The 55792-nt window shown below is 69.3% G+C and carries 53 protein-coding genes (2 of these 53 cut by a window edge); 25 read left to right on the top strand and 28 right to left on the bottom strand.

The window, feature by feature from the left end:
- The 8 genes from gyrB to I4U41_RS14740 form a co-directional block, all read left to right on the top strand.
- Positions 1-795, top strand: partial view of a DNA topoisomerase (ATP-hydrolyzing) subunit B gene (gyrB, locus tag I4U41_RS14775; protein ID WP_206861936.1) — the end only. Its footprint begins 1671 nt before the window's first position; only the last 795 of its 2466 coding nucleotides appear in the window; its start codon lies off the left edge, out of view; its stop codon occupies positions 793-795.
- A 126-nt stretch (positions 796-921) separates the two neighbouring features.
- Positions 922-1728: a M48 family metallopeptidase gene (locus tag I4U41_RS14770; RefSeq protein ID WP_206861935.1), complete on the top strand. Its 807-nt coding sequence runs from the start codon at positions 922-924 to the stop codon at positions 1726-1728.
- Positions 1729-1853: 125 nt separating this feature from the next.
- Positions 1854-3065 (top strand): tetratricopeptide repeat protein, encoded by a 1212-nt coding sequence (locus I4U41_RS14765; protein ID WP_206861934.1) that lies wholly within the window; start codon positions 1854-1856, stop codon positions 3063-3065.
- A gap of 152 nt (positions 3066-3217) precedes the next feature.
- Positions 3218-3892 (top strand): energy transducer TonB, encoded by a 675-nt coding sequence (locus I4U41_RS14760; RefSeq protein WP_206861933.1) that lies wholly within the window; start codon positions 3218-3220, stop codon positions 3890-3892.
- Positions 3893-3965: 73 nt separating this feature from the next.
- Positions 3966-4718: a MotA/TolQ/ExbB proton channel family protein gene (locus I4U41_RS14755; RefSeq protein ID WP_206861932.1), complete on the top strand. Its 753-nt coding sequence runs from the start codon at positions 3966-3968 to the stop codon at positions 4716-4718.
- 49 nt (positions 4719-4767) lie between these two features.
- On the top strand, positions 4768-5184 hold the full coding sequence (locus I4U41_RS14750) for an ExbD/TolR family protein (protein ID WP_206861931.1): 417 nt from the start codon (positions 4768-4770) through the stop codon (positions 5182-5184).
- 14 nt (positions 5185-5198) lie between these two features.
- Positions 5199-5615, top strand: a complete 417-nt coding sequence (locus I4U41_RS14745; RefSeq protein WP_206861930.1) for an ExbD/TolR family protein — start codon at positions 5199-5201, stop codon at positions 5613-5615.
- A gap of 184 nt (positions 5616-5799) precedes the next feature.
- Entirely contained in the window at positions 5800-6219 is a 420-nt protein-coding gene (locus I4U41_RS14740; RefSeq protein ID WP_206861929.1) for an ExbD/TolR family protein, read from the top strand.
- A gap of 51 nt (positions 6220-6270) precedes the next feature.
- Here the strand turns inward: I4U41_RS14740 and I4U41_RS14735 are convergent, their stop codons facing one another.
- The 4 genes from I4U41_RS14735 to cls form a co-directional block, all read right to left on the bottom strand.
- On the bottom strand, positions 6271-7038 hold the full coding sequence (locus I4U41_RS14735) for a pyridoxine 5'-phosphate synthase (protein ID WP_206861928.1): 768 nt from the start codon (positions 7036-7038) through the stop codon (positions 6271-6273).
- Positions 7039-7081: 43 nt separating this feature from the next.
- Positions 7082-7546: a hypothetical protein gene (locus I4U41_RS14730; protein ID WP_206861927.1), complete on the bottom strand. Its 465-nt coding sequence runs from the start codon at positions 7544-7546 to the stop codon at positions 7082-7084.
- Positions 7547-7664: 118 nt separating this feature from the next.
- Positions 7665-7928: a hypothetical protein gene (locus I4U41_RS14725; RefSeq protein ID WP_206861926.1), complete on the bottom strand. Its 264-nt coding sequence runs from the start codon at positions 7926-7928 to the stop codon at positions 7665-7667.
- A gap of 112 nt (positions 7929-8040) precedes the next feature.
- Positions 8041-9477: a cardiolipin synthase gene (gene cls, locus I4U41_RS14720; protein ID WP_206861925.1), complete on the bottom strand. Its 1437-nt coding sequence runs from the start codon at positions 9475-9477 to the stop codon at positions 8041-8043.
- An 84-nt stretch (positions 9478-9561) separates the two neighbouring features.
- Between cls and I4U41_RS14715 the strand changes: the two genes are divergently transcribed.
- The gene (locus I4U41_RS14715; RefSeq protein WP_206861924.1) at positions 9562-10650 is read left to right on the top strand and encodes a PA0069 family radical SAM protein; all 1089 of its coding nucleotides are present in this window, start codon (positions 9562-9564) and stop codon (positions 10648-10650) included.
- An 8-nt stretch (positions 10651-10658) separates the two neighbouring features.
- Here the strand turns inward: I4U41_RS14715 and I4U41_RS14710 are convergent, their stop codons facing one another.
- Positions 10659-12452, bottom strand: a complete 1794-nt coding sequence (locus I4U41_RS14710; RefSeq protein ID WP_206861923.1) for an SLC13 family permease — start codon at positions 12450-12452, stop codon at positions 10659-10661.
- Positions 12453-12565: 113 nt separating this feature from the next.
- Here I4U41_RS14710 and I4U41_RS14705 point away from each other — a divergent pair, with 113 nt between their 5' ends.
- Both I4U41_RS14705 and I4U41_RS14700 read left to right on the top strand, forming a co-directional pair.
- On the top strand, positions 12566-13702 hold the full coding sequence (locus tag I4U41_RS14705) for a sensor histidine kinase (RefSeq protein WP_206861922.1): 1137 nt from the start codon (positions 12566-12568) through the stop codon (positions 13700-13702).
- On the top strand, positions 13702-14136 hold the full coding sequence (locus tag I4U41_RS14700) for a response regulator (RefSeq protein WP_206861921.1): 435 nt from the start codon (positions 13702-13704) through the stop codon (positions 14134-14136). Before I4U41_RS14705 ends, I4U41_RS14700 begins: the two co-directional genes overlap by 1 nt.
- 186 nt (positions 14137-14322) lie before the next feature.
- Here I4U41_RS14700 and I4U41_RS14695 read toward each other — a convergent pair whose 3' ends face one another.
- From I4U41_RS14695 to I4U41_RS14675, 5 genes are all read right to left on the bottom strand, one after another.
- Positions 14323-15063 carry a 2OG-Fe(II) oxygenase gene (locus I4U41_RS14695; RefSeq protein WP_206861920.1) on the bottom strand — a complete coding sequence of 247 codons (741 nt, stop codon included), beginning with the start codon at positions 15061-15063 and terminating at the stop codon, positions 14323-14325.
- A 69-nt stretch (positions 15064-15132) separates the two neighbouring features.
- The gene (locus I4U41_RS14690) at positions 15133-16548 is read right to left on the bottom strand and encodes a sigma-54 dependent transcriptional regulator (RefSeq protein ID WP_206861919.1); all 1416 of its coding nucleotides are present in this window, start codon (positions 16546-16548) and stop codon (positions 15133-15135) included.
- Positions 16549-16749: 201 nt separating this feature from the next.
- Positions 16750-17778 (bottom strand): class 1 fructose-bisphosphatase, encoded by a 1029-nt coding sequence (locus tag I4U41_RS14685; RefSeq protein ID WP_206861918.1) that lies wholly within the window; start codon positions 17776-17778, stop codon positions 16750-16752.
- A gap of 44 nt (positions 17779-17822) precedes the next feature.
- The gene (locus I4U41_RS14680) at positions 17823-18854 is read right to left on the bottom strand and encodes an MBL fold metallo-hydrolase (protein ID WP_206862118.1); all 1032 of its coding nucleotides are present in this window, start codon (positions 18852-18854) and stop codon (positions 17823-17825) included.
- Positions 18855-18893: 39 nt separating this feature from the next.
- Positions 18894-19364 (bottom strand): GNAT family N-acetyltransferase, encoded by a 471-nt coding sequence (locus tag I4U41_RS14675; protein WP_206861917.1) that lies wholly within the window; start codon positions 19362-19364, stop codon positions 18894-18896.
- Positions 19365-19506: 142 nt separating this feature from the next.
- Here I4U41_RS14675 and I4U41_RS14670 point away from each other — a divergent pair, with 142 nt between their 5' ends.
- From I4U41_RS14670 to I4U41_RS14655, 4 genes are all read left to right on the top strand, one after another.
- Positions 19507-20175, top strand: a complete 669-nt coding sequence (locus I4U41_RS14670; RefSeq protein ID WP_206861916.1) for a response regulator transcription factor — start codon at positions 19507-19509, stop codon at positions 20173-20175.
- The gene (locus tag I4U41_RS14665; RefSeq protein WP_206861915.1) at positions 20172-21536 is read left to right on the top strand and encodes a sensor histidine kinase; all 1365 of its coding nucleotides are present in this window, start codon (positions 20172-20174) and stop codon (positions 21534-21536) included. Before I4U41_RS14670 ends, I4U41_RS14665 begins: the two co-directional genes overlap by 4 nt.
- Positions 21537-21623: 87 nt before the next feature.
- Positions 21624-23045 carry an NIPSNAP family protein gene (locus I4U41_RS14660; RefSeq protein ID WP_206861914.1) on the top strand — a complete coding sequence of 474 codons (1422 nt, stop codon included), beginning with the start codon at positions 21624-21626 and terminating at the stop codon, positions 23043-23045.
- A 76-nt stretch (positions 23046-23121) separates the two neighbouring features.
- The gene (locus I4U41_RS14655) at positions 23122-23799 is read left to right on the top strand and encodes a helix-turn-helix transcriptional regulator (RefSeq protein ID WP_206861913.1); all 678 of its coding nucleotides are present in this window, start codon (positions 23122-23124) and stop codon (positions 23797-23799) included.
- 113 nt (positions 23800-23912) lie between these two features.
- Here the strand turns inward: I4U41_RS14655 and scpC are convergent, their stop codons facing one another.
- On the bottom strand, positions 23913-25424 hold the full coding sequence (gene scpC / locus I4U41_RS14650; protein WP_206861912.1) for a succinyl-CoA:acetate CoA-transferase ScpC: 1512 nt from the start codon (positions 25422-25424) through the stop codon (positions 23913-23915).
- Between the two features lie 145 nt (positions 25425-25569).
- Between scpC and crcB the strand changes: the two genes are divergently transcribed.
- Entirely contained in the window at positions 25570-25950 is a 381-nt protein-coding gene (crcB, locus tag I4U41_RS14645; protein ID WP_206861911.1) for a fluoride efflux transporter CrcB, read from the top strand.
- Positions 25951-26027: 77 nt separating this feature from the next.
- Here the strand turns inward: crcB and I4U41_RS14640 are convergent, their stop codons facing one another.
- Entirely contained in the window at positions 26028-26660 is a 633-nt protein-coding gene (locus tag I4U41_RS14640; protein WP_206861910.1) for a response regulator, read from the bottom strand.
- On the bottom strand, positions 26657-27760 hold the full coding sequence (locus tag I4U41_RS14635; protein ID WP_206861909.1) for a sensor histidine kinase: 1104 nt from the start codon (positions 27758-27760) through the stop codon (positions 26657-26659). Before I4U41_RS14635 ends, I4U41_RS14640 begins: the two co-directional genes overlap by 4 nt.
- Positions 27761-27915: 155 nt before the next feature.
- Between I4U41_RS14635 and I4U41_RS14630 the strand changes: the two genes are divergently transcribed.
- Positions 27916-28629 (top strand): hypothetical protein, encoded by a 714-nt coding sequence (locus tag I4U41_RS14630; RefSeq protein ID WP_206861908.1) that lies wholly within the window; start codon positions 27916-27918, stop codon positions 28627-28629.
- 132 nt (positions 28630-28761) lie between these two features.
- The gene (locus tag I4U41_RS14625; protein WP_206861907.1) at positions 28762-30177 is read left to right on the top strand and encodes an FAD/NAD(P)-binding protein; all 1416 of its coding nucleotides are present in this window, start codon (positions 28762-28764) and stop codon (positions 30175-30177) included.
- Positions 30178-30256: 79 nt separating this feature from the next.
- On the opposite strand, the gene phhA is transcribed toward I4U41_RS14625, so the two are convergent.
- The gene (gene phhA, locus I4U41_RS14620) at positions 30257-31150 is read right to left on the bottom strand and encodes a phenylalanine 4-monooxygenase (protein ID WP_206861906.1); all 894 of its coding nucleotides are present in this window, start codon (positions 31148-31150) and stop codon (positions 30257-30259) included.
- Positions 31151-31272: 122 nt separating this feature from the next.
- Between phhA and I4U41_RS14615 the strand changes: the two genes are divergently transcribed.
- Positions 31273-31749, top strand: a complete 477-nt coding sequence (locus I4U41_RS14615; protein WP_206861905.1) for an Lrp/AsnC family transcriptional regulator — start codon at positions 31273-31275, stop codon at positions 31747-31749.
- A gap of 6 nt (positions 31750-31755) precedes the next feature.
- Here I4U41_RS14615 and fabR read toward each other — a convergent pair whose 3' ends face one another.
- On the bottom strand, positions 31756-32400 hold the full coding sequence (gene fabR / locus I4U41_RS14610; protein ID WP_206862117.1) for an HTH-type transcriptional repressor FabR: 645 nt from the start codon (positions 32398-32400) through the stop codon (positions 31756-31758).
- 113 nt (positions 32401-32513) lie between these two features.
- Between fabR and I4U41_RS14605 the strand changes: the two genes are divergently transcribed.
- Together I4U41_RS14605 and I4U41_RS14600 are read left to right on the top strand one after the other, a co-directional pair.
- On the top strand, positions 32514-33611 hold the full coding sequence (locus I4U41_RS14605) for a ferredoxin reductase (protein ID WP_206861904.1): 1098 nt from the start codon (positions 32514-32516) through the stop codon (positions 33609-33611).
- A gap of 16 nt (positions 33612-33627) precedes the next feature.
- Positions 33628-34758: a fatty acid desaturase family protein gene (locus I4U41_RS14600; RefSeq protein ID WP_206861903.1), complete on the top strand. Its 1131-nt coding sequence runs from the start codon at positions 33628-33630 to the stop codon at positions 34756-34758.
- A gap of 89 nt (positions 34759-34847) precedes the next feature.
- Here I4U41_RS14600 and I4U41_RS14595 read toward each other — a convergent pair whose 3' ends face one another.
- The 7 genes from I4U41_RS14595 to I4U41_RS14565 form a co-directional block, all read right to left on the bottom strand.
- Entirely contained in the window at positions 34848-35912 is a 1065-nt protein-coding gene (locus I4U41_RS14595) for a patatin-like phospholipase family protein (protein ID WP_206861902.1), read from the bottom strand.
- A gap of 97 nt (positions 35913-36009) precedes the next feature.
- On the bottom strand, positions 36010-36429 hold the full coding sequence (locus I4U41_RS14590; RefSeq protein WP_206861901.1) for a DUF3052 family protein: 420 nt from the start codon (positions 36427-36429) through the stop codon (positions 36010-36012).
- Between the two features lie 5 nt (positions 36430-36434).
- Positions 36435-37457, bottom strand: a complete 1023-nt coding sequence (locus I4U41_RS14585; RefSeq protein ID WP_206861900.1) for a TIGR00266 family protein — start codon at positions 37455-37457, stop codon at positions 36435-36437.
- Positions 37458-37793: 336 nt separating this feature from the next.
- A complete protein-coding gene (locus I4U41_RS14580) occupies positions 37794-38486 on the bottom strand; it encodes an aspartate/glutamate racemase family protein (RefSeq protein ID WP_206861899.1) in 693 nt (230 codons plus the stop codon).
- A gap of 70 nt (positions 38487-38556) precedes the next feature.
- Positions 38557-40218, bottom strand: coding sequence for a M28 family metallopeptidase (locus tag I4U41_RS14575; RefSeq protein WP_206861898.1), 1662 nt, complete (start codon positions 40216-40218; stop codon positions 38557-38559).
- A 69-nt stretch (positions 40219-40287) separates the two neighbouring features.
- Positions 40288-40875 carry a hypothetical protein gene (locus I4U41_RS14570; RefSeq protein ID WP_206861897.1) on the bottom strand — a complete coding sequence of 196 codons (588 nt, stop codon included), beginning with the start codon at positions 40873-40875 and terminating at the stop codon, positions 40288-40290.
- Between the two features lie 49 nt (positions 40876-40924).
- Complete coding sequence (locus tag I4U41_RS14565; protein WP_206861896.1) at positions 40925-41692, bottom strand: rhomboid family intramembrane serine protease; 768 nt, start codon at positions 41690-41692, stop codon at positions 40925-40927.
- Between the two features lie 124 nt (positions 41693-41816).
- On the opposite strand from I4U41_RS14565, the gene I4U41_RS14560 reads away from it, so the two are divergent.
- The gene (locus I4U41_RS14560; protein ID WP_206861895.1) at positions 41817-42986 is read left to right on the top strand and encodes a class I SAM-dependent rRNA methyltransferase; all 1170 of its coding nucleotides are present in this window, start codon (positions 41817-41819) and stop codon (positions 42984-42986) included.
- A gap of 149 nt (positions 42987-43135) precedes the next feature.
- Entirely contained in the window at positions 43136-44692 is a 1557-nt protein-coding gene (locus I4U41_RS14555; RefSeq protein WP_206861894.1) for a DNA recombination protein RmuC, read from the top strand.
- 109 nt (positions 44693-44801) lie between these two features.
- On the opposite strand, the gene I4U41_RS14550 is transcribed toward I4U41_RS14555, so the two are convergent.
- The 6 genes from I4U41_RS14550 to I4U41_RS14525 all read right to left on the bottom strand — a co-directional run bounded on the left by I4U41_RS14550 (position 44802) and on the right by I4U41_RS14525 (position 49239).
- Positions 44802-46019 carry an MlaA family lipoprotein gene (locus tag I4U41_RS14550; protein ID WP_242525266.1) on the bottom strand — a complete coding sequence of 406 codons (1218 nt, stop codon included), beginning with the start codon at positions 46017-46019 and terminating at the stop codon, positions 44802-44804.
- Positions 46020-46094: 75 nt separating this feature from the next.
- Positions 46095-46370, bottom strand: a complete 276-nt coding sequence (locus I4U41_RS14545) for an STAS domain-containing protein (RefSeq protein WP_206861893.1) — start codon at positions 46368-46370, stop codon at positions 46095-46097.
- Position 46371: 1 nt separating this feature from the next.
- Entirely contained in the window at positions 46372-47046 is a 675-nt protein-coding gene (locus I4U41_RS14540; RefSeq protein ID WP_206861892.1) for an MlaC/ttg2D family ABC transporter substrate-binding protein, read from the bottom strand.
- A complete protein-coding gene (mlaD, locus tag I4U41_RS14535) occupies positions 47043-47600 on the bottom strand; it encodes an outer membrane lipid asymmetry maintenance protein MlaD (protein WP_206861891.1) in 558 nt (185 codons plus the stop codon). The genes I4U41_RS14540 and mlaD overlap by 4 nt, the downstream gene beginning before the upstream one ends.
- 101 nt (positions 47601-47701) lie before the next feature.
- Positions 47702-48451 (bottom strand): MlaE family lipid ABC transporter permease subunit, encoded by a 750-nt coding sequence (locus tag I4U41_RS14530; protein WP_115843096.1) that lies wholly within the window; start codon positions 48449-48451, stop codon positions 47702-47704.
- Entirely contained in the window at positions 48451-49239 is a 789-nt protein-coding gene (locus I4U41_RS14525) for an ABC transporter ATP-binding protein (RefSeq protein WP_206861890.1), read from the bottom strand. Before I4U41_RS14525 ends, I4U41_RS14530 begins: the two co-directional genes overlap by 1 nt.
- 246 nt (positions 49240-49485) lie before the next feature.
- Between I4U41_RS14525 and recC the strand changes: the two genes are divergently transcribed.
- Together recC and recB are read left to right on the top strand one after the other, a co-directional pair.
- Positions 49486-52803 (top strand): exodeoxyribonuclease V subunit gamma, encoded by a 3318-nt coding sequence (gene recC / locus I4U41_RS14520; RefSeq protein ID WP_242525265.1) that lies wholly within the window; start codon positions 49486-49488, stop codon positions 52801-52803.
- On the top strand, positions 52800-55792 hold the 5' portion of the coding sequence (gene recB, locus I4U41_RS14515; protein ID WP_320415199.1) for an exodeoxyribonuclease V subunit beta. 631 nt of this gene lie beyond the right edge of the window; 2993 of the gene's 3624 nt are visible here — the first part of the coding sequence; it begins with the start codon at positions 52800-52802; its stop codon lies beyond the right edge, outside the window. The genes recC and recB overlap by 4 nt, the downstream gene beginning before the upstream one ends.

The raw sequence follows: 55792 nt of genomic DNA, 5'->3' as shown, positions 1-55792 counted from the left end.
CAGGGCAAGAACGAGCTGTACCTCAAGGACGACGCGGCGCTCGACGCGTACCTGGCCAACAACGCCGTGGAAGGCGCCTCGCTGGTGCCGGCCGCGAACGAGCCGGCGATCGAAGGCGCGGCGCTCGAGAAACTGCTGCTCGCCTACGCCGGCGCGCGCGAAGCGATCGATCGCAACGCCCACCGCTACGATCCGAGCGTGATCGAGGCGCTGATCGACTCGATCCCGCTGGACGCCGGCGCGCTGGCCGACCACGCCGCGCTGCGTCGCGAGTTCGATGCGCTCGAGGCGCGCCTCAATCGCGGGGGGCTCGGCAAGCCGCGCTACAAGCTCGAGCTGCACGAAGGCGGTGGGCAGCCCGCGCTGCTGGTCAAGCGCGTGCACATGGGCGAGGAACTCACCCAGGTGCTGCCGCTGTCGATCTTCGAGGCCGGCGAACTGCGCGCCGTGCGCGAAGCCGCCGCGCAGTTGCACGGCCTGATCCGCGAAGGCGCGCAGATCGTGCGCGGCAGCCGCGCCCAGCCGATCACCAGCTTCGCGCAGGCGCAGGCCTGGCTGCTCGACGAAGCCAAGAAGGGCCGCCAGATCCAGCGCTTCAAGGGCCTGGGCGAAATGAACCCCGAGCAGCTGTGGGAAACCACGGTGAATCCGGAAACCCGCCGCCTGCTGCAGGTGCGGATCGAGGACGCCGTCGCGGCGGACCAGATCTTCAGCACCCTGATGGGCGACGTGGTCGAACCGCGCCGCGAGTTCATCGAGGACAACGCGCTCAAGGTCGCCAACCTCGACGTCTGAGGCCATCGCGCGGCCGGACCGGGATGCCCGTCGCGGAGCCGGCCGCCGCGCCCGTTCAGCCATTGACGAAGTGTTAATCCGGCGGGGGCTACAACCGCCAACAGCCACTTCAGGGTGTTCCCAACGATGAAACGCGCATTGCTCGGCCTCGCCGTTGCCAGCCTCGTGGTCGCCTGCGCGACCACGACCTCGCCCACCGGTCGCACCCAGTACGTCGGCGCGGTCTCGCAGGACCAGCTCAACCAGTTGGGGGCGCAGGCGTTCGCCGAAGCCAAGGCGAAGGAAACGCTCAGCACCGACGCGCGCAAGAACGGCTACGTGCGCTGCGTGGTCAACGCCATCACCCGCGAGCTTCCGCCGGGCTGGCAGACGCAGTGGGAAGTCGCGGTGTTCCAGGACGATTCACCGAACGCATTCGCCCTGCCCGGCGGCAAGATCGGCGTGAACACCGGCATCTTCACCGTCGCCAGGAACCAGGACCAGCTGGCGGCGGTGATCGCGCACGAGATCGGCCACGTGGTCTCGCGCCACCACGACGAACGCATCACCAAGCAGCAGGGCACGTCCACGCTGCTCGGCATCGGCAGCGCCATCCTCGGCAGCGCCTACGGTTCGACCGCCGGCAACGCCGCGGGCCAGATCGGCGGCGCCGCGGCCCAGACCTTCTACCTGCTGCCGAACTCGCGCACCCAGGAAACCGAGGCCGACGTCGTGGGCCAGCAGCTCGCGGCCAAGGCGGGTTTCGATCCGCGCCAGGCAGTGAATCTGTGGGAGAACATGATCGCCGCCGGCAGCAGCCGTCCGCCGCAGTGGCTGTCCACCCACCCCGATCCGCAGTCGCGCATCAATGAACTTGGCGCCCGTGCGGGCAGTCTCATGCCGACCTTCGAACAGGCCCGCGCCGCCGGCCATACGCCGAAGTGCGGTCCGTAAGACTGCAAATCCGGCACACAACCCCGTATCACAGCGCCGCGCGTTTCTGTTAGCGTGACGCCCCCCTGGCCCCGGTGCCATCGTCCCGCTCGTGCCCGCGTGCGGCAGCAGATCTGAGGTGCTCGATGAACAAGTTCTCCCTCCGCAACCGTAGCGTGCTGGCCGCGGCCATTGGCGCGGTCCTCGTATTCGGTGCGGTCAGCCAGGTGAATGCCCAGTCCGCGCAGCAGCGCGCCGAGGAGCGTCGCGCCCGCCAGTCGGAAGGCAAGCAGGCGAGCAAGCCGGCCGAGGAATACCCGGAAGCCACGCGCAAGGCCGAAGCGAAGGCGTCGTCGAAGGGCGGCCAGAAGCTGCAGAAGATGATCGGCCTGTATGACGACGACAAGGGCGCGGAGGCCCGCGCCGCCGCCGACGAGATCATCGCCAACGAAGCCTTCAACGCCTACGACCGCGCATTCGCCGCACAGATGGGCGCGCAGATCGCCTACGACGCCGACGACACCAACGCCGCCAAGAACTACCTGCGCAAGGCGATCGAACTCAACGGCCTGGACAACAACGGCCATTACGGCGCGATGTACATGCTCGCCCAGCTGCAACTGCAGGACGAGCAGTACGCCGAGTCGCTGAAGACCCTCGACACCTTCTTCGCCGAGACCAAGAGCACCAAGCCGGAGCAGCTGGTGGTCAAGGGCAACGCCCTGTACCGCATGGAGCGTTACCCGGAAGCCGCGACGGTCCTGAAGCAGGCCATCGACAGCAGCCCGAATCCGAAGCCGGAATGGCAGCAGCTGCTGATGGCGACCTACGCCGAATCCGGCAACGCCGGCGAAGCGGCGAAGATGGCCGAGGCCGTCGCCGCCAAGAACCCGAACGACAAGCGCGCCCAGCTCAACCTGGCCGCCGTCTACCAGCAGGGCGACATGCTCGACAAGTCGGCCGCGGTGCTGGAGAAGCTCCGCGCGTCCGGCCAGCTGACCGACGACAAGGAGTACCGCCAGCTCTACGCCACCTACCTGAACATGGAAGGGAAGGAGAAGGAAGCCATCTCGGTCATCAACGAGGGCATCCAGAAGGGCATCCTGAAGCCCGACTACCAGACCTACCTGGCGCAGGCGCAGGCGTACTATTTCTCTGATCAGTTCGGTCCGGCCATCGACGCCTACAAGAAGGCGGCCCCGCTGGCCCCGGATGGCGAGGCGTACCTGAACCTCGCCCGCGTGCTGTGGCAGGAAGACCGCATCCCCGAGGCCAAGGAAGCCGCCCGGCAAGCCGTCGCGAAGGGCGTCAAGAAGCCCGACGACGCGAAGAAGATTCTCGCACTGCCCGGGAAGTAATTCGGCAAAGCGAATACGCCGATTCGCGTGATTACATGGACGCGAATTGGTATATGCTAGGAGGTTCCCGCGACTCGACACTGGGTCACGGGAATCGTATCTGACGGCCCGAGGCGCCCTGGCGTCCGGAATTACCTCCCGAGCTACGGCGCATGACGCAAGACCTCGAAATTCACGCTAGAAACGACGACGACAGCGAAGGCTTGAACTGGGCACGCATTGCCGGTATCACCATCGCGATCGCCTTCCACGTCGCGGCCCTGCTCCTCCTGCTTGCTCCGATGGCGCCTCCGGCCCAGCAGCAAAAGGAAGAGGAGGTCACGTTCGTCAACCTCATCAAGCCGCCGCCGCCGCCCCCGCCGCCGCCGCCGCCGCCGCCGGAACCGCCGAAGGAGCTGAAGCCGCCGCCGAAGCTCACGCCGCCGCAGCCGACGCCGTTGCCGCCGCCGCCGGAAGAGCCGCCGATCGTGGTGGACGACCCGAGCCCGGTGGACGTGCAGGCGCCGCCGCCGAGCCCGCCGTCGCCGCCCGCACCGGCCACGACCATCGGTTCGAGCGTCGACCCGTCCTCGAAGCGTCTGAACCCGCCGCGGTATCCGCCGACTGAAGCCCGTCAAGGCATTGGTGGCACGGTCGTGCTGGTCATCACCATCGACGGCCAGGGCAACGTGCTGGACGTCTCCGTGGAGAAGTCGAGCCGCAACCGCAACCTCGACCGCGCCGCAATGGATGCTGCCCGGAAGTGGAAGTTCAACCCGGAAATGCAGAACGGTGTCGGTGTGCAGAGCCGCGTCCGCGTCCCGGTCGATTTCGTCCCGCCGACCTGATCGGGGTCACGGGATCCGTTAGCAACAAACCCGCAACACACTCCTTTTCCACGACATTTCAAAGGTAAGCGTCATGCTGCAGGAAACCACCACCGCTGCGACTGCTGGAGGCTCCAACGCCCAGGCACTTCAGCAGATGAGCTTCGCGCATCTGTTGCAGAACTTCGACTTCGTCGGCTGGGTCGTCTTCATCACTCTGGCGATCATGTCGATCCTGTCGATCTACTGGATCGTCGTGAACTTCGTGAAGAACCTGCGCCTGCGCGCCAGTTCGGACCGTGTCGTCTCCACGTTCTGGGAAACCCCGAACGCGCAGGACGCGATCCGTTTCATGGAAGAGCAGGGCCGTTTCGAACCCTTCTCGAAGATCGCCCTCGACGCCGCCCAGGCGGCTGCCCACCACCAGCGCCATGAAGGTTCGCGTCTGGTCGAGTCGCTGAACCGTTCCGAGTTCGTCGACCGCGCCCTGCGCCAGGGCGTGACCCGCGAGAGCTCGAAGCTGGAAGCCGGCCTGACCGTGCTCGCCACCGTCGGTTCGACCGCTCCGTTCGTCGGTCTGCTCGGCACCGTGTGGGGCATCTACCACGCCCTTATCCGCATCGGTGCGACCGGCCAGGCTTCGATCGACGCCGTCGCGGGCCCGGTGGGTGAAGCGCTGATCATGACCGCCATCGGTCTGTTCGTCGCGATCCCGGCGGTGCTGGCGTACAACTTCTTCACCCGCCTCAACCGCGTCACCAACAACAAGTTCGATACGTTCGCGCACGATCTGCACGACTTCTTCGCCACCGGCTCGCGCGTCGGCGAAGTGGGCGCGAAGCGCTAAGAACGCGTTGTAACAACGACACCCTCTTGCAGCAGGTTGGAGTTTCGTAATGGCCTTCAGTACTGGCGATAGCGGCGGCCCGATGGCCGAGATCAACGTCACGCCCCTCGTGGACGTGATGCTGGTGTTGCTCATCATCTTCATGATCACCGCGCCCCTGATGTCGCATAAGGTCAAGGTCGATCTTCCCGAAGCCAACCTCGACAAGCTCGATCAGACGGCACCGCCGGTGCCGCCGATCACGCTGGCCGTCGAGGACACGGGCAAGATCTACTGGAACGACGAGCTGATCACGAAGGACCTGCTCGAAAGCCGCCTGTCGATCGAAGCGCAGAAGACGCCGCAGCCGCAGATCAACGTCCGCGGCGACAAGACGACCAAGTACCGCATCGTGTCCGAAGTGGTGCAGATCGCGCAGGCCCAGGGCATGCGCAAGGTCGGCTTCGTGGCGATCAAGGAACACTGACGGAGCACACGAACATGGCATTTGCTTCCAACTCCGGTAGTGGCCCGATGGCCGACATGAACGTCACGCCCCTCGTGGACGTGATGCTCGTGCTGCTGATCATCTTCATGGTGACGGCGCCGACCCTGTCGTATCCGATCGACGTGAACCTGCCCCAGAAGTCGTTGAACCCCCCGCCGCAGACGAAGACGCCGCCGCCGCCGATCAGGCTGCGCATCGACGCCTCCGGCCAGGTGTATTGGAATGATGCGCCGCAGCCCCTTTCGGCGATCCAGAACATGATGGAAGTCGAGGTCAACCGCGACCCGACCAACCAGCCCATGCTCGAGGTCGACACGAGCCCGGACGCCGATTACGGCATCCTGGCCAAGGTGCTGGCGCATGCGAAGAATGCCAATATGGAAAAGATTGGCTTTGTTCAGAACAATTGATTGACGCTTACCTGTCGTGAAAACGCCGCCTCCGGGCGGCGTTTTCTTTTGTGGCGCCGACGAGAGCCGATGTAGGCGAGAAGCCGCGGGCGCCCTCCCCTGCGACCTTGCCTGGTCCTACTTGCAGCCGCCGCCCCGCCAGGTTTAGCGTGGAACCGGGCATGGGGCCCATGGAGGTTGCACGATGGCTGCTTCCGTCTTCCGCGATTCCCCTTCGTCCTCCCGCGGCGGCCACAGCGAGGTCGCCCAGATCAACATCACTCCGCTGATCGACGTGATGCTGGTCCTGCTGGTGATCTTCATGATGGCCACGCCGATGGTCACCGGCCGCATCGACACCCGTATTCCCCAACCCCATGACGGGCCCGCGTCGACCGATCCGCCTCGCCAGGTCGATCTGCAGGTGGACGGCCAAGGGCGGTTCCGACTCGATGGCATCGCGCTCGCACGGGCCGATCTGCCTCGGGCGTTGGGCGATCTTGCCCATGACGACCCACGCGCCATCGTGCGGATCAGCGCGAACGCCGACGCCGATTACCAGGACTTCGCCTGGACGCTGGCCGAAGCGCAGCGCAGCGGGATTCGCCAGATCGCCTGGCAGTGAGCCGCGTTCCGACGCCCGCCCCCTGAGGGTGGGCGTCGCTTTGCGATCGGCTCAGCGAGCGGCGTCGAGCACGCGCAGATAGGCGCGGATCGTCGCGTCGAAGCCTTCGTACAGCGCTTCGCCGACCAGCGCGTGACCGATCGACACCTCGAGCACGCCCGGCACGGCACGAAGGAACGCGCCGAGGTTTTCCTGGCTCAGATCGTGCCCGGCGTTGACGCCCAACCCGGCGTCCTGCGCGCGACGCGCGGCCTCGGCGAACTGCGCCGCCATCGCATCGCCCTGCCCCTGCGCGAACGCTTCCGCCCAGGGCCCGGTGTACAACTCGACACGATCGGCGCCGACGTGCGCCGCATGCGCGATTCCCTCGCGGCCGGCGGACGTATGCGCATCGGCGAACAGGCTTACGCGACAGCCGATGCCCTTCAGCGCTTCGACGTGCGGACGCAGGATCTCGGCATCGCGGACGAAATCGAAGCCGTGGTCGGAGGTCAGTTGTGCATCGCTGTCCGGCACCAGCGTCGCCTGCGCGGGACGCACCGCCTCGCACAGCGAGAAGAAGCCCGGATAGCCCGCGCGCGGCGGCGCGAAAGGGTTGCCTTCCAGGTTGAACTCCACGCCACGTTCGCGCGTGAGTTCGGCCAGAGCATGGACATCGTCCGCGCGGATATGGCGCGCGTCCGGCCGGGGATGCACGGTGATGCCATGGGCGCCGGCGTCGAGGCACGCGCGCGCGGCGCGCACCACGTCGGGCTCCGCGCCGCCGCGCGAATTGCGCAGCACCGCGATCTTGTTGACGTTGACGCTCAGTACGGTCATCGCGCGACGCCCTGCCCGGACGTCGCCCTGCTCAATGCGCGGTTCACTGGCACGGTTCGGAATTCTGTCTGTAGATGACCGGCTCCCAGTAGGAGCCGTCGCTGATGAAGTTGCGGCGCGCCTGGACCAGTCGCGCGCCCAGAAGATAGGTGGTGTCGGGCCGCACGTCGACCACCAGTTCCTTGTAGGGATGCTGGCGCATGTCGCGCTGCCGGAGCTGGATGTCGTTGAACTGCTCGGGATCGATCAGTTCCGCGACTTCCAGGACGTGGCGGCCCGCCGGCAGCCTGAAGGTCTTCGTGCCCGTGGGGCCGGGCAGTCGGCCGTCGATGTTCATGATCCGCGCGCGATAGAGCTCCTGGCTGCGCGGCGCGACGTCGAAGATGCTGATGCGTCCGCAGCCGGAGGCCGCGTCGGCCGCCGCAGGCGAGCCTGCCTCGGGCGGCGCCGCGATACCGGGTCCGGCGATCAGGACGAGGGACAGCAACGGAAGGCCGAGCGCGTTCATGGCGATCTCCCGGAAGCCGCGCGACCGGTGCGCGCGAATGCGATCACGCCGCCGGGGGCGGCTTCTCCGGCATGCCGATCCTAACGCTTTCCGCGGCGACCGTTCGCGGGGACGAAGCTCAGGCGCCCGGCGTCGTCGGCGGCGTGCCCGCGGCGGCGCGGCGCGCCTCGGCCTGCTCGCGCAGGCGACGCAGTTCCACCGGATCGAGGATCAGCGAGGCGTCCCGCGTCTGGCTGTCCACGCGTGCGGCGAGCAGCTTGAGCACCCACGCGAGCAGGAAGCCCAGCGCCGCCAGCAAGCTCACCATCAGCACCGCCACCGACGTCGTCTTGAACGCCACCGCCAGCGCGACCAGGGCGAGCAGCAGATACAGCCATTGCATGGGAAGCTCCGTGTGCTTGGGCGTTGGCGCCGGCAGTTTAGCGCGCGCGCCGGCGCACCATCGTCCGGTCGCCGCCCACGCGCGACCGCCCGTCAGCGAAGCGCGGCACCGGTCACAGCAGCGGTGAGACCAGCCGCGCGAGGCCCTCGGGCACGCGCGTGCTCCACAGCGGCTGCGGCCGGTCGGCGCGCACGCGCGGCGCCAGGTTGCACTCGCCCTGGATCAGCTTCGCCAGTTCGCCCGCGAGCTCCCTGTCGCGGAACATCACCGACACTTCGAAGTTGAGCCGGAAGCTGCGGTGATCGAAGTTCGCGCTGCCGACGATCGCCAGATCGTCGTCGCACAGCAGCGCCTTGCTGTGCAGCATGCGCGGGCCGTACTCGTGCACCTTCACGCCGGCCTCGAGCAGCTCGTCGAAATACGACCGCGCCGCCAGCGTGACCAGCCGGCTGTCGCAGACCTTCGGCACGAGCAGGCGCACGTCCAGTCCGCCCAGCGCCGCCGACGTCAGCGCCATGCGCGCCGCCTCGCCGGGCACGAAGTACGGCGTCACCAGCCATACGCGACGCTGCGCGGAATGGATCGCCGCCACGTGCACGCGGTGGATCGCCTCCCACGACGAGTCGGGCCCCGACACCAGCACCTGCGCGGAAATCGTCCCGCGTCGCGGTGCAGGATGGTGCACACGCAGCGGCGGCTGGCCGGTCGCGTACGCCCAGTCCTCGATGAAGACCAGCTGCAGCTCGCGGACGATGTCGCCTTCCAGGCGCAGGTGCAGGTCGCGGTAGGCGTCCTCGCGCAGGCGCTCGTCTTCCTCGTCGGTGATGTTGATGCCGCCGGTGAAGCCGATCTCGCCGTCGATCACGACGATCTTCCGGTGCGTGCGCAGGTTGAGCCACGGCCGCTTCCAGAACCATTGCAGCTTCATCGGGTGGAACCACGCCACCTCCGCGCCGGCCTCGACGAGCGGCTTCAGGAACTTCCGCTTGGTGCGCCCAGAACCCACCGCATCGAGCAGCAACCGCACCTGCACGCCGGCGCGCGCGCGTTCGACCAGCGCGTCGCGCAGCGCCGTGCCGGTGCGGTCGGGCAGGTAGATGTAGTACTCCAGGTGGACGTGGTCGCGCGCCTTGGCGATGGCCTCCAGCAGCGCGGTGTACTTGGCCGAACCGTCGACCAGCAGGTCCGCGCGCGTGGCGGTGATCGGCGGCAGGCCGGTGGTCGATTGCGCCAGGCGCGCCAGTTCGATCGCGTCCGGCGTCGGCACCAGCCCTTCCGGCGGCGGCGGCAGCGTCGAGCGGGCGCGCACGCGACGCAGGCGATGCCGGCGGATGCGCTGCGGACCGAAGAAGAAATAGATGACGAAGCCGATGTACGGCAGCGCCGCCAGGCTGATCAGCCAGCTCAGCGTCGCGACCGGCTCGCGTTTCTGCAGGACGATCCACAGGCCGAGCCACACCAGGTAGGTCAGCCAGCCGAGCGTCAGGTACAGGGCGATATTGGGGATCGAGGTGAACGCGCTCCACGCGCTGCGCAGGATGTCGGGCATGCGGGGCGGTCTCCTCCTCCGTTCAGGCGCTCGCGCGCTCGCCCGTCTCACGGGCTGCGACGGGCCGCGCGTAGGCTAAGGCGGATGGACGATGCCCGCAAAGCCCAGGCCCCGATCAAAGGTCGCGGCGCCGCCTCCCACGTCGATGGCCGCTATGCGGTGACCGTCGCGCACGGGGAGGACGACGGCTGGGGCTCGGTCTACGAGGACCTGTCCGAAGCGCCCGGCCCGCAGACCCGCGTCACCGAGGAACGCGCGCGCAGCATCGTCAGCCGCAACGACTCGCCCGATGTCGGCCACAGCGCGTCGGTGAATCCGTATCGCGGCTGCGAGCACGGCTGCGTCTACTGCTTCGCACGGCCGTCGCATGCGTACCTGGACCTCTCGCCGGGGCTTGATTTCGAAACCCGCCTGTTCGCGAAAACCAACGCCGCCGAGCTGCTGCAGAACGAGCTGGCGCGTCCGTCCTACCAGTGCGTGCCGCTGGCGCTGGGCATCAACACCGATTCCTACCAGCCGATCGAACGCCGCTACCGCGTCACGCGATCGGTGATCGAAGTGCTCAGCGCCTGCTCGCATCCCTTCAGCATCATCACCAAGAACGCGGGCGTGGTGCGCGACATCGACCTCATCGCGCCGATGGCGAAGCGCGGCCTGGCGAGCATCGCGTTCTCCGTCACCTCGCTCGACAACCGCCTGTCCGCGCGCATGGAGCCGCGCGCGTCCGCGCCGCATGCGCGGTTGAAGGCGATCCGCACGCTGGTCGATGCCGGCGTGCCGGTGGGGATCATGGTCGCGCCGGTGATTCCGATGATCAACGACCGCGAGATCGAGCACATCCTCGAAGCCTGTCGCGACCACGGCGCCACTTCCGCCGGTTACGTGCTGCTGCGGCTGCCGCACGAACTCAAGCAGGTCTGGCGCGAATGGCTGCAGCTGCACTACCCCGATCGCGCCGAGCACGTGATGAGCCTCATCCAGCAGATGCGCGGCGGCAAGGATTACGACAGCACCTTCGGTACGCGCATGCGCGGCGAAGGCCCGTTCGCGCAGCTCATCGCCCAGCGCTTCCGCAAGGCGCACGCGCGGCTGGGCTTCGGCTCTATGCCGAACCTCGACACGAGCCAGTTCGTCCCGCCGCGCAAGCCGCCCCCGCAGGGCGAGCTTTTCTGACCTGACGTTCATCCCGGAAGCAGCGGCCCGCCGAGCCACAGCCAGCGCGACATCCACGCGCTGACCAGCGCGATCATCGCCGTCAGCGGCAACCCGATGCGCAGGAAATCCGCGAAGCGGTACTGCCCGGGCCCCAGGATCAGCAGGTTGCCGTGGTGCCCGATCGGGGTGAGGAACGACGCCACCGCGCCCAGCGCCGTGCACACCACGAAGGGCGTCGGCGCCAGCCCAAGCGACTGCGCCAGTTCCACCGCGATCGGGCCGAGCAGCACCGTCGTCGCCGCGTCGGAGAGGATCTGCGTCAGCACCGCCGCGACGCCGAACATCACCAGCAGCACCGCCAATGGCGGCCATCCCGACATGACCTGCAGCAGCCCCGACGCGAGCCACTGCGCCGTGCCGGTCTGTTCCATCGCGATGCCGAGCGGGATCACGCCGGCGATCATCACGAAGATCCGCACGTCGACTTCGCGGTAGGCCTGGTCGACGTCGACGCAGCGCGCCGCGACCATCGCCACCGCGCCGAGCAGGAACGCCAGTGGCGCCGGCAGCCATTCGGTCGCGGCGGCGAGCACGGTCGCGGCGAGGATCGCCAGCGCCAACGGCGCGCGCACGCGGCGCCGCGCCTCGCCGGCGAACGGCACCAGCATCAGGAAGCCGTGGTGCGTCGCCAGTTCGGCGAAGCGCGACGGCCGGCCCCACAGCACCAGCAGATCGCCCTCGCGCAACCGCGTTTCGGTCAGGCGTGGCGATTCGTCCTCGCCACGCCGCCACAGACCGATGATCACCACGTGGAACCGCTTGGCGAAGTCCAGCTCGCGCAGCGTGCGGCCGATGAACTCCGACGCCGGCGCGATCACCGCCTGCACCAGCTGCGCCTCGCCCTCGCCGGTGGCGAGCGCGCCGTAACGCTTGATCGCCTGCAGCGCCAGCCCCGAGTCGGCGTGCAGCGACGCGAGCGCGTCGGCCGAGGCTTCCACGCGCAGGATGTCGCCGTTGATCAGCGGACTGGAAGGCGTCAGGTCGTCGCGCACCTGGCCGTCGCGCATCCAGCTCACCAGCCGGAAGCGATCGCCCAGCGATTTCTGCAGCTCCGACAATGGACGCGTGTTCCAGCGCGGTCCTTCGCCGACGACGAGTTCCGTGCGGTAGCGATCGAGCCGGAAATAGCCCGCATCGCCCAGCGCGCCGAAGCGCTTGGGCAGCAGCCATCGCGCCAGCAGCATGTAGGCGACACCGACCACGACCAGCGCCAGTCCGATCGGGGTGATCGAGAAAATGCCCAATCCCTCGCTGCCGGTGCGTTCGATCAGGTTGTCCGCCAGCAGGAAGGCCGGGGCGCTGACCAGCGTCAGCGTGGTGCCCAGCGACGCCGCGAACGACATCGGCATCAGCAGGCGCGAGGCCGACATCCCGCGCGCGCGTGCGAAACGCGTGACGATCGGCAGCATCATCGCGGTGACCATCACGTGGTGGGTGAACGACGACAGCGCCGCCACGGCGAGCATCACCACCGCGATCGCCCGGCTTTCCGTGCGTCCGGCCGCGCGTTCCACGGCCTGGCCGATGCGTTCGGTGATGCCCGTAGCGGCCAGTCCGCCGGAGATGATGAACACCGCCGCGACGATGATCGCCGGTTCGCTCGCGAAGCCCGACAGCGCCTCGCGCGCATCGAGCACGCCGGCGAGCACCATGGCCAGCAACGTGAGCATCGCCGTCACGTCCACGCGCAGGCGCTCGCTGATGAACAGATACAGCGAGCCGGCGAGGATGACCAGGAAGAGGATCTGTTGGATCTCCATGTCCCGATTGTGCGACAAGCCGCGGCGATCGCGCGCGACAGCCTGCACCGCACCGTCACGACCGGCCCCGCTACACTACCGCCGCGACAGGACTAGCTTGAGCCACTCCATCGATGAGCGATATCCCCGGTCAGGCCACGGGAATCGACCGCTTCCGTCTCGCGATGGACGCCTCCGGCGTCGGCATGGCGGTGGTCGACCTGCAGGGTCGATGGCTAGAAGTAAACCCCGCCTTCGAACGCATGTTCGGATACAGCGCGCATGACATCGTCGGTACGCCCGCCGCGGCGCTGACGCATCCGGACGACCTCGTGATGAGCCAGTCGTTCCTGCGCGGGCTGGTCGACGGCAGCATTCCCTCACTCGACGCGAGCAAGCGCTACCTGCACCGTGACGGCCACGCCGTGTGGGCGCACGTCAACGTCTCGGTGGTGCGCGATGCCGAAGGCGCGCCGCTCTACCTGCTGGTGCAGCTGCGCGACGTCACCGCGCAGCATGCCGCCGAACTCGCGCTGCGCGCCCACGCCGAAGCCGAGCATGCCGCGCGCGACACCGCCAGCAACCAGCTGCAGCTGTTCGCCGATGCGGTCGCGCACGATCTGCGCGCGCCGTTGCGGTCGATCGAGAGTTTTTCCGCCCTGCTCGCCGACCGCGCGAGCACGCGGCTGGACGAAACCGATCGCGACTACCTCGCGCGCATCCGCGCCGCCGCCGCGCGCATGAGCGGCTTGCTGAGCGCGCTCAACGACCTGGCCTACGTCACGCGCGCCGATCTCAAGCCCGCCGACGTCGACCTGAGCCTGCTGGCCGACTGGGTCGGCGCCGAGCTGCAGGACGCCGAGCCGCAGCGCCGCGCCGACATCCGCGTGCAACCCAGCCTGCACGCCTGGGGCGACGAACGCCTGCTCAAGCTGCTGCTCAGCCAGTTGATGGGCAATGCGTGGAAGTTCTCGCGCGAACGCGAGCCGATCCGCATCCAGGTCAGCGGACGTCGCGAGGGCAAGCGCCTGCAACTCGAAATCCGTGACGAGGGCATCGGATTCGACATGCGCTATGCGCACAAGCTGTTCGAGCCATTCCAGCGATTGCACGGGCCGGACCAGGGGGGAGGTCACGGCCTGGGCCTGGCGATCGTGCGGCGAATCGCCGAACGACACCACGGCAGCGTCCGCGCCGATTCCAGTCCCGAATCCGGCGCCACGTTCACCCTCGAATTGCCGGCCGAATCGGCGGCGGAGGAGAGCGCCTGATGCACAAGGAAATCCTGCTGGTCGAGGACAACCCGGACGATGTCGAGCTCACCCGCATCGCCTTCGACGAGGCCAAGATCGCCAATCGCCTGGTCGTGGTGAACGACGGTGCGGAAGCGCTCGACTACCTCTTCGCGCGCGGCAAGTACGCCGACCGCGATCCGGACGACCTTCCCTCGATCATGCTGCTGGACCTGAACCTGCCCAAGGTCGACGGCCGCGAGGTCCTCCAGGCCGTGCGCGCGAACGAGGCCACGCGCACGCTGCCGGTGGTGGTGTTGACCACGAGCGCGGAGCCGTTCGACGTGGAAGCCAGCTACGCGCTGGGCGTGAACAGCTACATCCAGAAGCCGGTGGATTTCGAGCAGTTCGTGTGGGCGGTGAAGCAGGTGGGGCTGTACTGGCTGGTGTTGAACCATCCGCGGCATGTGTGAGGGCTGCGCCGTTGGGCCTGTAACGCGCGGGAACAAAGGCAACAGCAACAGCAGGATGGATTCCAGCTTTCGCAGGAATGGCGGCATGTGTCCGGAATGACGGCGCTGCTTCTGTAGCCCGGGGTAAGCGAAGCGCACCCGGGAAGGAGAGCCGACCGCGCCCCCGCTGCGTGCCGCCTAGCCGACCTATGAAACCTGGGAAGCCCCGAACAACCGCTCCGCGCGCTGGAACAACACCCAGCTCGTCGCGATGAACTTGTCGCCGCCGCCCGGCCGGTTGCCGCGGTGCGTATGCGTGAACGCCGCCGGCGCGATCAACAGGCTGCCCGCGCGCGGCGCGATCCTGCGCCGCTGATAGAGGAACTCCGTCTCGCCCGCCTCGAATCCATCGTTGAGATAGATCGTCCACAGCAGATGCCGATGCAGCGTCTCGCCATGCGGATCGCGCGGATACAGTTCGCAATGCCAGTACGGATACCCGCCGCGATCGGCCGCATAGCGCTGCAGGTTGATCGCCCCCGGGCGCAGCACGGTCTGCACCACGGGCGTCAGCGTCGCGTCGTCCATCGCCATCAGGCGCTCCGCGGTGAGCCGATGCCGCGCGCCGTTCTCGCCCGGCACTTCCAGCATCAACGGCGCGATCAACGCGTGCGGATACCGCCGCAGGTACGCGATCAGCCCCTTGAACACCGCCGCGTTCAGCAGCGCTTCCGCATCGCGCCACGCATCGCGGCCGGTGATGGTGAGGTCGCGGCTGTCCTTCAGGTCGGGCAGCACGCCGCCGCCGATGCGACCCGGCACGGTGTCCGCGCTGGCGATGAACCGCTCGACCAGCCGCGCGCACGTGTCGCGATCGAGCGCGTCGTCGAAGACTTCGATGAAGTCGGCCGATCCTGTGTCGGCCGCATCGCGATCCTGGCTGTGCATGGCGCGCAAGGGAGGCGGGAATGCCGCATCCTCGCACGGCGCGCGCGCGATGCAAACGCGGAACGCAGCTCAGGCGATATGCATCGTGCTCGGCGAATCGGGTTCGTGCGCACGCAGGCCGTGGCGCTGCATCAGGCGGTACAGCGTCACCCGCGAAACGCCCAGCTCGCGCGCGACATCCACCAGCCGGCCGCGATTGCGATGCAGCGAACGTTCGATCGCCGCACGCGTCGCCGCATCGCGCACTTCGTCGAGCGTCGGCGGCGGCGTGGTCAACGAGCCTTCGATGTGCAGGTCGGCCGCCGTGATCAGCCGGCCTTCCGCCATCACCACCGCCTGCCGCACGCGGTTGATGAGCTCGCGCACGTTGCCGGGCCAGGTGTGGCTGTGCAACGCCTGCCGCGCGCACGGCGCGAAGCCCTTGAGCGTGCGATGGCCTTCCTGCGAATAGCGCTGCAGGGCGTACTCGGCGATGCGGTCGATGTCGCTGCCGCGTTCGCGCAGCGGCGGCTGTTGCAGCCGCAGCACGCAAAGGCGGTGGTACAGATCGGCGCGGAAGCGGCCTTCGGCGACCGCGCGATCCAGATCGTGATGCGTCGCCGAGATGATGCGCACGTCCACCGGGATCTGCTCGTGCCCGCCGAGCCGCTCGATGCTGCCCTGCTGCAGGAAGCGCAGCAATGAGGCCTGGCTTTCCAGCGGCAGGTCGCCGATCTCGTCGAGGAACAGCGTGCCGCTGTTGGCCATCTCGATGCGGCCGAGCTTGCGCTGCTGCGCGCCGGTGAACGCACCGCGCTCGTAACCGAACAGTTCCGACTGGATCAGGCTGTGCGGAATCGCGCCGCAATTGATCGCCACGAACGGATGCGCGTGACGGCGCGAGTGCCGATGCACCGCCATCGCGGCCAGTTCCTTGCCCGTGCCGGTTTCGCCGGCGATGAACACCGGCGCTTCGGTCAACGCGGCCTTGCGCAGCGTGCGGCACAGCGTGCGCATCGCGGGACTCTCGCCGATCATGCCGTCGAAGCCGGCCTCGCTCGTCGCATCGCCGCGTTCGCACGCTAGCATCGCCATGCCGTGCGCGTGGCCGATGACCGTGTTCAGCACGGTTTCCGGACACGGAAGCGTGAGGTAGTCGTAGCAGTAGTCGCGGATCAGGTCGCGCACCGGCGATTCGTCGAGCTGCCGCGCGTCGATGCCCGCGACCCAGCCGACGTTGCCTGCCGACAACGCCGAGCCGAACTCGGCCAGGTCCTGCTGGGTGAAGCCTTCGCGCAGATCGAGCAGCGCCGCGTGCGGTTTTCGCGAATCGCCGTTGAGGATGCGCAGTACGCTGCGCGCATCCGGCGCGCGGCGCAGGTTCCAGCCGAGCTGCTGCAGACCGCCGAGCGCCAGCACGCGTCCTGCCCCGCCCCTCGTCACGTAGATCAGTTCACGGGCGCCGTTCTGCGCCGCTTCGGATTCCTGCATTCCGTCCATCGACATGTCATTCCTGACGCAGTCCGAGGCAGCCGATGCTGCCACTGCGCGAAGTTACGCAGTGTATTCAACGGACCGTTCGACGATGAGCGGTCAGAAACGACGCGTCGCTCGTGCAGGCATCGCATCGGCACGCGACATGAAACGCGCCAATGGGATTCACGTTCGTGAGGGGCGGGCACTCGGAAGGAACGAGTGGAGCGGTTCCTAGCCTTCGAGGTGGTAACGCACCGCGGTTTCCACTTCGATCTTCGAGCCGAGGAACACCGGCACGCGCTGATGCAGTCCGGTCGGCTGCACTTCGAGCATGCGCTGGCGACCGGTGCTCGCCGCGCCGCCGGCCTGTTCGACCAGCAACGCCATCGGGTTGGCCTCGTACATCAGCCGCAGCTTGCCGCCCTTCGCGGCGCACTTGCTGTCGAGCGGATAGCTGAAGATACCGCCACGCGTGAGGATGCGATGCACGTCGGCGACCATCGAGGCCACCCAGCGCATGTTGAAATCCTTGCCGCGCGGGCCTTCCCTGCCGGCCAGCAGGTCGCCGACGTAACGCTGCATCGGCGCTTCCCAGAAACGCTGGTTCGACATGTTCACCGCGAACTCCCTGGTCTCCTCCGGAATGCGCATGCCGCGCGTGGTCAGCACGAAGCTGCCGATCTCGCGATCCAGCGTGAACGCGTGCGTGCCGTTGCCGACGGTGAGCACGAGCATCGTGCTCGGCCCGTACGTGCAGTAACCGGCGGCGACCTGCGCGGTGCCGGGCTGGAGGAAGTCCTCGTCCTTCGCTTGCGTCACGCCATCGGGTGCGCGCAGCACGGAGAAGATCGTGCCGACCGAGATGTTCACGTCGATGTTCGAACTGCCGTCGAGGGGATCGAACAGCAGCAGGTAGTTGCCGCGTGGATACACGTCCGGGATCGGCTGGGAGGTATCCATCTCCTCCGACGCGAGACCGGCGAGATGGCCGCCCCATGCGTTCGCTTCGAGCAGGATCTCGTTCGACAGCACGTCGAGCTTCTTCTGCGCTTCGCCCTGCACGTTGATCGACGCCTCGCCGGCCGTGCCCGCATCGCCGAGCACGCCGCCGAGCGCGCCCTTGCCGACCGCGATCGAGATCGTCTTGCACGCGCGCGCCACCACTTCGATCAGCAGGCGCAGGTCGGCGTTGATGCGGCCTGCGCGCTGTTCCTCGATCAGGTAGCGGGTGAGGGAAATCGACTGCGGGTGGTTCGTCATGGGCGGCGCCGTGTTGGAAAACGGACCGCCATTGTCGCCGATGACTACGGCGAGGGCAGCCACCATGCGCGTTCGGGCGCGGGCCCGCGCAGGTCCAGCGCTTCGCCGAAACCCGGCGTTGTTAGCGCTACACCACGTTCACGCGCGATCCGCGACACGCGTGTAAACGGTTCCTGCCAGCCGTGCAGCGCGAGGTCGAAGGTGCCGTTGTGCACCGGCATCAGCCAGCGCCCGCGCAGGTCCTGGTGCGCCTGCACGGTTTCCTCCGGCTGCATGTGCACGCCGCTCCACATCGCGTCGTAGGCGCCGCATTCGACCATGGTCAGGTCGAACGGCCCGAAGCGCTCGCCGATGTCGCGGAAGCCGTCGAAATACCCGCTGTCGCCGCTGAAGAAGATGCGCAGCCCGTCGGCCTCGATCACCCACGACGCCCACAGCGTCGGGTTCTTCGAGAACAACCCGCGCCCGGAGAAATGCTGCGCCGGCGTGGCGACCAGGCGCACGCCGCCGACGCGGGTCTCCTGCCACCAGTCCAGCTGCCGCACCTTCGACGCCTCCACGCCCCATTCGACCAGCAGGTCGCCCACGCCCAGCGGCGCGACGAAATGGCGCGTCTTCGCGGCGAGCGCGAGCACCGCCGCGCGGTCGAGGTGATCGTAATGATCGTGCGAGAGGATCACGCCTTCGATCGGCGGCAGCTGCTCCAGCGGGATTGGCGGCGCATGGAAGCGCTTCGGTCCGGCCCATTGCACGGGCGAGGCGCGTTCGGAGAACACCGGATCGGTCAGCCAGAAACCGCCGTCGAGCTTGAGCAGCATCGTCGAATGCCCCAGCCGGAACAGCGTTCCGTCCGGCGCGGCCAGCAGCTGCGCGCGCGTGAGCGGCGTGACCTGCGGCGGGGCATCGGGACGCGCATCGTCGGGCTTGTCGAACATGAAGCGCCACAGCATGCGCGGCATCTGCGCGAGCCCCGCCTGTTTCGGCGCGACCGGATTGTGGAAACCGCCATCGCGGAACTGCGGCGAATCGGCGTAGGGCGAGGTGGTGGAACAGCCGGTGAGGGAAACGGTGGTCATCAGCAGGAAGCCCAGAAGGTGGCGCGTCATGTCGCGCGGTCAGGCCAGCGGCAGCACGTGGCGCAGGCCGTCGCACTGCGCGCCCGGAACATCGAAACGCGCGCCGCCATGGCGAGGGCCGAGCCATTGCAGCTGCGCGCAGCCGAGGCGACGGGCCATCGCGCGCACTTCGTCGAACAGCGCCGCTTCGGCGTCGTCGACCCATTCATCGCGCGCGTGCAGCGTATCCAGCTGCAGGCAGTAGCCGCGCGCCCGCAGCGAGAAGCCGACCGTCGCCACCGCGTGGCCGACGGCCTCGCCGTCCACGCAGGCGAGCCACGCCCACGCACGCACGGGTGCCTCGAACAGCGCCTCGTGGAATTCGAGCAGGTCGGTCCAGGCGTGGTCGCTGCCGTCGGCCTCGCGGGCGAGGCGCAGCAGCGTGGCCGCGTCCTCGGGCCGGACCGGGCGCACGGTCACGGACGAAACGGCCGGCACGGGCATGCGGAACATCAGGGACGTGGCAGTCATGGGGGTCACCGGGGGAGGAGCCGCTACGATGCGGAGCACGGCGCGTGGGATGCAGAGCCTGAGCGCGCGCCTTTAAGAAGTTTTTAAAGCGGCGCCGCGACACTGGCCGCCGCAACGAAACCGCAACACGACGGAATTCCCGATGAACCTGCTGCTGGTGGAAGACGACACGATGCTGGCCGAGGCGCTGTGCGCCGGCCTGCGCGCGCACGGCTTCCGCGTGGACACCGCCGGCGACGCCGCGCTCGCGCGCACCGCGCTGGTCGAACACGATTTCGATGCGGTGCTGCTCGACCTCGGCCTTCCCGGCAGTTCCGGCCTGAGCGTGCTGTCGTACCTGCGCGGCCGGTACGACGCCACGCCCGTGATCATCCTCACCGCGCGCGACAAGCTCAGCGACCGCATCGCCGGGCTCGATGCCGGTGCCGACGACTACATCGTCAAGCCCTTCCAGCCAGACGAACTCTTCGCGCGCCTGCGCGCGGTGATGCGCCGCACGCAGGGCCGCGTGTCGCCGGTATTGAGCTGGCACAACATCGTGCTCGATCCCGCGCGCCGCGAAGTCACCCGCGACGGCACACCGGTGTCGCTCAGCGCGCACGAGTTCCGCACGCTGCTGCTGCTGATGGAACGCCAGGGCCGCGTGGTCACGCGCGAACAGCTGGAAGAGGCGGTGTACGGAAGTTCCGGCACCATCGAAAGCAACACCATCGCCGTGTACGTGCACCAGCTGCGCCGCAAGCTCGGCGAGCAGCTGATCGTCACCGTGCATGGGCAGGGGTATCGCATCAACGGTGGAGCGCCGGCATGAGGACGCGTTCGCTGCGCTGGCGGCTCACCTGGGTGTCGGTGAAATGCGTGCTGGTCGCGTGGCTGGTGTGGCTCGGCTGCCAGGCGTGGCAGCTCTCGCGCGCGCACTATGGCTTCTGGGACGAGTCGCAGCGCGAGGTCGCCGCGCAGATCCTCGAATCCATGCCCGACGGCCTGCAAAGCCTGCCGGCGCGCGAACGTCCCGCGGTGCCGGCCGGCCATCGCGATCACAAGATGAGCTGGCAGGTGTGGGCCAGCGGCCGCAACGTCGTGTACTCCGTCGCCGCGCCGGACGAACCGCTCAAGCCCGATTTCCGCGACGGCTTCGCACGCCGCAGGATCGCCGGCCAGGTCTGGCACGTGTACAGCCTGTCCGATCCACGGCGCGGCCTGATCGTGCAGGTCGGCCGTTCGAAGGAAATGATCGCCAACGAGATCGCGCGCTGGGTCGGCCTGAGCCTGCTCGCCGCGGGGCTGATCTTCGTGCTGTTCGTGCTGACGGTGTGGGTGGTGATCGGCCGTTCGCTGCGGCCCGTCGCGGCACTGCGCGACACGCTGCGCGCGCGGTTGCCGCTGGACCTCACGCCGTTGCAGGCGCCGGGACTTCCCACCGAATTCAGCCCGCTGGTCGATGCCTTCAACGACCAGCTCACGCGCGTGGACCAGGCGGTGCAGAACGAACGCCGCTTCATCGCCGATGCCGCGCACGAGCTGCGCACGCCGCTGGCGGTGCTCAGCGCGCATGCCGACCTCGCGCGCCGCGCCGCGACCGAAGAGGAACGCGACACCGCGCTGCGCCGCCTCAGCGCCGGCGTGGCGCGCGCGTCGCGTCTGTCGGAGCAGCTGCTCGATCTCGCCCGCCTTGACGCCGAAACCGCCGCGCCCGCGCTGGTACCGCTGGACCTGGCGCCGCTGCTGGTGCTGGTCGTGCGCGATTTCGAACAGCTCGCGCGCGAGCGCCAGCAGCGCATCGGCCTGCAGACGGAGGACGGCCGCATCCTGGGCGACGTCGACCAGCTCGGCATCCTCATCCGCAACCTCGTCGACAATGCCGTGCGCTATGCCGGCGAAGGCGGTCGCATCGAGGTGATGTGCCGGCGCGACGTGCGCGACGGCGTCGGCGGCGTCGCGCTGTGCGTGGCCGACGACGGTCCGGGTGTCGCGAAGGAAGAGCGCGAGCGCATCTTCCACCGCTTCTACCGCGCCAATGGCGGCGCGAACGGCCTGCACCGCAGCAGCGGAAGCGGCATCGGCCTGTCGCTGGTGGCACGCATCGCGCGCACGCACCATGCGCGCATCCACGTCGAGGATGGGCTCGACGGTCGTGGCCTCGCCATCACGGTGTTCTTCCCGGCCGCCTGAGCAGCACGCGGCTGCTGACAGGACCCTGTCAGCAGCGCCCGGCGATCCTGCCGGCGTGCGATCGGCACGCCTGGACGGAGCAACGCCATGGGTTCCACCTTAGACGCCGTCCTGGGGCATCCAGTCCTGGAGCCGGCCTGGCGCCGGCAGCGGCGGCTGTTCCTGCAACTGGCCGCGATCGCGCAGACCGCGTGGCTCGCACCGATGCGCGCGGCTGCACGCGCGCCCGGCATCGAGCAGAGCGCGAACCCGATGGACACCCCGCCCCGCAACGACGGCCGGCACGATTTCGATTTCCTGCACGGGCGCTGGCGCATCCGCAACGAGCGGCTGAAACAGCGCCTCGCGGGCGCCACCGACTGGGAGATCTTCGACGCGACGCAGGTCTGCCAGCCGTTGCTCGGCGGCATGGGCAACGTCGACGATTTCGTCAGCGAATGGATGCGTCCCGGCACGGACGAGCGCTTCATCGGCATGACCCTGCGCCTGTTCAGCCCGGAATCGCGGCAATGGTCGATCTATTGGGCCGGCAACCACGACGGCGTGCTCGATCCGCCGATGACCGGCGCCTTCGCCGACGAAGCCGACGGCACGCGTACCGGCACCTTCTTCGGTACCGACGAACACGAAGGCCGACCGGTGCGCGTGCGCTTCCGCTGGAGCCAGGCCAGCGCCAACACCGCGCACTGGCAGCAGGCGTTCTCCATCGACGATGGCGTCACCTGGGAAACGAACTGGCACATGTGGTTCCGCCGCACGGGCGACGACGGCCGTCTGCTGCACGAGGACAACGTCATCGAACTGCGCCAGTACACCATGCAGCCCGCGCGCCGCGACGAACTCATCGACCTGTTCGAGCGCGAGTTCATCGAGCCGCAGGAAGCGGTGGGCATGCACGTCATCGGGCAGTTCCGCGATCTCGACGCGCCCGACCGTTTCGTGTGGCTGCGCGGCTTCGCCGACATGCCGGTGCGTGCCGAAGCGCTGGACGGCTTCTATTCGGGCCCGATCTGGAAGCGCCATCGCCAGGCGGCGAACGCGACGATGGCCGACAGCGACGACGTGCTGTTGCTGCGTCCTGCCCGCGTGGACTCGGGATTCGCGCAGCCATCGAAAGCCCGCCCCGCATCGAACGAAGCGACGACAAATGCCGGACTGATCGAAGCAGGAATCTGCCTGCTCGATCCGCCGGCGCACCAAGGCTTCCCCGAACGCTTCAAACGCGAGCTGGCGCCGCGCCTGCGCGCGGCCGGCGCCGAGCTCATCGGCGTCTACGTCACGCACGGCAGCGCGAACACCTACCCGCGACTGCCGGTGCGCGAAGGCGAACAGGTGCTGGTGTGGTTCGCGCGCTTCGACGACATCGACGCGCACCATCGCTACGAAACCGCATTGCTCGCCGATGCCGCGTGGCGCGAGGCCGTGGCGCGGTCGCTGCTCCACGGACTGAAGCAGCCGCCGCAACGGTTGCGCCTGTCGCCCACGCCGCGATCGGAGCTGCGTGCGTGACCGGCATCGCGCCATACGCCGGCGTGCAGCCGGAACGGCACGTTGAGCACGACGCGGCGGCGCGCGATCATGGCGCATGCGCCGCGCCGACCGCCTCTTCCTGCTGATCCATGCCCTGCGTGGACGCCGTTCCGCCCTCACCGCGCAACGACTGGCGCAGGAGCTCGGCGTCTCGCTGCGCACGGTGTACCGCGACGTCGCCGACCTGCAACGTTCGGGCGTTCCGATCGAGGGCGAGGCGGGCGTGGGTTACGTGCTGCGCAAGGGTTCGGACATCCCGCCGCTGATGTTCACGCCCGACGAGCTCGAAGCACTGGTGGTCGGCACGCGGTTCGTGCGTGCCTTCGGCGGCAACCGGCTCGGACGCGAGGCCGCGGCGGCGCTGCTGAAGATAGAAGCGGTGCTGCCGCCGGAACTGCGCGAGCGCAGCGAACGCACGCGCATCTTCGCGCCGGAAGTGGACCGCCTGGAAAACAGCGGCCTGATCGACGACCTGCATGCCGCCGTGACCGGTTCGCTGGTGCTGCGCATGAATTATCGCGACAACGACGCGCGCGCGACCGAGCGCGAGATCGAACCGCTGTGCCTGGCCTTCTGGGGCGGCAGCTGGACGCTCGGCGCGTGGTGCCGCTTGCGCGGCGATTTCCGCAACTTCCGACCGGACCGGATCGTCGAGTTCTGGCCGACGGGGGAGACGTTCGCGGAGACGCGCGAGCGTGGGTTGGCGGCGTATATGAAGGCGGTGCAGGGGTAGGGGTTGTTGTAGCCCGGGTAAGCGGAGCGCACCCGGGGCCGAACGTGGCGGATCCCCGGGTGCGCTCCGCTTACCCGGGCTACAAAGGCATCGCTTGCCGTGCGCCTGGAGAACTACGGCCGCATCGACCCCGACTCCAGGAATCGCTGGTGCCACGACAGCGCCTCGCCCAGCAGGTGCGGCGTGTGCTTTCCGAAGCTCTCGCGGCACGCGCGGTCGAAGTAGTCCTGCAGCAGCGGACGATAGTCCGGATGCGCGCACCGCTCGATCACCCGCTGCGCGCGCTGCTTCGGCGAAAGGCCGCGCAGGTCGGCCAGGCCCTGCTCGGTGACGATCACCATGACGTCGTGCTCGGTGTGATCGACGTGGCTGGCCATCGGCACGATCGACGAAATCGCGCCGTTCTTCGCCGTGCTCGGCGACATGAACACCGACAGGTACGCATTGCGCGCGAAATCGCCGCTGCCGCCGATGCCGTTCATGATCTTCGTGCCGGCGACGTGGGTGGAATTGACGTTGCCGTACAGGTCCACCTCGATCATGCCGTTCATCGCGATGCAGCCCAGGCGGCGCACGAGTTCGGGATGGTTGGAGATCTCCTGCGTGCGCAGCACGATGCGCTCGCGGTAGTAATCGACGTGGTCGAGGAATTCGTCGATCGCCGCCGGACTCAGCGAGAACGACGTCGCCGACGCCATGCGCAGCACGCCGCGCTTGAGCAGGTCGAGCATGCCGTCCTGGATCACCTCGGTGAAGGCGGTCAGGTCGCGGTAGCCCGCTTCGCCCAGCCCCGCGAGCACCGCGTTGGTGATGTTGCCCACGCCCGACTGCAACGGCAGCAGCTGCGGTTGCAGCCGGCCGCGGCGGACTTCGTGCGCGAGGAAGTCGAGCAGGTGCGTGGCGATCTGCCGCGAGGTCGCATCCGGCGGGGTGAACGGCGAATTGCGGTCGGGCGCGTCGGTGTCGACGATCGCGATGATCTTCGCCGGATCGCAGCGCAGCCACGGCTCGCCGATGCGGTCGTCCGGATGCAGCAGCGGAATCGGCTTGCGGTTCGGCGGCAGCGCGGTGCCGTAGTACACGTCGTGCATGCCTTCCAGCGCCGCCGGCTGCCAGCGGTTCACTTCGAGGATCACGCGGTCCGCCTGCTCCAGCCACGTCTTGTTGTTGCCGAGCGAGGAGGACGGCACGAGGTGGCCGTCTTCGGTGATGCCGCTGACCTCGATCACCGCGACATCGACCGCCCCGAAGAAGCCGAACCACGTGTGCTGCGCGACGTGGCTCAGGTGCATGTCGATGTAGTGCAGGTCGCCGGCGTTGATGCGCTCGCGCAGGTGCGGGTCGGACTGGTACGGCAGGCGCAGCTCGATGCCCTGCGCGCGGGCGAGCACGCCGTCCAGTTCGGGCGCGGTGGAGGCGCCGGTCATCACCTTCACGCGGAAATCCTCGCCGCGCGCGTGCGCCTGTTCCATGCGCGCCGCCAGCGCCTGCGGCACCGCCTTGGGGTAGCCGGCGCCGGTGAAGCCGCTCATCGCGACGGTCGTTCCAGGCTGGATCAGGGCGGCGGCGTGCTCGGCGGACGTGCGCTTCTCGCGCAGGCCGGCGTGGCGGATGCGGTCGTTCATGGGGGCGATGCGGGGCGGGGGAACCGGCAGTCTAGACCCGCGCGCAACGCCGGGCTTTTCGCGACGATGCGGCTTGTTTGCCGCGGCTGGCCGGCCGGTGCGCGCGCCTTTAACCTGCGCGTCGGAACCCGCCGGAGACGCCCGCATGCCCCTTGCCCTGTTCGCGATCGCCATCGGCGCCATCCTCGGTGCGTGGGCGCGCTGGGGCCTGAGCGTCTGGCTGAATCCGACCCACCACGCGGTGCCGCTGGGCACGCTGGCGGCGAACCTGGTCGGCGGCTACCTGATCGGCCTCGCGGTGGCCGGCTTCGCCAACGCGCCGCAGCTGGCGCCGGAATGGCGGCTGTTCGTGATCACCGGGCTGCTCGGCGGGCTGACCACGTTCTCGACCTTCTCGGCCGAAACCGTCGACCTGCTGCAACGGCAGGCCTACGGCTGGGCCTTCGGCACGATCGCGCTGCACCTGCTCGGTTCGCTGGCGATGACCGGGCTGGGGCTTTGGACGGTGAAGATGATGGTGCGCTGATCTTGCCGTTGTAGCCCGGGTAAGGCCGAAGGCCGTACCCGGGTGAGGCATGGCCCCGCGCTACAAACGCAGGGACGTCAGATCACCCGCAACGTGATCGCCTTCAACACCGCACGCGTGCGATCGCGCGTGCCGAGCTTCTCCAGGATCACCGACACGTAGTTCTTCACCGTTCCCTCGGCGAGGAACATCGCGCGCGCGATCTCCTTGTTGGAATACCCGCCGGCCAGCAGCCGCAGGATCGCGACCTCGCGCGCGGTGAACGTCTCGCGTGGCGCTTCCTGCTGGTGGAACTGGTAACGCGCGCGCACCGGGTCGGTGCTCACCGGCTGCAGCAGTGTTTCGCCGGCGGCCACGCGCGCGATCGCCTCGCGCAGGTCTTCCGGCGCGGCGTCCTTGAGCAGGAATCCCTGCGCGCCGGCCTCGGTCGCCTGCAACAGCAGCTCCGCGTCGTCGAACGTGGTGAGCAGCAGCACCGGCGTCGCATCGCCGCGCGCGCGCAGCTGCCGCAGCGCTTCGATTCCGTCCATGCCGGCCATGCGGATGTCGCTGAGGATCACGTCCACGGGTGTCTGCGCGATGCGGTCGAGCAGCTGCGTGCCGTCGTCCGCCTCGAACGCGATGGCGATGCCGTGGCGTTCGAGCAGCGCGCGCAGTCCGGCGCGGACGATGGCCTGGTCGTCGGCCAGGGCGATGCGCAACGCCGTCATGCGGGCAGGCTCGCATCGATGCGCAGCGCGCCGCGTTCGGAACGTCCGAGCGTGAGTTGTCCGCCGGCGGCGACCACGCGTTCGCGCATGCCCGACAAGCCGTTGCCCTCGCGGATCGCGCCGCGCAGGTGGCCGTCGTCCTCGACGCGGATGCGCAGACGGTCGCCGTCGCGATCGAGCCACACCCGCACGAAGTCCGCATCGGCGTGGCGCGCGCTGTTGGTCAGCGCTTCCTGCACCAGGCGCAGCACCGCTTCGGCCGTAGCCGGGTCGGTCACGCGGACCGAATCGGCGACCTGCAGCCGCAGCGCCGGTCGCGGCAGCGGCGCGGCCAGCGCGCGCAGCGCAGTGCCCAGGTCGAGGCCGCGATCGTCGCGCATCGCCTGCACGATGCCGCGGATGTCGCTGAGCAGTTCGGTCGACAGCTGCTGCGCGATCGCGATTTCCGCCCGCCCCGCGAATACCGGATCGGCCGCGAGCGCACGCAGGTTCAGCGTCATCGCGGTGAGCTTGTGGCCGGCGACGTCGTGCAGTTCGCGCGCCACGCGCAGGCGTTCGTTGTCGCGCGCGCTGTCGGCCAGCAGCGCGCGCGTGGCGAGCAGGTCGGCGTTGACGCGCGCGAGCTGGTCGCGGGCACGTTCGGCGCTCACCGCATACCACGCGCACATCGCGGCGAAGAGCTGGAAACCGGCATGGATCATCACCACGGTGAGCGGCGCGCGATGGCCGTCGTTGCGCAGCACGAACCAGAAGCCGACGTCGGCCGCGATCACCGCCATCGCCGTGATCCGCAGCGGCGTGTGCGCGGCCATCACCGCGGTCCACACCACCAGCAGCACCGGCGCGACGGACGGGCGCGGGTCCAGCCACACCAGGGTCAGCGCGATGGCCGGCATCAGCGTGAGTTGCACCGGACGCAGCCAGGTGCGACGCGGCCACAGGTCGCACGCGAGCAACAGGCCCGCGTAGGCGGCGAGCAGCGCGATGGCCCACGGCAGGCGGTCGGGCGGCATCCAGCGAAAGGCCATGCCGACCGCGACCAGCGTGAACAGGCCGGCGAGGTTCAGCGGTTGCAACAGGCGGCGCAGGCGTTCGTCCATGGCGACATGCTGCGACCGCGCCGGCGGGGCGCGCAATGGATCCGGCGACGAAAGTGACTTCCGGCAGGTCGCGGCGATGACCGCGGGCACTGCGGTCGCGCGGCGGCGGCGCGCATCGTGACCACACCGACAACCCTTTCAACCGGGCCGCCGCCATGACCGCCTATCAGATGCTCGTCGCCGTGCACGTACTCGTGGGCGTCGTCGCCCTCGTGACCTTCTGGACCGCCGGCCTGCTGCGCAAGGGCACGCCCGCGCATCGCAACACCGGGAGCGTGTACCTGTTGGCGATGGCCGGCATCGTGCTCACCGGCGCGCCGATGGCGATCGTCCGCTGGGTCGACGGGCACGGCGTCACCGCCGCGTTCCTCGGGTACCTCGTGGTGATCACCAGCACGGGCGTGTGGGTGTCGTGGCGCGCGATCCGCGACAAGGCCTCGGCCGTGCGCTTCACCGGGCCGGTGTACGTCGTCTTCGCGGTGCTGTCGCTGCTGTCCGGCGCGGGCGTGCTCGCGCTGGGAATGAAGGTCGGCGCGCCGCTGCTGATGGGCTTTTCCTCGGTCGGCCTGTTCACCGGCGCGCTCATGCTGCGGCGCCGCGTGCAGCGCGAGCGCCTCGGCGCGAAGCCGCGCTGGTGGATGGTCGAGCACTACACCGCGATGATCGGCAACGGCATCGCCACGCACATCGCCTTCCTCGGCATCGGCCTGCCGCGGCTGCTGCCGTCGGTGGACGGCACGGTGCTGCATTACCTGTCGTGGTTCGGGCCGCTGGCGATGGCGATTGTGGCCAAGCTCGTGCTCGACCGCCGCTGGAAGCCGCGCCCAGCGCATGCGCCTTCGGGCGCGCCCCGCCCGCAGCATGCGTGAAGGCCTCATGCCGATGCGTCATGTCGCGCTGACGAAACGTTGCAGCGAAAACGCCGCCGAATAACCCGCCGTTTACTTCCGCCGCGTGCCGATCGCCTACCAATGGCCGCACGACGACCCGGGAGAGACGACATGCGGATCAGCATCATCGGCGCCGGCTTCAGCGGTTGCGCACTGGCGACGGAACTGGCGCGCGCCGCGCCGGCGGACGTGGACCTGCGGCTGGTCGGCGTGCCGGAAAGCTTCGGTCGAGGCGTCGCCTATGGCGAGGCGCGGCCGGAGCACCTGCTCAACGTGCGCGCACGCGACCTCGGCGCCACCGCCGATCATCCGGGCGAGTTCGCCGACTGGCTCAACCTGACCGAACGCGCGCGCACCACTTTCCTGCCGCGACTGGTCTACGGCGAATACCTGCACTCGCGCCTGCACGCCGCCGCGCAGCTGTCGCTTGCGAGCTTCAACCGCACCGGCCAGGAGGCCATCGCGATCGATCGCGAAGGCGCCGCGTTCCGCGTGCACCTGGCCGACGGTTCGGATTTCGTCAGCGACCGCGTGGTGCTCACCGTCGGCGCGCTGCCGCCGCAACCGCTGGCGGGCATCGGGCCGCGCCTGGCGGTGCATCCCAGCTACATCGCGTGGCCGTGGCAGAACGGGCTGGACGGCATCGGCGCGATCGACCACATCACGCCGAACCAGCGCGTGCTCATCATCGGCACGGGGCTGACGATGGCGGACGTCGTGGCGACGCTGCATCGCCGCGGCCATCGCGGGCCCATCACCGCGCTGTCGCGGCACGGGTTGCTGCCGCAATCGCACACCGAGGAGCCGTCGCCGCCGATCGCGCTGCCGCCGACGGTGCTGCAGGCGATCAACACGCACGACCTGCGCGAGCTGGTGCGCGCGCTGCGTGCGCTGACGCCGATCGTGCCGGACTGGCGAAGCCTGATCGATGCGCTGCGGCCCTACCTGCAGGGATTCTGGCGCGGCCTGCCGGCGCCGCAGCGCGCGAGGTTCCTGCGGCATCTGCGATCGCATTGGGAAGTCCTGAGGCATCGCCTCGCGCCGACGCTCTCGCGCGAACTGGAAGAGATGCGCGTGCGCGGACGTTTGCGCGTGCGTGCCGGAAGGCTGTTGCGCGCGCGCCGCACCGGCGATGCGGTGGAGGTGCTGATCCGCGAGCGCGGGTTCTCGCATGCGAGCCGCGAGGAGTTCGACGTGGTCGTGCGCGCCACCGGCTTCGATACGGATGTCGATCGCACGAGCCATCCGCTGATCGCGCAGCTGCGCGATTCGGGGTTGATCACGGCGGACCCGCTCGGCCTCGGCGTCGAGGCCTCGCCGCGTTACGAGGCGCTCGACGGCAGCGGCGCGCCGGTGCGCGGGCTTTACGTGCTCGGCCCGCTGCTGCGCGCGCAGCTGTGGGAAATCACCGCCGTGCCGGAACTGCGCGTCGCCGCCCGCACCCTCGCGAGACAGCTGCTCAGCGCGCAGGAACGCCATGCGAGCGTGGGAATCCGGCGTGGGATGGAGGCGCTGGCGCGGCCTTGATCAGAACCGGTGCGCGCCTTCGTAGCCCGGGTAAGCGCAGCGCACCCGGGAAGCACGCCACGCAAAAGCGCTGCGGTCCTCAGACATCCCCATCCGTCGCCCAACCCTCGCCCGTGCCGCGATTGAACACCGTGTCGGTGTCCAGCACGTTGCCGGCGGGAATCGAGTCCTGCTGCGCCAGCTTCGCGTAGATCGGCGTGAAGTCCGGACGCGTGGCATCCATCAGCTGCTCGTAGCTGTCGATGACGAAGTAGGTCTTCTGGTACGTATCGATGCGGTAGCGCGTGCGCATGATCCGTTCCAGGTCGAAGCCGATGCGGTTCGGCGCGGCGCTTTCCAGGCAGTACATCGATTCGCCCTTCGACGACACGATGCCGCTGCCGTAGATGCGCAGGCCGTCGTCCTGTTTGATCAGACCGAATTCCACCGTGTACCAGTACAGGCGCGTCAGGTTCACCAGCGCGTCCGGGCCGATGCCGTGCGCCTTCACGCCGCCGCGGCCGTAGGCCTGCATGTAGTCGGCGAAGACGGGGTTCATCAGCAGCGGCACGTGGCCGAACAGGTCGTGGAACAGGTCCGGCTCGGCGAGGTAATCCAGCTGCTCGGGCTTGCGGATCCACCACGTCACCGGGAAGCGGCGGTTGGCGAGGTGGTCGAAGAAGGTCAGTTCCGGCAGCAGGCCCTCGACACCGACGAGCTCCCAACCCGTCGCCTTGCGCAGCATCCGGTTGAGATCGTCGAACTTCGGGATGTGCCCCGGCGTCATGCCCATGGCTTCCTGCGTGCGCAGGAACTCGTCGCTGGCGCGGCCCACCAGGATCTCGCGCTGGCGCTTGAACAGCGTGCTCCACACCTCGTGGTCCGTGGACGTGTACGCCGACCACGGCTGCTCGACCACCGCCGTCGTGTACACCGGCACATAGCCCTTGTCGGTGAGCTGGTGTTCCACGCGGTTGGGGGTGCCGAGATTCATGCGCTGCTCCTGTGTCGAACTTCGACTGTAGCGGCGCGGGGGCGCAATGGGCTTGCGTTGTTGCGCTACAGGGGCGGCTGGGCGCAAGATCCTTGCGCCAGATAACGAAGAGGCGCAATCCAATGCCTGCCGTCGAACTCGACCGCACCGACCTGCTGGTGCTGGCCGAACTCCAGCGCGAAGGCCGCCTGACCAACGCCGAGCTGGCCGAGCGCGTGCACCTGTCGGCGTCGGCCTGCCTGCGCCGCGTGCAGCGGCTGGAGCGCGAGGGGGTGATCGCCGGCTATCGCGCCGAGGTCGATCCGGAACGCCTCGGCCTGGGATTGCAGGCCTTCGTCCGCGTGCAGCTTTCCCGGCACGATGCCGACGCGATCGCGGCTTTTGCCACCTTCGTGAACCAGTGGGACGAGGTCGTCGCCTGCCACGCGCTGACCGGCGACATGGACTACCTGCTGCAGATCGTCGTCCAGGACCTGGAGCATTTCTCGCGTTTCCTGCTCGACCGGCTGCTGACCCAGGCCGGCGTGGCGGACGTGAATTCGAGCTTCGTGCTGCGGACGGTCAAGGCGTTCGGCGGAATGCCATTACCCACGCGGTGAAGACGCTCAGACGCCGGGGCGGCGCCCTTCTTCCGCCAACGTCCGCGATCCGGCAATGATCATGCGCACCATCAGCGTCAGCTGACGGACCAGCTCCGGGTCCTTCTCGCGGGGCAGGTCCATGGCCGTGGCGCCCATCGCGAACACCAGGCGCGTGATCGCCTTGGCCACCAGCGCCGGCTCGCGCAGGGTCACGCCCTGCGCGGCGTTGATCTGGATGAGGCTGATCCGCAGCTCCTCCTCGAAGAAGCTGAGCTGCCGGTCGACCGCGTGCTTGAAGGCGTCCGAGCCCGCCGTGCCCTCGCGCAGCAGGATGTGCAGCAACTGGTCGTCGGCGCGCAGCTGCTCCATGAACGCCTCGACCGCGCCCCGCACCGCGCTGCGGTCGATCGCCGCGCGGACGCGGGCGGCGTCGATGATCTTCTGCAACGAAAGGCCGGCAAGATCGATCAGCGCCACCGCCAGCTCGTCCATGTCGCGGAACTGGCGATAGAAGCTGTTCGGCGCGATGCCCGCCTCGCGGGCCACCTCCCGCAGGCTGAGCGTCGACACGCTGCGGTGCGGGCCGATCAGCTTGAGCGCCGCCGCGAGCAGGTCCTCGCGCGAGATCGACGACTTTCGCCCCGCGATGTGCTCGGAATCGGCGTGGATTTGGGAGGTTGGGCTCACGGCGGCGGACACGGCGGCGGTCGGTTCCGAATCATATAGGGGATTTAATATACAGTCGTATACACATCTGTTCGCATGTCTGTATAGTGCTGGCCATGAGTGCCGTCCTCCGTCCGTCCAAGCGCCCCCGCGGTCTCCGGCGCCTCCTGCATGCCTGCGTCGCCCCGAGCGTGTTCGACTTCTGGGCGCAGCGCCTGGATCGCACCTGGACCTGGGACCGCCCGCTGGCCCGCATCGTCGAGCGCCGCGCCGAGTCGCGCGACGCCATCACCCTGGTGCTGCGGCCCAACCGCCACTGGCGCGGCTTCCGCGCCGGCCAGCACATCAACCTCAGCGCCGAGATCGACGGCGCCGCCGTCACCCGCAGCTACAGCCTGAGCGCGGCGCCCCGCGCGGACGGGCTGCTCGCGATCACGGTCAAGCGCATCGAGGGCGGCAGGCTCAGCACGCACCTGTTCGACAACGCCTGCGTCGGCGACGTGCTGCACATCGGGCCGGCGTTCGGCGAGATGGTGTGGCCGCAGGAAGCCGAGGGCGGCTGGCTGTTCCTCGCCGCCGGCAGCGGCATCACGCCGTTGATGGCGCTGGTGCGCGAACACGCCGCGCGCGGCATGCCGGCCCCGCTGACGCTGCTGTACTGGGCGCGCACCCGCGAGGAACTGTGCTTCGCCGACGAACTGCTGGCGCTGGCCGACGCGCATCCGGATTTCGCCGTGCATTGCCTGCTGACGCGCGACGCCGATGGCGAGGTCGCCCCGGCCGGTCGCCTCGATACCGCGCAGCTCGCGGCGCTCGTACCGGATGCCGCGCAGCGCCGCGTCTACGCGTGCGGTCCGTCGGGCTTCGTCGATACGGCGCGCGCGCTGCTCGGAGCGAACGCGCGCGGCTTCCACGCCGAAGCGTTCACGCCGCCGGCCCGCTCGTTCGAAGACACCGGTGAGGCCGTCGTCACCCTGCAACGCAGCGGTCGCACCCTGACCGTACCGCGTGGACAGTCGCTGCTCACGGCGCTGGAAGCGCAGGGCATCAAGCCCGCATCCGGCTGCCGCATGGGCATCTGCAACACCTGCGCCTGCGGCAAGGCCGCCGGCGCCACGCGCGATCTCGCCACCGGCGAGGTCCGCACCGAGCCGTCCTCCGCGCTGCGCCTGTGCATCAGCGCCGCCGCGGGCGACATCGAACTGGATCTGTGAGTCGAGCCCCAACGACATGACGTCCTGCAACCGCGCCCTTTCCCCCGCCGAACTCGACCGCTTCGGCGAGGAACTCGACGCCCTGCGCCAGCGCACCGTGGCCACGCTCGGCCAGCGCGACGCCGATTACATCCGCTCCATCGTCGCCTGGGTCCGCTGGACCGAAGTCGCCGGTCGCGGCCTGCTGTACCTGGGCGCGTTCTCGCTGCTGTTCGCGCCGGCGCTGCTGTGGCCGGCGTGCGCGCTCGGCGCGCTGCTGCTGGGGTTGTCGAAGATCCTGGAGAACATGGAGCTGGGCCACAACGTCATCCACGGCCAGTACGACTGGATGCGCGACCCGCACCTGGACGGCAGGACGTACGAGTGGGACATCGTCGGCACCGCCGAGAACTGGCGCCACACGCACAACTTCCGCCACCACACCTACACCAACGTGCGCGGGCTCGACGACGACATCGGCTACGGCCTGCTGCGCATCTTCCCGGAGCAGCGCTGGCGTCCGTACTACCTGGTGCAGCCGGTGATCGCGGTGGTGTTCGCGGTGCTGTTCGAGTGGGGCGTGGCGATCCAGAACCTCAAGCTCGGCCGCTGGATCGCCGGCAAGGTCACGCACCGCCAGATGTGGCGCAAGTTCGTGCCGGTGGGCCGCAAGATGGCGCGGCAGCTGGTGAAGGATTACGTCGTGTTCCCCGCGCTGGCCGGCCCGTTCTTCCTGCCGGTGCTGCTGGGCAACATCGTGGCGAACATCATCCGCAACCTGTGGACGTACACGATCATCTTCTGTGGCCATTTCACCGCCGAAGCCGAGACGTTCCCGAAGGAATGCGTACGCAACGAATCGCGCGGCCACTGGTACCTGCGCCAGTTGCGCGGTTCGTCGAACATCAGCGGCGGCTGGCTGATCGACGTGCTGTCGGGCAACCTGAGCCACCAGATCGAGCACCACTTCTACCCGGACGTGCCGGCCAACCGCTACGCCGCGATGGCGGTGGAAGTGCGCGAGATCTGCAAGCGCTACGGCCAGCACTACAACACCGGCTCGCTGCCGAAGCAGTTCGGCCAGGTGGTGTGGCGCATCGTGCGGCATGCGTTCCCGAGCCGGCCGCGGCGTACTGCGCCGCTGGTGGCGGCTAGCGAAGCGGCCTAAGCGTTCAGTCCTACGCTGTTGAGCCCCTCTCAGCTCTGCACTCCCTCGGTCGCCGCGGGGAGAGGGGCTTCAAATCATGGGCTCGCGACCTAACGCGACAGCACCCCCTGCTCCGCCAGCGCCTTGCACTGCGGATCGCGGCGCAGCTTCGACATCCACTTGCGGTCTTCCTCCTCGCAGAACGCGCGCAGCTTCGCCTGCTCGGCCTTCGCATCCGCGGCGCGCCTTGCGGCGATCGCCTCGTCCTGGCGGGCCTTCTGCCATTGCGCGATCTTCGCGCGGATCTGCGGCATCGCCGCCAGTGCGGCGCGCTCGCCTTCCATGATCGCGTTGTTGCGCTGCTCGAAATCGGCCGGGCCGATCTCGTCGACGCTCGGGCGGATCACCACATCGGCGCGCGCCAGCTCCTGCGCGCCGAGCTTCTGGCCCATGATCGTGATCGACTGGTTCACGTTGCCCAGCATGCTGCCCGGGTTCTTCCCGCTCGCCTTGCTGGAGATGTCCACCGCGATGACGAAATCCGCGCCGAGCTGGCGCGTCGCGTCCACCGGCACCGGGCTGACGACGCCGCCGTCGACGTAGTGGAACTTGCCGATCGCCACCGGCTCGAACACGCCGGGAATGCTGCTGGACGCGCGCACCGCCTGGCCGGTGTTGCCGCGCACGAACACGGTGCGGTCGCCGGTTTCCAGGTTCGTCGCCACCGCCGCGAACGGCTTGCGCATGCGCTCGATGCTCTTGCCGCCGACCAGCTGGTTCACGTAGTCCTGCAGCTTCTGTCCCTTCACCAGGCCGCCGGAGAACAGGCTGACGTCGCGGATTTCCGCCTCGTCCAGCGAGAACGCGGTCTTCTGCATCGCGAAGGCGTCCATGCCGCTGGCGTAGAGCGCGCCCACCACGCTGCCGGCGCTGGTTCCGGCGACGACTTCCGGCTGAAACCCGTTCGCCTCGAGCATCTTGATCACGCCGATGTGCGCGAACCCCTTGGCCGCACCGCCGCCGAGCGCGACGCCGATGCGGATCTTCGGCGCGGGCGCCGCCGGTGCAACGACCGCGGGAGGCGGCGTCGGCTTGACGGCTTCGCCGCCGCAGGCGCCCAGCAGCACGGCGAAGGAAGCGAGCAGGAACGGGCGCAGCGAACGGAACGGTTTCATGGACACAGGACGGAAGTGGAAGCGGTCAGCGGCGGAGGATACAGGGGCGGATGGTCGCGCCGCAGCGCATGCGAGCGGACCTTCGAGGGGGCATCGGTCAACGCAGTTCCCGGCGCACGACGAGCTTGAGGCCCGACCACACCGCATCCACCGCGCACACCTTCACATCGACGAAACCGAGCGGCAGCGCGACCTCGCGGATCGTGTCCTCGGTGATGTCGGTCGGCACCTTCGCGGCCTTCTTCGGCCATGAGACCCACACGGTCGCACCGGGCGCGAGCGTGCGCCGGCACGTGTCGAGCACGTCGGCGAGCACCGCGTGCTGCGTGCAGAACACGTGCGCGATGTCGATGTCCTTCGACAGCTTCGCCACGAAGCGAACGTCGGGCGGTAGCGGTTCCAGCAGCGCGCGGTAATTCTCCGGCGCGGCCAGCGTCCACACGCTGGCGCCGTCGCGCACGCCCAGCTTCTTCGCCAGGGGCGTGCCCGAATAGCCGCTGCCGGACGCAGAGGCCATGGCGATCAGAACGCGTTGTCGCCGTCGAGGATGCGACCGAGTCCGCCGAGCACCGAGCCTTCGCCGCGCGCCTGCCCGCCGCCCTGCGGCGCTGCCGCCAGCATGCGGCCGGCCATGCGCGAGAACGGCAGCGACTGCAGCCACACCTTGCCGGGCCCGGTCAGCGTCGCCAGGAACACGCCTTCGCCGCCGAACAGCATGCTCTTGATGCCGCCGACCGCGCGCACGTCCATCTGCACGGTGTCGTGGTAGGCCATGACGCAGCCGGTGTCGACGTCGAGGCGTTCGCCGGCGCGCAGCTCGCGCTCGACCACCGTGCCGCCGGCGTGCACGAACACCCAGCCGTCGCCTTCCAGCTTCTGCATGATGAAACCCTCGCCGCCGAACAGGCCGGTGAGGATGCGCTTCTGGAACGCGATGCCGACCGACACGCCGCGCGCGCCGGCGAGGAAGCTGTCCTTCTGGCAGATCAGGCGACCGCCGTGTTCGTCGAGCTTCATCGCCAGCACCGAGCCCGGATACGGCGCGGCGAACGCGACGCGCGCCTTGCCGCTGCCGACGTGGGTGAACATCGTGGTGAACAGGCTTTCGCCGCTGAGCACGCGCTTGCCGGCGGAGAACAGCTTGTCCATGAGGCCGCCGCCCTGCCCCATGTGGCGGCCGTCGCCGAAGACCGTGTCCATCTGCACGGTGGCGTCCTTGTACATCAGCGCGCCGGCCTCGGCGATCGCGCATTCGCCCGGGTCCAGTTCCACCTCGACGAACTGCATGTCGTTGCCGACGATGCGGAAATCGATGTCGTCGCTGCGGCGCGACGCGGCCGAGGGCGTCGGCGGCGGCAGGTGCGCCGGCTGCGCGCCGGTGGCCTCGGCGAACTCGGGCACCGAACGCACCGCCTGCCAGCCCGACAGCCCTTCGCGCCAGCACAGGTCGTCCGGATGCTGGCGCGCGTGCGCCTGCGCCGAAACGGGATCGAGCGGACCGATGCGCTGGCTGCTGCCGGCGGAAACGAAGTACCACTGGGTCATGGGAAGCGTGTCCGGGTCGGAAAGCCGCGAGTGTAGCGGCGGGGTGCGGCGGTGCATGGGTGGGAGGTCACTGCGATCGCCTGTGTCGAAGTGGCGTTCATGCAGCGATCCAGGGGCCTCCCGAAGCCCCGCGCTTCTAAGTCCCTCTCCCCCCCGGGAGAGGGGATGGGTGAGGGGCAACGAAGCCGTGACCTCGAAGCTTCATTGCGTTACAGCGCGGGGCTTTGGCGCTCTCCTTTTCCACAAGAGAGAAGAAACAGGCATCGCGGCCTTGGATCTGGCCGGGCGCCCCGACCCTCACCCCAACCCCTCTCCCGGTGGGAGAGGGCTAAAACCCTAGCCCAACGCCGCCAGCGCCGCAGCCCGTGCATGCAGCGCCGTGGTATCGAACAGGGGCACGCCCGCATCGCCTTCGCCCACCAGCAGGCCAATTTCCGTACAGCCCAGGATGATTCCCTGCGCACCTCGCGCCACCAGTGACGCCATCACGTTTCGATACGCCGCGAGCGATTCCTCGCGGATCACGCCCAGACACAACTCTTCGTAGATCACGCGATGCACCAGCTCGCGCTCGTCCGGCTGGGGCACCAGCACGTCGAGACCGTGCCGTTCGATCAACCGCTGGCGATAGAACGCCTGCTCCATCGTGAAGCGCGTCCCGAGCAGGCCGATGCGGGTGAACCCACGCGCGCGGATCGCCTCGCCGGTCGGGTCGGCGATGTGCAGCAGCGGCAACCCGCTGGCCGCTTCGACCGCATCGGCGACCTTGTGCATCGTGTTCGTGCAGATCACCAGCAGCTGCGCGCCGCCGGCTTTCAGCGAGCGCGCCGCATCGGCCAGCACGGCGCCGGCCGCGTCCCAGTCGCCGGCGTGCTGGAGCTTCTCGATCTGCGCGAAATCCACGCTGTACAGCAGCAGGCGGGCCGAATGCAGCCCGCCCAGCTGCTCCTTCACCGTCTGGTTGATCGTGCGGTAGTACGGCACGGTCGATTCCCAGCTCATGCCGCCGATCAGGCCCAGCATCTTCATCGTGTACTCCGTTGCGTTGGCGTCGCGCCGATCATCGCGGAACGGCCGCGCGCGCCAAGCCGAAAGAACCTCACTTCGCCGGCTTGCCGAACTTCCCGCCGAAGAAATCGCCCGCGTTCCACTGCGGACGCTGCGGCGCGTCGGCGATCAGCCGGCCGATGCGCGCGTTGAGCTTCGCCAGCCGCGCGGCGTCGGCCCACTGGATCGGCTGCGACAGGTCGTCGCCCGGCTGGTGGTAACGCTCGCGCAGGAACGCGTCCTGCACCGCCTTCGCATCGCCGTCGACGCCGGTGTAGCCGCCATCCAGGTACACCGCCGGCACGCCGGCGCGGATGAACGCGTACTGGTCGCTGCGCACGAAGACGACCTCCTCCGGCGCCGGATCCTTCGACAGCGACACGCCGATTTCCTTCGCCGCCTGCCGCACGATCGGCTGCAGCGTGGAGTGTTCCAGCCCGATCGGCACGACGTCCGACGTCGGCGCCAGCAGCATCGGCATGTCCATGTTCACGTTGGCGACCAGCGAATCCACCGGCACCGTCGGATTGCGCGCGAACCATTCCGCGCCGAGCAGGCCCTTCTCTTCGGCCGTCACCGCGACGAACAGCAGCGAGCGCTTCGTCGGCGTCGCCTCATGCGCGAGCCGGTTGGCCGCTTCGAGCATCACCGCGATGCCCAGCGCGTTGTCGAGCGCGCCGTTGTAGATCGCATCGCCCTTCACTTCCGCGCCGATGCCGACGTGGTCCAGGTGCGCGCTGAACACGACGTGCTCGTTCTTCAGCGCGACGTCGCCGCCGTCGAGGCGCGCCACCACGTTGCGCGAGTCCACCGGCGTGATGACGGTATGCGAGGCCAGCCGCAACGTGCCGGGCAGGTCGAACGCGCGCAGCTTGCCGTCGCGCAGGTCCTGGAACAGCCGCTTCGCGCCGTGCCCGCCAGCGGTGAGCATGGCGTCGGCATTCGCCGCCGACACCGTGGCGGTCACGCGCAGCTGCGGCCAGGTGTCGATGCCCTTGCCGTCCTCACCGCGCAGGCGCATGCCGGGACGGTTCCAGTTGGCGGCGGTGCGCGCCCACGGCGACTGCTTTTCCTCGTCGTCCGTCTGCACGACCACCAGCCCGACCGCACCGCGCCGCGCCAGTTCCTCGGCCTTGGTGCGTCGGGACGAGTAGAACGCGCGACGGTCGTTGTCGAACTTCGCCGGCGCGCCGTTGAACATCACCGCGATCTTTCCCTTCACGTCGACGCCGGCGAAGTCGTCGTGGCCCAGCTCCGGCGCGTACACGCCCTGCCCCACGAACACCGCCGGCGCGTCCACGGCGGCCTGCGCCTCGTTGAAGTTGATGCCGGACAGGAAGCCATCGCGGAAGGCGAGCGCCTGCTCGCGGCCATCGCGCACGATCGCGAAGGCATTGCCATCGGCCTGCAGCACGCCGCGCAGCATGGGCACGCGCTGGAACCAGCCACCATCGTCGCCCGCCGGCGCCAGGCCGATCGCGCGGAAGCGCTGCGCGACGTACAGCGAAGCGAGGTCGTACCCGCGCGTGCCGGCTTCGCGGCCTTCGAGCAGGTCGTCGGCGAGGAAGCGCACGTCGGCCTCGATGCGGCGCGCGTCGCTGCTGGCGCTCGCGTCGTAGGTTTCCTTCACCGGCGCCGATGCGGGCGGGGGCGGCGTCGCTTTCTGGCAGGCCGCGAGGGCCAGGGCAAGGCTGAGCAGCGCGATGCGGCGCATGGGCGGTTCCGCTGGGAAGAAGCCGGGGACGCTAGCACCCGGCTCCATGCCCGCCAAATGCCGGCCGGCCTAGGCTTGCGACGGCTCCACCAGGAACAACCCGGCCAGGATCAGCAACCAGAAGATCGCGCCGGCGACGAGCCAGATCCAGTTCGCCCAGGTGAGCCCACCGTTGGGCTCCCCCTGCGGATGGCCGCAGGCGAGGTTCGCCGCGCGCTGGATGTTCACCAGGCACCAGGCGATCGGTGCCAGCAGCAGGAACGGCAGCACGTCGGCCGTCTTCGAAACGCCCTCGGGAATACGCGAGGCGATGGCGCTGACGATGCTCAGCACCACGAACGCAGTCGCGTTGCCTCCGGGCGACCACGCATGGCGCTTGCCGTCGCGGCGCAGGCGGTCGTCGATCTCGCCGGTGAGCTGGTGCGTGAAGAAGATCGCGAACAGCGCGCGCGCCGCCGGCCACAGGTTCTGCCGCCGGAATCGCCGGTAGCGCGCCCAGTGCATGTAGAACCAGAACAGCGGGTACATCCCCAGCGTTGCGAAATACAGCAGCACGAGCTTGGTCGTGCCGGTGACGAAGAACTCGGTGCCGGCCGCTGCGGCGCGTTCGGTATCGGCCACCGGCGTGGCCGGCGGCGCGTAAAGGTTCTCGCTCATCGTGATCTCCCCTGGTGCGCCGACTCTAGCGGCGTCCAGGGTGTCGCGGCTAGGGCTCGCGACGCGGCGGGAATCGCAGCACGACCCCGTTGTCGCGGTCCGGCCGATTCCACAGCACCGGCACCCCGCGCGGCGGCGGCGGTTCCAGTTCATCGGACAGCGGCGCGATCGTCGCCTCTTCCTCGTCCTCCCAGCTGTAACGCTTGCGCGGCGGCAGCGGGTCGGTGCGGCGCAGCAGCCACGCGGCGAGCAGGCCGCCGATCGCCCCGCCCATGTGCGCCTGCCACGACACGCCCGGCTCGCGCGGCAGGATCGTCAGCAACATGCCGCCGTAGAACATGAAGGCGAGCATCGCGGCGGCGATCGAGGCGCGGTCGCGACGCAGCACGCCGAGCGCGAAGACCAGGAACATCAGGCCATGGGTGAGCCCGCTCGCGCCCAGGTGGCGCGTGCCCTCATCGCCCAGCAGCCACGCGCCCAGCCCGGAGCCGAGCCACAACAGCGGCAGTGCGCGGATCGTCGCCCTCGGATACAGCCCGCCGGCCAGCGTGCCGAGCATCAGCAGCGCGATCGAATTGGCCGCCACGTGTTCGAACGAACCGTGCAGCAGCGGCGCGGCGAGGATGCCGCGCAGGCCCTCGACCGACCACGGCTGCACCGTCCAGGCCGCGACGTCGAAATGCCCCTGCGCGCTGAAGGTCGCCAGCAGCACCAGCACGAAGGCCAGGCTCACGTTGAAGGCCCGCAGCCAGCGGCGCTTGTCGGCGGTGCGCTGCTCGGGGGTGTCGGGGACCGCTTCGGGCGTGGGCAGGTGCATGCGAAGGACATTGACGCCGCCGCCGGGGATTGCAAGGCCGGCCGTGCGGACTTCTGAATCCCGGATTCCGCGGCTCCCGGGCGGAAAGCGCGGGCGTTGCGCCCCGACCCCGTAAAATGCCGCGATGAACGCTCCCCTGCCCTCCGTACGCCTCAAGAACGCCTGGAAATCCACCCACCCCTGGATCTTCCAGCGCCTGGTCGACAAGCCCGCCCAGCGGCCCAAGCCCGGCGCCATCGTCGACGTGCTGGGCGTGGACGGCGACTGGATCGGCCGCGGCTTCTACAACGGCCACTCGCGCATCGCCGTGCGCATCCTCGAAACCAATCCGGACATCGACGTCGACGCCGGCTGGTTCGCGCGCAAGATCGCCGCCGCGGTCTCGCTGCGTCGCGACGTGCTCAAGCTCGATGAGGTGAGCGACGCCTGGCGTGTCGTGCACAGCGAAGGCGACGGACTGTCCGGCCTGGTCGTGGACCGCTACGGCGACCTGCTGGTGGTGGAGTTCTTCAGCGCCGGGATGTTCCGCCATCGCGAATGGATCTACGACGCGCTGAAGGCGCAGTTCCCCGGCTGCCGCTTCTACAGTTTCGCCGACGAACACGTGCAGAAGCAGGAATCCTTCGATTTCCGCGGCACCGAACCCGTGCCGCCGGCGGTGATCACCGAATACGGCATCAAGTTCCGCGCCGATCCGGCCGGCGCGCACAAGACCGGCTTCTTCGCCGACCAGCGCGAGAACCGCCAGTGGCTGTCGCAGCAGGTCGAAGGCAAGACGGTGCTCGACCTGTGCTGCAACACGGGCGGTTTCGCCGTGTATTCGGCCGTGCGCGGCGCCACCGAAGTGCTGGGCGTGGACATCGACGCCGACGTGATCGAGATCGCCAAGGGCAACGCGAAGCTCAACAACGTGCGCCCGCGCTTCGTGCAGGCCGACATCTTCCCGTGGCTGCGCGACGCCGGCCTGCGCGGCGACCGGTACGACGTGGTGATCCTCGATCCGGCGAAGATGACGCGCGATCGCGAGCAGGTCATCCCCGCGCTCAAGAAGTACCTGGACATGAACAAGCTGGCGCTGGGCGTGGTGAAGCCCGGCGGCCTGTTCGCGACGTTCTCGTGCACGGGCCTGGTCAGCGAGGACCAGTTCCTCGACATGCTGCGCCGCGCCGCGTACTACTCCGGCCGCACCGTGCAGGTGCTGAAGGTCGCCGGCGCCGGCGCCGACCACCCGTGGCTGGCGCAGGTGCAGGAATCGCGCTACCTCAAGGCGGTGTTCTGCCGCGTGGTGGATTGAGGCGCCCTGCCCCGCATCGCGCGTGGCGCGGGATTTCCCGACGCCATGTCGCGCATTTGTCCGAACGTCGGTAGCCGTTCCGGATCTCACCGCATGAGACCGCGGCCGATACACTGCAAGTCGTACCAACCCGCAAGAGGCGAAGCTCCATGGACACGCTGATCATCGCGGCAGGCGCCGTCATCGTGCTCATGCTGATGTACGTGGCCTGGCTGCTCACGCGGCTGGCACGGGGCCAGGGCGATGGTGCCTCGAACGCGGAACTGGTCGCGCTGCGCGACGCCGAGCGCGCCAAGGCGATCGAACTGTCCGCGTTGCAGGTGCGTCTGGCCGAGCGCGACGCCGACCTCGCCACCCGCGCCGACGAACTCGCACGGGCGACGCGCGAACGCGACGAAGCCGCCGCGCGCGCCGAACGCCAGTCCGCCAGCGCCGTCGAGATCGCGGCGAACCTGCGCGCCCGCGACGCGGAGCTGGCCGATCTGCGCGCGCGCCTGGACGCCGAACGCGGCGAAGCGTCGGCCCTCCGCGCCGAACTCGTGCAGCTGCGCGAGCGCACCGCGCAGGCCGAGGCCAACCTCGCCCATGCCGAGCAGGCCAAGGCGGAGATCAAGGGCTTCCTCGAGAACGCGCAGTCGAAGCTCTCGGCGACGTTCGCCGAACTCGCCGGCAAGACCTTCGAAGAACGCGGCGCGCAGTTCGAGAACAACGTGCGCACCGCGACGCAGCAGTCGAAGTCGGACATCGAGACGCTGCTCAAGCCCTTCGCCGAGCAGCTGAACGTCTTCCGCAACCGCGTGGATACGATCTATGGCGAAGAGGCGAAGGAACGCGCCGCGCTCGCGGGCGCCGTCAACGAACTCAAGACGCTCAACCAGGACATGGCCGAACAGGCCTCGGCGCTGACGCGCGCGCTGAAGGGCAGCGCCAAGGTGCGCGGCGACTGGGGCGAACTGATGCTGGAAAGCGTGCTGCGCGGTTCCGGCCTGGAGGAGGGCACGCACTACGACCGCCAGGCCTCCAGCGAGGACGACGAAGGCCGCCGGCTGCGCCCGGACGTCGTCGTGCGCCTGCCGGGCGACCGCCGCATCGTCGTCGACAGCAAGGTGAACCTCATCGACTGGCAGCAGGCGATGAACGCCGAAACGCCGGAAGCGCACGAGGACGCGCTGCGCCGTCACGCCGTCGCGCTGCGCCAGCACATGAAGGATCTGGCCGAGAAGAACTATCCGAAGGCCGTGGGCGATTCCGCGCTCGAAGTGACCGTGGCGTTCGTGCCGATCGAGGGCGCGCTGTCGGCCGCGCTCGGCTCGGACGCGACGCTGCAAACCGACGCCTTCGCCAAGGGCATCGTGTTCGCCTCGCCCAACACCCTGATGGCCGTGCTGCGCGTGATCGAGCGGCTGTGGACGCGCGACAAGGTGCAGCGCGAAGCCATCGAGATCAGCAAGTCGGGCGGTCTCCTGCTCGACGCGCTGCAGAACTTCCTTGCGGAGTTCGACCTGGTCGGCAGGAAGCTCACCGACGCGCATACCGCTTTCACCGATGCGCGCAGCAAGCTCTCCGAATCCCGCAACGCGGTCATTCCGCGTGCGCGACGTCTCGTCGAACTGGGCGTCAAAGGCAAGAAGGCGCTCTCGGCCGAACTGGAACCCGAGGAGACGATTCTCCCGCTCGCACTGGAGCGCACCGGTTCGGAGGAGTGAGGTCGCGAACCGCATTCGGGCCACTCGCCACGCCGGCAGACGCCGCCCAGAAACGAAAAGGCCCCGATGTCTCCATCGGGGCCTTTTCGTTTATCGAGGGAAGCTGCGATCAACCGCCATCCGTCGGCATCACCGGCATCGCATCCACCGGCACCTGCGGGTTCGTATCGTCGCGCAGGTAGTCCGGCAGGCTGTCGGACTCGTCGCCGTTCATGCGATCGCCGAAGATCTGGTAGTCGCGGCGTTGCATCCAGGCGTCGCGCACTAGGGTGTAATCGTCCTCGGCGCCTTCGCGGAAGCTGTCGGTCGCCAGCAGCTGCGCGCGCACGTCCACCAGCTGCAAACCCTGCAGCGGGATGCGGACGCGATCGGCTTCCACTTGGCGCAGCGGGCTCAGCGGCGCGTCGCCGACCATGCCGAAGCTGTCGCGCACCGTGCGCGGGCCGAACAGCGGCAGCTCGACGTAGCGCGAACGCTTCCAGCCCCACGTGCCCAGCGTCTGGCCGAAGTCCTCGCTCTTGTTCGGCAGCTTGGCGTCGGAGGCCGGATCGAAGATGCCGCCGATGCCCAGCGTCGAATTGAGCAGGAACCGGCCCAGCGACTGGCCCGCCTGCTTCGGCTTGCCCTGCAGCAGCGCGTTGATCGCCGAGACCGGCTGGCCGAGGTTGTTGAAGAAATTGCTGATGCCGAGCCGGAACGGCCGCGGCACCACCTTCACGTAGCCGCGCGCGAGCGGTCGCGCCACGGTGCGATCGACCGCGTTGTTGAAGCGGTGCATGCCACGGTTGTAGCGCTCCCACGGGTCGAACACCGCCGGCGCGGCGGCCGGCGTCGGCAGGGTGGGGTCGCCGTACGCGCCGTAGATCGCGTCGAAATCGCGCTCGGCCTGGGTCGGCTCGCCGGTGGCCGCTTCCGGCGTCCTGGCCGGCGTCGGTTCGATCGGCGTGGGCGGGATCTCGGTCGGCGGCGGCGCGTCGGGCGGCGTCTCCGGTTCCGTCGTGGGCGGAGTCGCAGGCTGTTCGCTCGGCGGCAGCGCCGGGGGTGCCGGCTCGGTCGGCGGCGGCGCGGGGACCGGCTGCGTTTCCGTGGGCGGAGGCGTCGCCGGCACGGCCGGCGGCTGGGCTTCGGCTGGCGGACGGCCGGTTTCGCCGCGCAGGTTGGCTTCCACGCACTTGCGCGCGGCGGCCTTGTCTTCGCCGGCCGCCTTCATGCAGCGGTTGAACTCTTCCGACTGCGCGCCGGAAAGCGGGCGCGTGATGATCTGCGCCTGGCCGATCAGCGGCGCGGCGGCGAGCAGGAACGCGATGAGGGGTGCGTGGGGGCGCATGGGTCGGAGTTTAAGGGCTCGGGGAAGGCGCGGCCGGCCGGGCCTGCGGCCACGGCCGGAACGGAGTGTCGCGACTCAGCCGGCGAAGGCCAGCGTTTCGTCGAGGCGGTAGGCCCGGCGCAGGTCGGCCAGGCCCGGCGGCGATCCGATCACTTCGGCGATCCCCAGGCGCGCACTGAGTCCGGCAAGCAGCGCGAGGCCCGCGCTGTCGACCGATTCCACGGCGCTCAGGTCCAGCCTGCGCGCCTTCGCCGCGCGCAGCTGGGACCACAACGATGCGACGGCGGCGCGCTCGAGCACGCCGCCGAAGGCGAGGGTGTCACCGTCCTGGCGGACCGTCGCGGCGGCCATGTCAGTTCGTGGCCGCCTGCGCCTGCAGCTTGCCGGCCTTGATGTCGGCGGCGACCTGCGGGATCGACTTCTGCTTCAGCGGTGCGTCGAACTGGTTGCGGAAGGTCTGCACGAAGCTGACGCCTTCCACCATCACGTCGAACACCTTCCACTGCGTGCCGACCTTGCGCATCAGGTAGTCGACCGGCACCGGCTCGTTGCCCTGGCGCAGGTACTCGCTCGAAACCTTGACGATGGCGCCGCCGCGCAGCGGGGTTTCCGATTTCACGCGGACCTTCAGCTTGGTGTTGAGGTCCAGCAGCGAGGAGCCGTAGCGCTGCATCAGGCTGTCGGCCAGCGCGTCGGCGAAGACCTTCACGTCGGCGTCCGAGGCACCGCGGCCGTGCACGCCCAGCACCAGGCGGGCGGAGTAGTCGCGGTCGAACATCGCGTTGAATTCGCTGGCGACGAAGTCGCGCAGCGCGGCGCGGTTCTGCTGGAACTCCGCGCGGCGCGATTCCAGCGTCGCCAGAATGCGGGTGGAGTTGCTCAGCACCAGCTGGCTCGGCGAGCCCGCCGGGGCGGTGGTCGCGGCGGCCGGGGCCGGCGCCGCCTGCGCCAGCACGGCGGCCGGCGCGGCGACGGCCAGCGCGGCGCCGATGAGGAGGATCAGGGAGCGGTGGGAGATGCGCTTCATGGCTTCTTGGTCTCGTCCGTGGGGGCGGCTTCGCCCTGCAGATAATCGGGAAGTGCGGCGTCTTGGCCGCCGGTTTGACCGGCATTGTCGGCGGGCTTGGCGCCACCGCCGCTGAACATGTACTTGCCCACCAGCTGGATCAGATCGACCGCCGACTGGGTCAGGTAGAGCTCGTCGCCGGGCTTGAGGTTCTCCGGGTCGCCGCCGGGCGCGAGGTTCACGTAGCTCTCGCCCAGCAGCCCGCTGGTGAGGATGCTCGCGGCGGTATCGGCGGGCAGCTTGTCGTAGCGCTTGTCGATCGCCAGGGTGACAACGGTGTCGAACTTGACGGGATCGACTTCGATCTTGTCGACATGTCCGATCGAAACGCCACCGATCTTGATGGGGGCGTTGGGCCGAAGTGCGCCGATCGTCGAGAACCGCGCGGTCAGCGGGTAGGTGTCGCCGCCCAGCCCGAAGCGGCCGTTGGTCGAGGCCAGCGCCAGGACCAGCAGCGAGGCCAGGGCCAGCAGGAGAAAGGCGCCGACGGCGAATTCGATTCGGGGGGCACGCATAGGTAAAGACCGGGATTGGGGATTCGGGATTGGGGATTGGAGGGGAAGCGGGGGTGGGGTCGGGGGTTACGAATCCCGGATCTCCCGTCCCGACTCCCGACTCACCGGAACAGGAAGGCCGACATCACGAAATTGAACATCAGCACCAGCAGCGAGGCGTTGACCACCGCGCGGGTGGTCGCCACCGAGGTGCCCTCGATGGTCGGCTCGGCGTGGAAGCCCACGTAGGCCGCCACCAGCGCCGCCGTACCGCCGAACACCGCCGACTTCACGAACGCCATCAGGAAGTCGTCGACGAAATCGACGCTGTCCTTCAGCACCTGCCAGAAAGTGCCCGCGTCCAGGCCGATCACGTGCACCGACTCGAAGTAGCTGGCGCTGATCGCCAGGCTGCAGAAGAAGCCCGTCAGCAGCGGCACGCACAGCACCGCCGCCCAGAAGCGCGGCGCCACGGCCTTGCCGACCGGGTCGATGGCCATCAGGCCGAGCGCGGTGATCTGATCGGTGGCACGCATCAGGCCGAGTTCGGCGGCGATCGAGCTGCCGGCACGGCCGATGAAGAGGAGTGCGGTCAGCACCGGGCCCAGTTCGCGGTACAGGCCGAGGCCGAGCATCGCGCTGACCTGCGCCGTGGCGCCGTAGGTCTCTAGCGCCCGATAGCCTAGCAGCGTCACCGAAAGACCGACGAACGCACCGCCAACGGCGATGATCGGCAGCGAACGTGCACCGATCTTGTAGATCTCACGAACCAGCTCGCGCCAGAAGTCGGCGGTCGGCTTGGACGCCCGCAGGACGGACAGCGAGAACAACCCGGCGCGGCCGAGCGAGCGGGTGGCGGCAACGAATGGCATCAGGCGGCCTCCGAGGTGCGCGGCGCGGCGTCGAACGCGATCGGGCCGTCCGGCTCGCCATTGAGGAACTGGCGCACGAACGGGTCCTCGCTGGCTTCCAGCTGGGCCGGCGTTCCGGAGAAGACGATCCCGCCGTTCGCGATGACGATGGCGTGGTCGGCGACGGGCAGGGTTTCGTGCACGTGGTGCGTCACGACGATGCTGGTCAGCCCAAGCGTGTCGTTGAGGCGCTTGACCAGCTCCATCACCACGCCCGAGGCGATCGGGTCCAGGCCGGTCAGCGGCTCGTCGTAGATCATCAGCGGCGGATCCAGCGCCAGTGCGCGGGCCAGCGCGACGCGTCGCGCCATGCCGCCGGAGAGTTCGCGCGGATACGAATCGGCCACCGCCCGCAGCCCCACCGCGTGCAGCTTCATCAGCACCAACTGACGGATCACGGCGTCGGGCAGGTTCGTGTGCGCGCGCAGGGGCAGGGCGACGTTCTCGGCCGCGGTGAGGTCGGTCAGCAGGCCGTTGCCCTGCAACAGCACGCCGATGCCCTTGCGCAGTTCCAGCAGCGCGCGACGGCCCTGCGGCACGGTCTGGCCGAACACTTCGACCGAACCCGAGGCCGGCGCGAGTTCGCCGGTCAGCGCGGCCAGCAGCGTCGACTTGCCGCTGCCCGACGGCCCGAGCACCGCGACGATGCTGCCGCGCGGCACGTCCAGGCTGATGTCGCGCAGCACGGTGCGTCCGCCGCGATCGAGGCGGAGCTGGCTCAGTCGGACGATGGGAGCTTCGTTCGTCATGCGCGTGCGTGTGTCGGCGGACTGCCGGAAGGCCGGGCAGCATGGCCGGTAGGGGCTGAACGGGAACCGGAAAGGCGGCATTGTCGCAGGTTCGCCGCGCTTTGCCCGCCTGCCGCACGGCACGGTATGTCGCGCGGCCGGCACATCATCGCGGCGCGTTTTTGGGGTGGCCTTAATGCGCATGCCAGCGATGCGGGATCGGCCGCGTCTCGTCGCGCGCGACGCCGCTCCGGCAAGATAACGGCGATGCCCGGCCGCTCCGACTTCCGCATTTACCACTCCAACGCGCTCGACGTGCTGGGCGAACTGCTCGCCACGCAGCTGCGCGAGCCCGTGCCCGGCCGGCCGCTGCTGACGCCGGACGTGGTGCTGATCCCGCAGGTCGCGATGCGCCGCTGGCTGCAGTCGACGCTCGCGCAGCGCCACGGCATCGCCGCGAACCTGCGCTTCCTGACGCCCGGCGAATTCGTCCGCGAGACCCTCGACGCCAACGTGCCCGGCGCCAGCGAGGACCGGGACGCGGCGGCACTGCAATGGCGGTTGTACGCGCAGCTCGCCGATCCGGCCGCGCTCGCCGGCCGCGCCTTCGCGCCGCTGCGGGCCTATCTGTCGGGCGACGACGCGCTCAAGCCCTGGGCGCTGGCCGGCGAACTCGCGTCGATCTTCGAGAAATACCAGGCCTGGCGCCGCGACTGGCTGCTCGCCTGGGAAGCCGGCGAAGCGCCGAACGACGCGCAGGCCGAACTGTGGCGCCGCGTCGCCGGCGGGCGTCGCCACCGCTCGCGCCGCATCGACGATTACCTCGCCCGCTTCGCCGCGCCCGACGCCCCGCTGCCCGCCGGCATGCCTGCGCGGCTGTTCGCCTTCGCCACGCTCAACATCTCGCCCGACGTGCTGCGCGTGATCGCCACGCAGGCGAGGGTGGGGACGCTGCATTTCCACGTGCCGACGCCATCGCGCCGCTACTGGGGCGACCTGCCGACCTACGCCGAGCGCCTGCGCCAGGATCCCGCCGAGCACGAGGACGAGAACCCGCTGCTGTCGAACTGGGGCGCGGCCGGCCGCGACTTCATGGCGGTGCTGGGCGGTTACGAAGTGGTGCATCCGTCGGTGGAGGAGGAGCGCTACGCCGATCCGGAATCGCTGCCCGACGACGCGCCCGGTCGCGACAGCCTGCTCGGCCGCCTGCAACGCGACCTGCTCCACCGTCGCGCGCCGCGGCCGTGGCGGAAACACGCCGATCGCGACGATCCCAGCCTGCAGGTCCACGCCTGCCACACGCGCCTGCGCGAGGTACAGGTGCTGCACGACCGACTGCGCGCGCTGCTCGACGATCCACGCTTCGACCCGCCGCTGCAGGCGCGCGAGATCGCCGTGCTCGCGCCGGATATCGATCCGTACCGCCCGCACATCGAAGCCGTGTTCGGCGGCCTGGCCGGCACGCGCGACTATATTCCGTACGCGCTGGCCGACCTGAGCCCGCTCGCCGGCGAGCCGCTGGCCGACGTCTTCCTGCGCCTGCTCGCACTGCCCGACGCGCGCTTCGGCGTGAGCGAAGTGCTCGACCTGATCGCCACGCCCGCGCTGATGGAAGCGGCCGGGCTCGACGCCCCCGGCCTCGAACGCCTGCGCCACTGGCTGCACGACGCCGGTGCGCGCTGGGGCCTGGATCCCGACCATCGCGCGCGCCACGACGCTCCGGCCGACGACGCATACACGTGGCGGTTCGCGCTCGATCGCCTGCTGCTCGGCCACGCCACGAACGACGACGCCGACCTCGCCGGCGTCGCGCCGTGGACCGGACTGGAAGGCAGCGCGCTCGACGCCCTTGATGCGCTGATCCGCGTACTGCGCGTGCTGGCGCGCAACGAGCGCGTGCTCGGCCGCTCGATGACGCCGGCGCAATGGCGCGATGCGCTGTTCGCGCTGCTCGACGCGCTGCTGCCCGGGCACCCGCGCGCGATCGCCGACCAGCGCGCGATCGAACGCCTGCGCCGTCACGTCGATGCGTTCGCCAAGAGCGCGCACGACGCCGGCTTCGACGACGCGGTGCCGCCCGACGTCGCCCGTGCCTATTTCCGCACCGCGCTGTCCGAATCCGACACGCGCGCGCCGCTGCTCACCGGCGGCGTCAGCTTCGCGCGCATGGTGCCGATGCGCCTGATCCCGTTCCGCGCGATCTGCCTGCTCGGCATGAACGACGGCGATTACCCGCGTCGCGATCCCGCCGGCGGCCTCAACAAGATGGCGCAGGAACTGACCACGCCCGCGCGCCGCCACGGCGACCGCTCGCTGCGCGAGGACGACCGCTTCCTGTTCCTGCAGCTGTTCGCATCGGCCGGTGAAGTCTTCTACGTCAGCTGGCTCGGCGCCGATCCGCGCGACGGCAGCGCACGCGAGCCCTCGGTGCTGGTATCCGAACTGCTCGACGCCGCCGCGCATTACCACTTGGACGAAAACGCGCGGGACGCCCTCGTGCTGCACCATCCGTTGCAGCCGTTCTCGCCGCGCGCGTTCGGGCAGAAGGACGAGCCGCGGCATTTCAGTTATCTGGCGCCCTGGCATCCGGCCGCCGATGCGGTGCGGGGTCCACGTATCGAAGCGGCGCCGTGGTTCACCGACGCGCTTTCCGAGACCGAAGTGCCCGCCGAGCTGCCGCTCACCGCGCTGCGTCGTTTCCTCGTCGATCCGGCCGGGCAGTTCCTGCGTCAGCGCATGGGCCTGCGGTTGCCGGACGAAATCGACGCGCACGACGACCTCGATCCGTTGACCGCGCCCGCGCGCGGCCTGGATCGCTGGAAACTGCAGAACGTCGTGTTCGAGGCCTGTGCGGCGGGCGAGACGGACGATCTTGCCGCACGCCTTCGTGCCCGCGCGCTGCTGCCGTCCGGACCGCTCGGCGAACGCCAGCTCGCCGGCCTGAAAGCGCAGGTGCAACCGTTCGCCATCTCCCTGCGCGAGTGGCGCGACGGCGATGCGGCGACGCGTGCGTTCGAACTCGAACTCGACGGCACGCGCCTGTACGGCCATCTCGATCGCCTGTACCCGCGTGGCGCCTTGCGCATGCGACTGGACACGCTGCACGGTCCGGCGCAGATCGCGCACGGACTCGACTGGCTAGTGCTGTCGGCGCTCGGCGACACGCGCCCGCTGGCGCAGCTCGCGCAGTGGGACGACGGCCCCGGCGTGCGCGAACGTGCCGCGTTGTCCGTGGTGCAGGCCCGCGCCGCGTTGCGTGAACTGCTCGCGCTGTATCGCGAAGGAATGCGCGAACCGCTGCCGATCCAGGCGCGCTCGGCGTGGCGCTGGTACGCCGCGCCGCGTGCGGATGAGACGGCGGAGCTGGCCGCATGGAAGCAGGCACGGGAACAGTGGGCCGGAAGCGACCGCACCTGGGGCGACGCGAACAACGCGGCGGTGCAGCTCGCGTTGCGCGGACGCGATCCGTTCGCGGGCGAGTTCGACGACCCCGACGGCGTGCGTTTCCGCGAACTCGCCACGCGCCTGTTCGACGCGGTGGTGCACGGACAAGGTGTCGATGCGCGCACCGGAGCCGCCGCGTGAGCGCCGTCCACGACCCCTTCCTCGACCTGCCGCTCGACGGCGTGCGCCTGATCGAGGCCAGCGCCGGCACCGGCAAGACCTTCACGCTGGCGACGCTGGTCACGCGGCTGGTGATCGAGCGCGGCCTGCGCGTCGGCGAAATCCTGGCCGTCACCTACACCGAAGCGGCGACGCAGGAACTGCGCGAACGCCTGCGCCTGCGCCTCGAGCTCGCGGCGCGGCTCGCGAACGAAGTCGCGCTGATGCCGACCACGCTGGACGACGACAGCGAAGCGGCCGTCACGCGCGCGCTGATCGAACGGCAGTCACGGCGCGAGGATCCGCTCGCGCTTGCGCGTCGCCTGCGCCAGGCCGCGCGCGAAATGGACCTGGCCGCGGTGTTCACCATCCACGGCTTCTGCGCGCGCGCGGTCGCCGAACACGCGGTCGAAGCGGGGCAGCCGCTGCTCGCGCCGGAACTCACCGGCAGCGAGCGCGAGCTGATCGACGCCGTCGCCACCGACCTGTGGCGCTCGCTCGGCGCGGAGGCGACCGATGCGGAACTGCTGCAACAGCAATGGCGCGCGCCCGACGGCCTCGCCGGCGACCTCTACAAGCTGCTGTACGTGCCGCGCCTGCAACCCGCGCCGCCGCCGGCTTCGCCCGATCCGCTCCCGCACCTGCTCGCTGCCGCCTCCACGCTGCGCGACGCGTTCCTCACGCACGGCGAGGACGCCTGCGCGGCGCTCCACGCGGCCATCGGGAACAAGGTGCTCAACGGCACCAGCTACAAGCCCGCGTTGATACTCGAACTGCGCAACGCGCTGGCACAGTGGTGCGGTCATGGCGATGCATCGATGCCGGTGCACGAGAAGCTCGACCGCCTCACGCCGCGCATGCTCGCCGACAAGACCAACAAGCCGAAGAGGGGTGCGCCGTTGCAGCCGCCATCCTCGCCGCTCTTCGACGCCGTCGCGCGGTACCTCGAAGCGGCGAACGCGCGCGATGCATGGCTTGCCTCGCGTCGCATCGCGCTCGTGCATCGCGTGCGCGACGCGGCGTCGCAACGCCTCGCCGCGATCAAGCGCCTGCGTCGCGAGCAGACCTTCGACGACCTCATCGCCAACCTTGCCGACGCGCTGGACGGCCCGCACGGAGATCGTCTCGTCGAACGCCTGCGTGCGCAGTACGCCTTCGCGCTGGTCGACGAATTCCAGGACACCGATCCGCGCCAGTGGGCGATCTTCGAACGCATCTTCGGTCGCGACGATGCGGCGCTGTTCCTGATCGGCGATCCGAAGCAGGCGATCTACCGCTTCCGTGGCGGCGACGTTCACACCTATCTCGCGGCGGCCGAGCGCGCGCAACGCGCGCCCGCGCTCGACCGCAATTTCCGCTCGCGTCCCTCGCTGCTGCGCGCGATCTCCACGCTGTACGCCCGCGCCGGCGAGACCGCGTTCGTCGACGAGCGCATCCGCTTTCGCGACGTCGAGCCCGGTGGCGCCGTGCGCGACGAGGACTTCCAGCGCGACGGCCGCACCGCCCCGGCGCTCGATGTCTGCGTGCTGCCGTCGCCCGACGACGGCCGCCGCAAGCCGCAGTGGTACGTCGGCGAAGCGCGGCAGCTCGCCGCGCTGGCCTGCGTGACCGCGATCCACGCGCTGCTGTCCGATGCGCGCGAAGGACGAGCGCTGCTGCGCGAGCGCGGCGGCGATCGCGCGCCGCAATCCGGCGACATCGCCGTGCTCGTGCGCAACCACAACGAAGCGACGCTGATGCGCGAGGCGCTGTCGCGTGCGGGCATTCCCGCCGTCGCGGCGGGACGTCGCAGCCTGTTCTCCACCGGGGAAGCGTGCGACGTCCTCGCGTTGCTCGAAGCGTTGCTGCGTCCGGACGACGACGCACGCCTGCGCGGTGCGCTCGCGACGATGCTGGTGGGGCTCGACGCCGACACGCTCGCGCGCTTCGACGAGGACGCGCAGCTGCATCGTCATTGGCAACTGCGCGCGTTGGCATGGCGCGATCGCTGGCAGCGCCATGGGCCGCTGGCGATGCTCGGCGACGTCGCGGCGGAACACGCGCCGCGCCTGCTCGCGCAATCCGATGGCGAGCGTCGCCTCACCAACACGCTGCAGCTGGCCGAAGTACTGCAGGAAGCCGACATCCAGGCGATCGGCGAACACGGCCTGGTCGACTGGCTGCGCACGCGCATCGCCGAGGCCGACGACAGCGACGAGACCCAGCAGCTGCGCCTGGAATCCGATGCGCGCTGCGTGCAGATCCTCACGCTGCACAAGAGCAAGGGCCTGGAGTACCCGTTCGTCTTCCTGCCGTTCGCGGCGATCGGCCGCGATGCGCGCAACGGCAACCTGTGCGAGTTCCACGATGGCGAAGGCCGCGTGCTCCAGCTGCGCAGCGAGGCGACGCCCGAGCATGCGAGCGCGTGGAACGACGCGCGCAGCCGGCAGGAAAGCGAGGAGCGCGGCGAGGACGCGCGCCTGCTGTACGTCGGCCTCACCCGCGCGCGGCACACGCTGTGGCTTGCGACGGGGCCATTCGCGAACGTGGAACTGAGCCCGCTGGAGCCGATGCTGCGCGATGTCGATGCACTGGCCGAATCGCTTGGCGAAGCCATCGACGTGCATCGCCCGTCGCTGCCCTTGCGGCTGCCAGACGCCTTGTCGCCGGATCATCGTGATCCGGTTCCTGCCGCGCGGCAGACGCGGCGCGTCGTCTCCCGCGACTGGTGGGTGTACAGCTTCACGCAGCTGGCGAACGAATCGGCGGGCAGCGTGGAAGCGGCGCCGCGCGCGGTGGTGGAAGAGGGCGGTGCGCAGGACGAACCCGCCGCGATCGCGTTCGATGGCGATGCGACACTCGACAACGACAGGCGATTCAGTGGCAGCCGTTTCGGCAACGTGCTGCACTCGGTGCTCGAATGCGTGGACTTCGGCGCGTGGTCGCGATGGCCTGTCGATGGCGTGCCGGACGCCGAGCGCCGCCATCTCGT

Origin of the sequence: Lysobacter changpingensis (genome assembly GCF_017308985.1) — a bacterium.
In the GTDB taxonomy this organism is placed as follows: Bacteria; Pseudomonadota; Gammaproteobacteria; order Xanthomonadales; family Xanthomonadaceae; genus Lysobacter_J; species Lysobacter_J changpingensis.
Note: the sequence above shows the minus strand (reverse complement) of the source record. Positions and strands in the feature narration are given on the sequence as shown.

Bases quoted from the DNA above. Each gene is read 5' to 3' on its own strand.
- I4U41_RS14770 (WP_206861935.1), top strand. From the start codon at position 922: ATGAAACGCGCATTGCTCGGCCTCGCCGTTGCCAGCCTCGTGGTCGCC.
- I4U41_RS14765 (WP_206861934.1), top strand. From the start codon at position 1,854: ATGAACAAGTTCTCCCTCCGCAACCGTAGCGTGCTGGCCGCGGCCATT.
- I4U41_RS14760 (WP_206861933.1), top strand. From the start codon at position 3,218: ATGACGCAAGACCTCGAAATTCACGCTAGAAACGACGACGACAGCGAA.
- I4U41_RS14755 (WP_206861932.1), top strand. From the start codon at position 3,966: ATGCTGCAGGAAACCACCACCGCTGCGACTGCTGGAGGCTCCAACGCC.
- I4U41_RS14750 (WP_206861931.1), top strand. From the start codon at position 4,768: ATGGCCTTCAGTACTGGCGATAGCGGCGGCCCGATGGCCGAGATCAAC.
- I4U41_RS14745 (WP_206861930.1), top strand. From the start codon at position 5,199: ATGGCATTTGCTTCCAACTCCGGTAGTGGCCCGATGGCCGACATGAAC.
- I4U41_RS14740 (WP_206861929.1), top strand. From the start codon at position 5,800: ATGGCTGCTTCCGTCTTCCGCGATTCCCCTTCGTCCTCCCGCGGCGGC.
- I4U41_RS14735 (WP_206861928.1), bottom strand. From the start codon at position 7,038: ATGACCGTACTGAGCGTCAACGTCAACAAGATCGCGGTGCTGCGCAAT.
- I4U41_RS14730 (WP_206861927.1), bottom strand. From the start codon at position 7,546: ATGAACGCGCTCGGCCTTCCGTTGCTGTCCCTCGTCCTGATCGCCGGA.
- I4U41_RS14725 (WP_206861926.1), bottom strand. From the start codon at position 7,928: ATGCAATGGCTGTATCTGCTGCTCGCCCTGGTCGCGCTGGCGGTGGCG.
- cls (WP_206861925.1), bottom strand. From the start codon at position 9,477: ATGCCCGACATCCTGCGCAGCGCGTGGAGCGCGTTCACCTCGATCCCC.
- I4U41_RS14715 (WP_206861924.1), top strand. From the start codon at position 9,562: ATGGACGATGCCCGCAAAGCCCAGGCCCCGATCAAAGGTCGCGGCGCC.
- I4U41_RS14710 (WP_206861923.1), bottom strand. From the start codon at position 12,452: ATGGAGATCCAACAGATCCTCTTCCTGGTCATCCTCGCCGGCTCGCTG.
- I4U41_RS14705 (WP_206861922.1), top strand. From the start codon at position 12,566: ATGAGCGATATCCCCGGTCAGGCCACGGGAATCGACCGCTTCCGTCTC.
- I4U41_RS14700 (WP_206861921.1), top strand. From the start codon at position 13,702: ATGCACAAGGAAATCCTGCTGGTCGAGGACAACCCGGACGATGTCGAG.
- I4U41_RS14695 (WP_206861920.1), bottom strand. From the start codon at position 15,063: ATGCACAGCCAGGATCGCGATGCGGCCGACACAGGATCGGCCGACTTC.
- I4U41_RS14690 (WP_206861919.1), bottom strand. From the start codon at position 16,548: ATGTCGATGGACGGAATGCAGGAATCCGAAGCGGCGCAGAACGGCGCC.
- I4U41_RS14685 (WP_206861918.1), bottom strand. From the start codon at position 17,778: ATGACGAACCACCCGCAGTCGATTTCCCTCACCCGCTACCTGATCGAG.
- I4U41_RS14680 (WP_206862118.1), bottom strand. From the start codon at position 18,854: ATGACCACCGTTTCCCTCACCGGCTGTTCCACCACCTCGCCCTACGCC.
- I4U41_RS14675 (WP_206861917.1), bottom strand. From the start codon at position 19,364: ATGACTGCCACGTCCCTGATGTTCCGCATGCCCGTGCCGGCCGTTTCG.
- I4U41_RS14670 (WP_206861916.1), top strand. From the start codon at position 19,507: ATGAACCTGCTGCTGGTGGAAGACGACACGATGCTGGCCGAGGCGCTG.
- I4U41_RS14665 (WP_206861915.1), top strand. From the start codon at position 20,172: ATGAGGACGCGTTCGCTGCGCTGGCGGCTCACCTGGGTGTCGGTGAAA.
- I4U41_RS14660 (WP_206861914.1), top strand. From the start codon at position 21,624: ATGGGTTCCACCTTAGACGCCGTCCTGGGGCATCCAGTCCTGGAGCCG.
- I4U41_RS14655 (WP_206861913.1), top strand. From the start codon at position 23,122: ATGCGCCGCGCCGACCGCCTCTTCCTGCTGATCCATGCCCTGCGTGGA.
- scpC (WP_206861912.1), bottom strand. From the start codon at position 25,424: ATGAACGACCGCATCCGCCACGCCGGCCTGCGCGAGAAGCGCACGTCC.
- crcB (WP_206861911.1), top strand. From the start codon at position 25,570: ATGCCCCTTGCCCTGTTCGCGATCGCCATCGGCGCCATCCTCGGTGCG.
- I4U41_RS14640 (WP_206861910.1), bottom strand. From the start codon at position 26,660: ATGACGGCGTTGCGCATCGCCCTGGCCGACGACCAGGCCATCGTCCGC.
- I4U41_RS14635 (WP_206861909.1), bottom strand. From the start codon at position 27,760: ATGGACGAACGCCTGCGCCGCCTGTTGCAACCGCTGAACCTCGCCGGC.
- I4U41_RS14630 (WP_206861908.1), top strand. From the start codon at position 27,916: ATGACCGCCTATCAGATGCTCGTCGCCGTGCACGTACTCGTGGGCGTC.
- I4U41_RS14625 (WP_206861907.1), top strand. From the start codon at position 28,762: ATGCGGATCAGCATCATCGGCGCCGGCTTCAGCGGTTGCGCACTGGCG.
- phhA (WP_206861906.1), bottom strand. From the start codon at position 31,150: ATGAATCTCGGCACCCCCAACCGCGTGGAACACCAGCTCACCGACAAG.
- I4U41_RS14615 (WP_206861905.1), top strand. From the start codon at position 31,273: ATGCCTGCCGTCGAACTCGACCGCACCGACCTGCTGGTGCTGGCCGAA.
- I4U41_RS14605 (WP_206861904.1), top strand. From the start codon at position 32,514: ATGAGTGCCGTCCTCCGTCCGTCCAAGCGCCCCCGCGGTCTCCGGCGC.
- I4U41_RS14600 (WP_206861903.1), top strand. From the start codon at position 33,628: ATGACGTCCTGCAACCGCGCCCTTTCCCCCGCCGAACTCGACCGCTTC.
- I4U41_RS14595 (WP_206861902.1), bottom strand. From the start codon at position 35,912: ATGAAACCGTTCCGTTCGCTGCGCCCGTTCCTGCTCGCTTCCTTCGCC.
- I4U41_RS14590 (WP_206861901.1), bottom strand. From the start codon at position 36,429: ATGGCCTCTGCGTCCGGCAGCGGCTATTCGGGCACGCCCCTGGCGAAG.
- I4U41_RS14585 (WP_206861900.1), bottom strand. From the start codon at position 37,457: ATGACCCAGTGGTACTTCGTTTCCGCCGGCAGCAGCCAGCGCATCGGT.
- I4U41_RS14580 (WP_206861899.1), bottom strand. From the start codon at position 38,486: ATGAAGATGCTGGGCCTGATCGGCGGCATGAGCTGGGAATCGACCGTG.
- I4U41_RS14575 (WP_206861898.1), bottom strand. From the start codon at position 40,218: ATGCGCCGCATCGCGCTGCTCAGCCTTGCCCTGGCCCTCGCGGCCTGC.
- I4U41_RS14570 (WP_206861897.1), bottom strand. From the start codon at position 40,875: ATGAGCGAGAACCTTTACGCGCCGCCGGCCACGCCGGTGGCCGATACC.
- I4U41_RS14565 (WP_206861896.1), bottom strand. From the start codon at position 41,692: ATGCACCTGCCCACGCCCGAAGCGGTCCCCGACACCCCCGAGCAGCGC.
- I4U41_RS14560 (WP_206861895.1), top strand. From the start codon at position 41,817: ATGAACGCTCCCCTGCCCTCCGTACGCCTCAAGAACGCCTGGAAATCC.
- I4U41_RS14555 (WP_206861894.1), top strand. From the start codon at position 43,136: ATGGACACGCTGATCATCGCGGCAGGCGCCGTCATCGTGCTCATGCTG.
- I4U41_RS14550 (WP_242525266.1), bottom strand. From the start codon at position 46,019: ATGCGCCCCCACGCACCCCTCATCGCGTTCCTGCTCGCCGCCGCGCCG.
- I4U41_RS14545 (WP_206861893.1), bottom strand. From the start codon at position 46,370: ATGGCCGCCGCGACGGTCCGCCAGGACGGTGACACCCTCGCCTTCGGC.
- I4U41_RS14540 (WP_206861892.1), bottom strand. From the start codon at position 47,046: ATGAAGCGCATCTCCCACCGCTCCCTGATCCTCCTCATCGGCGCCGCG.
- mlaD (WP_206861891.1), bottom strand. From the start codon at position 47,600: ATGCGTGCCCCCCGAATCGAATTCGCCGTCGGCGCCTTTCTCCTGCTG.
- I4U41_RS14530 (WP_115843096.1), bottom strand. From the start codon at position 48,451: ATGCCATTCGTTGCCGCCACCCGCTCGCTCGGCCGCGCCGGGTTGTTC.
- I4U41_RS14525 (WP_206861890.1), bottom strand. From the start codon at position 49,239: ATGACGAACGAAGCTCCCATCGTCCGACTGAGCCAGCTCCGCCTCGAT.
- recC (WP_242525265.1), top strand. From the start codon at position 49,486: ATGCCCGGCCGCTCCGACTTCCGCATTTACCACTCCAACGCGCTCGAC.